Raw genomic sequence first — 57,405 nt, 5'->3', positions numbered from 1 at the left:
GCGCCGGGTACTTCCCTAGCTGTTCGCCCCGGGGACAGTGTTGGAATAAGTATCAATGGAATAGGAACTCTAGCGAATTCAGTGATTTAGAGCCGCCTCGGTCGCAGACTCTTGTTGCACAGCTCTACGCAAGGGGCTGATTCGTCATTTCCGGCTTGAGGCTTCGCCGGAAACGCACCAGTTTATCGGCTTAGGGCGATTGGGCAGGCGAAGGAACTCCCACGGATTGGAGCTGGTCGAGGGCATGCGGTTGGCGTCGACCGGCATGCGACCACTCACGGACTTTTAGTTGATGGGCCGCCGGTTTTGCCCTTCAGTCGGCATGCCCCCATAGGCCAGAACAGACCGTCCTGGGCTGGGGTCGAGTCAACCCAACTGTGAGTCTTACGGAGATGGGCCAAGACCACCCGCTGTTGCGAGAACGGGTGGCCTTGGCGGCTTCGGGGAGGAAATGGCTTCAATGGGTGCGTTTTTGAACAGCTTTCTCCCGGTGGACTCGGATCAGTGGAGCACTACGGGGAACGTTTTAGCATCCACGCGTCATCAACCCAGCAGAGAATCCGCCAGCCCCGATGCTAAGCAGTACGAGTCCCGAGGCCAGTCCTAACGTATTAGGGGCGGTTACCGAGCAAAGGGTGCCCACGGTTACTAAAAACAACATTGCGGCGAAATGGGACCTCATTGCCACTCCGCAAGTGGGAAGGTGAGCCTTGTACGGTCTCACGCAACTGTTGTCTCGTTGTCGCGAACGTTGACCAGCCAGGGTCATCCGGAGCGCACCATTGTGTACACCTTCACCAGCGTGGCTTCAATGAGCCACCGCCCAGCCCATCCTTCGGGCAGGGATACCACGACTCCCGGCTGGAGAATGATTGTCTCACCGTCGTCGCGGACGAGTTTGCCCTGTCCCTCTACAATGTGGATAAATTCTTGATAACCGGTCAGTTTAGTTGTGAATTCACCAGGACTGACCTTCCAAAGCCCAGATTGTGCTCGAACACAGTCATTCAGCACCAAGGTGCTTGTGGCGGGCTGCCCAGAAATGACGCGCTCCGGGCTAACGGGGTTAGGCATAGGCCACCGTGCAGCGCCTATCGTCGTAGCTACTGCGCTCATAATGCAGTCCTTGTCTCGTGGGTGATGTTTCTCGCAACTCGTTGGAGTCGATCCGCAGCCCTTTCGCCGCTGCGTAGAGCTCCCTCCATAAGACCTGTAAAGTCTGGGTCGGCATACTCCCCAGCGAAAAAGATGTTGCCCACGGGCAGCTCAAGCACGTCGGCCTCCTTCTGTCCTCCACCTGGCGCAAACGCCGAGTACGCGCCGCGTGCTAGTGGATCATTCCTCCAAATGGTGCTGACAGCTGCATCGGCACTGAATTTCAAATCCGGACGGATGTCCCGGGCACGTGAAATCCATGCTTCAAAGTCGCCGTTCTGTCCCGAACTTCTGTCCAAGGCAGCAGGTGATCCCATAAAGGAATTAAGCATAGGAGTAACTGTGCCGGTGTCATCGGCAGCCGTCCACGTCCAGAATCGATCATTTGTCGACATGACAGCGCTACTATCAGGGGACGACAGCAGGGGAAGATGCAGTTTCGCGGCATCACCTTGGAGCACTCGCTCTAAAGCAACCCGCTTCCAATCCGGCAACGGCAAGGACACGCCGGACGGTTCTCGGATCAGTGCCAGAGGAAGAGCCACAATGACGGCGTCAAAAACGTCGCTTTGCCCCATAGTTTCCACTACCAAGCCATCGTCAGTTTCGCGTACGGCCCGGACATGTTCGCGATAACGCATGGATTTCCCCAACCTGCTTGCTAAAGCAGTCGGAAGGCACTGATTGCCTCCGCCTATGCGCCAGCTCGGAAGGGGTTCGAACGAGGCAATGTGGTCGAGGGTCTCGGCGCTAACTTCATCCGCCGCGACCGCCGTCGAAATCTCGATCCTCCCCCTCAGGGCGTCGACTAATCGCTCATCCATGTCAAGGCGCTGGAGCACTGCTTCGGCTGACGGCGGATACTCAAAAGTACGTGCAATCTGGGCTGCGTTACGGCCAGCTTCTACGATGTCATCTGTTGTGATGTCGGGGGTGTCTGCCAGCTGGCGTACGTAATAGCTCATTTCTGTATCTATCAGGGAAAGCCCTGTCAGATCCAGGAGGCGCCGCATCGCCGTATAACCATTGAGCACAAATTCGGCCCCGCGTTCGATAACGCATGGCTCATCTCGAGCGGGGGAAGTTACGGCTTCCGACCAGACCCGTCCCCCAGCACGGTCGCGCGCCTCAAGAACAGTCACGTCGTAACCATCAGCTGCCAGTTGAGTAGCAGCAGCCAAGCCGGCGAGGCCTGCCCCTAGTACTGCCACACGTGATCCCTCATGAAGGCGGGTCACTGGCATGCCTGCACACCAAAGTCGCGCGCCGTCTCGGGAGCAGGAATATTGTTGTAACGCTCTCCCGCCGAGAGCGGAAAATCGGCGGTGACCCAGTTGGTGGCGCCCATGAATGTCATCTCCTTCGGTGTCTGTTCATTTCGCTTCACACTACGCACGATTAGAGAGCCTGAGTATCGTACAAATGATAAAAAACTGTTCGGTATTGTTACTCATGTCATATAATTTGAGACATGGAGAAACCCGTTTTGACGGTCAACGACCTTGTGACTACCCAAAGCTTGGGCACGAAGGTCCTCGCGGGGGCTGCGGGGCTTGGCCGGGAAGTACTGTGGGCTCATAGCTGTGAACTCAGCGATCCCCACAAGTGGCTGGGTCCTCATGAGTTGCTCATGACAGTCGGGCTCTGCGTCCCTGCTTCGGGTGGGGAACAGAGAGAATTCATAGCCGAACTGGACAGGGCGGGCTTGGCCGGAATTGCGCTCGGTGATCATTCGAGCCTCCCAAGTCTAACTTCGGACTTGTTGGATGAAGCGGATGCTCGCGCATTTCCCGTTCTACTAACCAACTCAACCACGCCTTTTGCAGCTATCGGACGGACGATTGCCGCGGCGACGGCCACTACTCAAACCATGCAGGTGCTAAAGCTCAGCAAGCTGTACCAGCTCGCCACCTACGCCCGCGACAATCCTATTAGGATGATGGATGACCTTCAGACCTTGTTTCAGGTACGGCTTAGTGTCGTGGATACACAAACGGGCCTCGTAATTCTTGAAGGCCCTACGCTGGCTGACACCTCAATGAGCATGCGTAGCCGTCTTTATTCGCTGCCCGGCGATACCGAAACCAAGTTGAGGGTTTTTGAACACCCTGGAGAAGAGCTGAGCAGCTTTCTGCTGATTCATATCCTTCAGGTGATAGACATGGCAGTAAACCAGCGGCTTCGCTTTATTCGTCGTCGTTCCGAACGGGGCGCCGCGATGCTCAGCTCGGTTCTCGATGAGCACTTGCCTGACGGCATTGAAAGTATTTTGGGAGCCGGTGCCATCTCGGGGGGCTTCCAATGCGTCGCCATCGCCATGGAAGACGGACCCAAGGCGCTTCGCGGTGTATCCATCGCAGCACTTCCGGTCCTAGCAGGTTTTGGCCGGAGTAGCTTTCTCCTACTTATGCCCGAGCAAAGGCATGATGAGGTCCGTAGGTTTTTGAACAAGATTGGTATCCGGGCAGCCGCGTCCTCTACGTATGTAGACCTTCGGGACGCAAAGTATGCGGCCGAAGAGGCACTCAGGGTCTTTTCGTCCGCAGGGACAAACAAGCAATGGGATGATTTCGCGGGGGTTCCAATATCGCTCCTGACCCGCTCTCGAAAAGAAGCCTGTGCCATCGTTGAGCAGGTCCTCGGTAGTCTCGCCGGTGCTGATGCTAAATCTTCCACTCTTCGGGATACGTTATTTACCTTCATCTCGAACGACCGCCGGTGGAACGAGACCTCCGCGGCTCTTGGCATTCACCGTCAAACGCTGTCTTACAGGCTTGCCAAAATTAAGGACATTACCGGCCGGGACGTCGGCTCCTCAGCTGACCTGTCGGCCTTCTGGCTTGCCTTCCAAGCGTGGCCTTCATATTCCGAGCCTTTGCTCGACTGAAACCACCCCCGGCGGGCTTCTACTGAGAGTGGCAACTCGACTGCTGCAGTACAAGAAGGACAACGCTCAGCGGGGGATCCCAGGTTAGGTGAGTATTGCCGCTGTAGCGCCTAACTGAAGGATCACCACGCCCGCTGCGATGAGCAGTATTCCTGATGCCATGAGCCAATTCAGCGGATCCTTGAAAAGGATGCGGGCGAACACTGCTGTAAGCGCGACGCCGCATGCAACCCAGACGCCATAGCCGAGCCCTAAAGCAAGTCCCTCTTTCAGCGCCAAGCCCAGGAACACAAAGGCCAGGGCGTAGCCAGGGAGAATGACTACAAGCCAAAGCTTCTTCCGAAGCCCTTCCGAGGCACGCAGCCCCATTGTTGCTGCCAGTTCGGTGAGAATGGCCAGACCCAAGAACATCCAGGTCATCGTGGGTGCCTGGCTTTCTTAGGCCGATGCGCTTTTTGAGAGCCTGTCTCCACAAGAACGATGCCGGCGATCATGAGCAGTATGCCAAAGCACATTAGCCACGTGAGGGTTTCATTGAACAAAACGGCAGATACTACCGCAGTCGTGGTGACCCCGCCGGCCCCCCACGCCCCATACGCGACGCTGATCGCCATACCTAGACGGAGGCAGATCGTCAGCAATCCAAAAGCGGCGATGTAGCCAAGGACGACCGGCACGTACCAGCCTGGGCAATTGATGGCCGCCATAAGCGCCAGGGTGGCACCCACTTCGGCAATGATCGCTGAGCTTAAACAGGCCCACCTTGTTACCTGACTCAATTTCTTTCCCTGTCATCCGATACAGAGAAGGAGGCCACAGGCCCACTGGGCAGGTCCTCCACCGTAGCGATGTGCTGCGCAATCATGTGCGGACCGATGACCATTGCTGTGGCAGAGGCTTCACGTATGTGAGCCCTGGGTTAGATCGTTGAAGGCTTCGCTCGGCGGCTTCAACGACGTTGAGGAGGAGCATCGCGCGTGTCATAGGTCCGACCCCACCCGGATTGGGCGCAAGCCAGCCTGCTACTTCCCGGACTTCAGGACTCACGTCTCCTTGTAATGTGTGTCTTCCGTTTGCACCAAGAACTCTTGAGACTCCAACGTCCAGTACGATTGCCCCCGGTTTGAGATGGTCCGCTTTGACGATGTCTGGAACTCCCGCTGCAGCAACTACCACATCAGCTCGTTTCACTAATCTGGGCAGATCAGTTGATCCTGTATGTGCCAAGGTCACCGTCGCGTTGATTTCCCTCCGCGTGAGTAAAAGCCCGAGAGGACGCCCTACAGTCACTCCCCGACCAATGACGAGCACTTCAGATCCCTTGAGGCTGATCCCGTGCCGTGACAACAGTTCCACGACTCCGTTTGGAGTACACGGCAGAGGCGAGTTGAGCTCGTCGCCCACATTGAGAACAAGCTTGCCAAGATTGGACGGATGAAGACCGTCGGCATCCTTCCATGGTGCAATTTTCTCTAAGGCTGCGTTCTGGTCAAGATGAAGAGGTAGCGGTAGTTGAACTATGTATCCGGTTGTTTTGGGGTCGTCATTAAGTTCCTCGAGAACCGCTTCCAGTTCTGTTTGCGAAATTGTTGGCGGCAAGTCACGTCGGACGGATTCGATTCCTACCTCGGCGCAGTCCCGGTGTTTCCCAGCCACGTAGGACCGGCTGGCGGGTTCGTCACCGACCAAGACGGTTCCCAGCCCAACTGATACGCCTTGCGCGTTAAGGGCGGCAACTCGAAGTGCGAGTTCTGCTCTGATGGTGCGAGCAGTGCCCTTTCCGTCCAGTATCCGGCTGGGCTTTCTTCGGGCGGGTAAACCTTCCGCTGGTGGTTCTGTCATCAAACTTCCTTTCGAGGATCCTGAGTCTTTAACAATGCTCAGTCTGCGTTTCCGGTTAGGCCAACGAATTCTGCTGCTTCCGAACCGCCATGCGCTAGCCGCGCAGTCGTTCGCCTTTGGGGTCATAGAATGGACGCCGCGAAACCTTCGCGCTATACCTGATGCCCTTGCAACGAACCTCGAATACGCCCGAGAGATCAGCGTTTGGCCTAATGGCGGCGATTCCGACTGCACGGCCTAGGGTGTAACCGTAACTGCCGCTTGTCATGCGCCCAACGGGCGCGCCGTCGCAGTAGACCGTCTCGTCGTGAACGAAGACGGGATTGGGATCGTCCAACATGACATACACCGTGCGATGGGCAGGGGCTGACGGATCGAGCTTTAGGAGCGCGTCCTTGCCGACAAATCCCCCGGGTTTGTCCAACGCCACGGTAAATCGGAGAGCCGCCGAATAGGGGTCATCGATGGGGCCGATGTCGTGCCCCAAGTGCCTGAACCCTTTCTCACTGCGTAGCGAATCCAAAGCGTGATATCCGGCCAACTTAATGCCCAAGTCTTGCCCGGCCCGCCATAGTGCGTCGAAGACGTTTAGAGCCAAATCAGCACTGGGGTATAACTCGTAGCCCAGCTCCCCCACGAAACTAACGCGCAAGCTGTAGGCGTAGCCGTCGGCTATTTCGACTGTACGACCATGAGTGTACTTCTGTGCCTGATCAGACCAGTCTTCGGGTGAGACCCGGCTGAGGAGTTCTCTGCTCTTGGGGCCCATGACACCGATGGTTGCCAAGGCCGCTGTGCAATCGAAAACAGCCGCTGCCTTGTCCCTGGCAATTCGATTTAAGAATGCGTGTGTCTTCTGTTGGGTGAATGACGGAGTCACGACGAGGAATCGGTTGTGGGCGAGGCGGGTGATGGTTCCGTCAAGTTCGATACCCGCGCGGTCATTGAGGAACAGTGTGTAGACCGATTTGTCCTTTTCCACGTCGATGTCGGCTGTCGCGGCATACTGGCACACTTCCAGCGCATCTGGTCCAACGACTTCAAACTTGGCGAACGGGCTAAGGTCAAAGAGTACGACTCCCTCTCGTGCGGCTTTGTGTTCCTCGGCAACTCGCTCAAACCATGATGGCCGCCCGTAGCTATAGTCGTAGACAGGCTGCGAACCAGGTTCTCCATACCAGTTCGCCCGCTCACCGCCGTTGACCTCGCCGAAACATGCTCCGAGTTCCTTTAGCCGGCTGTGTAGCGGTGTACGACGGACGTCGCGAGCTGACTCCATCTGAAGGTTGGGCCAGTGCATCCCATATAGCCGGCCGAGGCCTTCCTTGGTACGGGCCCTGAGGTAATTGCGGTTGTTCTGGTGCGGCGAAAAGCGCTGCACGTCGACGGAGGAGGAGTCGAAGCCGGGAGTTCCCGAAATAACCCACTCTGCCAATTCCTTGCCGACTCCGGGGGCGTAGATGATTCCCTGTGAATTGAAACCTGCTGCAACGAACAGATTGGCGACCTCCGAAGTTTCTCCGAGGGCAAAATTTGCGTCGGGGGTGAAGCTCTCGGGTGCATTAAGGAAGCGATCGTACCCCACTCTCGAAAGATCCGGAACTGTGGTTTCGGCCTTTCTTCGGATCGGGGCAAAATGGTCCCAGTCAGGATCAAACTCGGCAAATCCTTCAACAGACACCTCGTCCGTTGACCGCGGAAGTCCGTCAGGTTCGAATGCGCCGACAAGCAGCCTCCCGCTCTCGTGTCTGATGTAGTAGCTGTTGTCCAAGTCTCGATAGACTGGAAGCTCGGGCCGGGCCCCATCAATTTCATTCGACCGCACATGGATATGCTCGGCCGCGTACAAGGGAACTTTTACGCCTGCGGTAGCGGCAAGATCACGGGTCCAAAGTCCGCAGGCCAGGATCACCCTTTCGCAATAGACAGTTCCTTGGTCGGTCAGCACTCCTACTACGCGATCCCCCTCCCGCAGCAGTTCTCGAACGACCACCTTCTCACGCACCTGAGCACCTAGTTCATAAGCGAGCTTCGCGAAAGCTACGGTGGCATGTCCAGGGTTGATATGTCCATCGTCGGGAAGCAACAGCGCTCCGAGAACTCCCTCGTGACTTGCTGAGGGCCAAACCTCGTGGTAGCGCTCCGCAGAAAGCCATTCGGTGCGGATGCCCTGCTGGTCTGCGACGTCCCTGGCGTAGAGGATTTCATCGACTCGTCCGGGAGTACGTGCAACACTCAATGAACCGGAGCGCTGGAATGAAACGTCGATACCGGACATCTTCTGGAGATCCCGATAGAACTCCAAGCCATACTTTGCTAGTTTCGTCATGGTGGTTGTTCCCCGGGCGCCCGTAACGAGACCTGCTGCATGCCAGGAAGTTCCGCTGCCTAAAACGTTGCTCTCCAGAAGCAACGTGTCATTCTCCCCCGCGGCGGTGAGATGGTATGCGATGCTCGCACCCACGATTCCTCCTCCGACGATGACGGTTCGGACGTGTCGCGGTAGCGAATCCCGGGATGTATCGGTGAATGCTGCGGCGCTTATGCTGCGGTCGGCTAGCCTATCCAATTCGGATCTCGTTTCTGCTCAGGTGTGCCCGCCTAGGGCACAGGTAAAACGGTAATTAGTTAAATACGACGGTCCGCTGACCGTTAAGTAGAACTCGCTGTTCTGCATGCCATTGAACGGCGCGGGACAGTGCCAATCGTTCTGCGTCTTGGCCGGTCACAGCGAGTTGCGCCGGGCTGAAGTCGTGGCCAACTCGAAGGACCTCCTGCTCGATGATGGGCCCCTCGTCGAGTTCTGCCGTCACGTAGTGGGCCGTGGCTCCCACTAGTTTGACGCCACGTTCGAATGCTTGATGGTAGGGTTTGGCGCCCTTGAACCCCGGTAGGAACGAGTGATGGATGTTGATGGCCTTGCCGACGAGCTCTCGGCATAGGTCGTCGCTGAGGACTTGCATGTAGCGAGCGAGGACCGTCAGATCCACCTGGTGTTCCGTGATGAGCGCAAGGAGCTTTGCCTCGGCATCCTGTTTGCTCCCGGGGGTCACCGGAATGTGGATGAACGGAATACCGTTGGCCTCTGCGAGCGGTTGCAGGGTTGTGTGGTTGGATGCGATGAAGGGGAAGTCGACCTTGAGTTGTCCTGCCCGCCAACGGAAAAGTAGATCATTGAGGCAGTGCTCTGCCTTTGAGACCATCAGCGCTACCCGGGGCCGATATGTTGAATCGACCAACGTCCATGACATGCCGAAGGCGGCCGCACATGCCTGGAATGCGCTCTTCAGGTCCGAGACCGAGATCGCAGATGCACAGGTTGCTTGAACGCGCATAAAGAATCGGTTCTCAGAGGCATCAGAGAACTGCTGACTTGCCAGAATGTTGCATCCATGGGAGACCAAGAAGCCCGAGACTGCGTGGACAATTCCGATGGTATCTTCGCAACTAAATGAGAGGATGACTTGACGGGGCTGCGTGTGTTCCATGACGAACTCCTAGGCGAATGACTCGTGCTGACGGACGTCTTTTTCAGAGAGAAATAGAGCTATGTAAGTGCCGCATTGGAGCATCTCCCTCGACACTCACTCCGCGTCCTGCCGTTGACTATACGATTGAACGAAAGGCCAAACGATACTCAAAATGCAACAACTTTTCTTGTTTTGCATACATGCGTCGGCTCTCGGCTAGCTGAGCATGGAAGCCTCTCTCCAGGCCACCGGTGCGTTCGGCCGCAAAATGCATGTCGTTCGCAGCGGTCATCGATATGACTCACTTCTCTGCCTGATAGCGGACACGGATAAGACCCGGTACTGCCTGATGGCAGTACCGGGTCAGAGCTCTGTTTCGGAGCTCCCGGAGCTAGCGGCTACTCAGGTAGTTTCGCAACCGGCCTGGCTGTATTGGATCGAACTGAGACTCCGAAGCCGACGATGAACACTATGAGGGTTCCAACCATCACATAGGGAAGGACGTCCAGTGGGGCGGGTCCCGGGTTCAATATGCCATTGACGAACAGCCAAAGGACCGTGATCGCCGCCAAAGCCGCCCCTAGATTGACGAAGATGGACTTCTTTGCGTTGCTTCGATTCAGGAGCACTGCGCCACCGATGCAGATCAGGAAATAAGGGACAACCCAGAAGTAAACCAGGAGTGTGGCCATGTAGCCATAAATCTCCAAGGGCGTCGACGACGTCAACCAGATCAGCAAGGCAGGCGCGATCAGGGAAGGGATTCCGATGAAAGCAATTGCTGCTACAGGACTCTTGTGCCGCTTACTCACCTTTGTTAGTCCGGAGGGCATGAGGCCATCCGCCGCAGCACTTACGACGACACGAGATCCGTAATTGAAAAACCCGATGAGACTCGCGAACACGGCGACGGCGAGAACAAGATCGCTCACGTTGGCTAGGAACCCGACACCTGCGGCTTCCGCAAGTACGGCGTTCGGAGAAATTCCCAAGGCGAGGGTGTCAGCAGCGTCTACCAAAGTAGGGACCTGGATTACCGTTGCCGCGAGATAGACCAGACCCAGTACAACTGGTACCACCATGATGGCTCGCGGGATGGCGCGAGTAGGGTTGCGGGTTTCCGCTCCAAGGGCCGCAGTGCTCTCAAAGCCGATGAAGAATGCGGAGCCGATAGCTACACCTTGAAGAAAACTGTTCGGTGTGAAGTCGCTGAGGCTGAACTGTCCAGCCAGATCCATGTTCCCGTTAACGGCTGTGGCGATGGTGATGATCACCATGACAGGGACTGACAGTATCGTGAGAATAACGCTGGTTCGCACTGAAATGTCGATCCCACGGAATGCGATGATCATGGCAATTAACGTAGCCACGACGACGATCACCAACTGAATCTCAGGCCCGGCGGCGCTCGTCACTCCTACGGATACCAGGAAGCTTCCAACATACAGTCCGACAGAGAGAACCAGCACCATGATGGCGACCAGGTATCCCGGAATCATGGCCGCAGCGATTACTAAGGGGCTCCACGAGCCAAAGACGTGGCGAATATACGAATACAACGAACCGGTCCCAATAAACCGCCGTGCAAACACGCTGACGAATAGACCAATGATCGTAAATGCTAAGACGGACGCCGCCATGGCCAGCCACGAGGACCGCCCGGTATAGGCCGCTAGGAACGCCGGTACAGCTGAAAGTCCAACCGCCGGAATAAAGGAGGCCACAGAAAGACCCATGACCTGTGATCCAGACAAGTGTCCAAGTTGCAGGTCTGCCGCGGCGATGTCTTCAGTCACCAGGGCTGAAGCACCTGCTGAGACCCCAGACTCTTCAGGAGAAGTTTTCAATTTGGTGTGCCTTTCGAGTCGATCGGACCAACCGGCGCCGACGCTCAAGCTAGAAGTCGAACGTGGTTCGACGATCTGAATAGGGGGTTCGTTCGTGTTGCCACTGCCGAGGAGGTGGTTCTCCTGGGCATGTGGTTGCTCTGGCCCTGTCTGCCTCGGATTAGGGGCAAGACGGCACGGCTAGTTTTGACTTTCCGCCGCCCGTCAGGCATGGAACTTGGCCATGAGTCCGCACTAAAGGTGAAACGCTGGCTTCAACGAGGTAGTGGTCCTCGCACTTGGGCCAATAGAAATGGGCTATTCGTAGCTGGTGAACACCCTTCATCGCTAATGTGACATACGTTACTGTGGATGCAAGTAGTGAATAACTGTTCAGTGGTAAGAATTATCAAGCGACTTTGGACAGTTGTACTCTTGAGCCCATCGCGGCTGGTGTATCTTTGCCCCGCCGTTCACCGGGCTGCAGCCCTAGGAAGCTTAGGCCTGCCGCCGGAGGTGCGCAGTAAGAAGGCATGGTTAGCGGCTATCACCTGATGTGTCGCGTTGCTAGACGCTGCTGGACGGGAAATCGAAGTTGCGTCCCTGGTCTCGCAGCGTTCACTTCGCAGAATCACACAAAAGAGCAGGGCCTTTGTGACGATTTCCACCATGACGTCTGGTCGCCTTCCACCTACTGTCAATGGACAGGCGTGCCGATAGAGCCGCAGCACCGTGCTCTTACCTGCAGGTCGCCCGGTAGACACGCCCCGTACGCGGATCGTAGTGCAGACAGGACAAGATTTCATGAATACATCCAGCTCGGACGAGCCCAGAGCCTCTAGCTTCAAGTTATTACCCAGCCGGCAGCGGGAGATACGACTTCCAGTTGAAGCCGTCGCATGGGGCTGTGAAGCGGAGCCGTGCAGGTTTTGCAGCATCCCGGAAACTGATTGATGAGCTGGTGCCGCGGAATCGATGAAGGATCTTTATGTTTGCCACGATGGCACGTGCCCCGTTGGTGAACCTCAGACTAGGGCACATGCGCATTAAGATTTTGGGCGCCGGCTTGCGAATAGGCAACCTGATTATTGGACGGCAAGCAGTCTGTCACAAATGCAGGCGGCGTACTCCACGAATCACGACCAGTGGATACGTGTGCCGGGGGCGTTGCGGACGTTCGTGGCGACGGCGCTAGTCATTCAGGGTGACGGCGCGCGTCACCAGGGCCCGCACAATCCTGTGAGCAAAGTTTTCAAGAAAGCGTCTTTGCTTATTGGCACCCAGCTTAGGAGCCAGGCTGATTTCCATCCCAACACCGATGAAGGTTCATCGGTATCCTCGATGACCCTCACTAGTGCACTCGCACCTGTTTCCGTCCTCGTCGGTGCTCTGGCACTGATTAATTGTTGGTGGCGGCAAATCCGTCATCGTGCCCAGCCAACCCCAACGATCTTCAGTGTTGTACGGTCCGTGGTGGCAGCCAGCACAGCTAGAGTCCGGGCTGCGCCACATGGTCCCGATCTTGCGAGCTATATCTAAAAATAGTGCCACAGGCGGATCCACCTTTCTTGCCGGCTGATGGCTCTTAATGATCGTCAACTTCCCTAATTCGATGTCCTAGCCACCCTGCCGTCTCCAAGCCAAGCTCTCGCGTTGGCAGAAGACTTTCCGGTTCGCATTTATCGAATGCCCCTTGGCTCAGCAAATCGCTTTTAAGAACTCGGAGCGCTTCCCGCCGGGAGGAGCCGGCGTAGCTGTTCCTCTGTGTCGATGTCTTCCCCAGTAGATTCGTCACTGCAATCGACTAGGTCGAGAAGCCCGGGATTGTCCCGAATAAACGCTCTGGCCCCGGCGTCGCCGACGACAGTGCTGCTGACGGCTTCACGAAGCTGCACGTCAATGAGCATCGGATGTCCTCTTAAGAGCTGGTTTCCGCCGCAGGGCTCCGTGTAGGCCGCTGCGGTGATGCGTCCTGGACGATGCTCGGTCAACAGGCGCCTCACGGTGTCTTCAGTAAGTCCTGGCTGATCCACCAGCGCTACGAGAAGATGGTCATCAGCTCGTGCCGCATCATCTCCGATGAGGTAAGAGCTGCCCATACCCGAGTGCCACTCAGGGTTTACCAATGTTTGGTATGAATCGAGGCGCACTCTCGCTCTGACTGCTGCCGCATCTGACCCAAGAACTACCAATACTTCACGGCAGCCCCCCGCAAGTAGTTTTGCGGCGATTATCTCAACGAGTGGGCGCCCACGGAGATGCAAAAGTGCCTTTGGTCCGCGACCGAGACGGGTTCCTGCGCCAGCGGCGAGCAACACGCCCGTTGTCTTGACCTCATTCCAATCTTTCAAGGAAACCCTATTCCTGGCCCTCTTCAACATGTAGGTCCCATTGGCCGGTCGGACCGCGGTGGAGGTCATAGTCAAGGCATAAAATCAGTTTCCTCTCGCCTAAACCAAACTGCCGGATCCAGATGATCCCAAGGTCAGGGGCAGTAAGATCCACTAGACCGGAGCTAATCAGGACGTTGCCTTCCCAAGCATTGATTGGATCTCCTGGCTGGAGCATCTCAATGTCCTGGTGGTCGTTGTCGTAAAAATCCGTTGACTTTGTGGGGTCACCAGTCTGTTCTAGCAGCGACATAGTTTTTCCTCTCCCAATGGGCGACGGGCCGCTTGGACAATGGCTTTTGTATTTTGACAGGCATTCGCCCTCCGCCTAGAGGGAGTGCGAATGCACAGTGCCGGGTAACTGACTAAGAGGACGACCTGTGCCGGTCCAGCGTTCAGCGATGATCTCTGCCACGATGGACACCGCCGTTTCTTCGGGCGTCCGGCCGCCCAAGTCAAGCCCGATCGGGCTGTGCAGTTCCGCAATTTGCGACTCACCGACTCCGGCTTGGTGAAGGCGGGTAATTCGGTCATCATGAGTTTTGCGTGAGCCCATGGCACCGATGTATGCGGGCTTTGCAGCGCCCTCGAGCCTCAGTGCGATATCCAAGACGGGCACATCAAACTTAGGGTCATGGGTCAAGACACAGATGGCGGTTCGGTTGTCTATATTTCCCTTATCTAGCTCCTCTTGGAGATAAACATGAGGCCACGACACTACTACCTGGTCTGCCGCTGGGAATCTCGCCGTGGTGGCGAACACGGGGCGCGCATCACAGACTGTCACTTGAAACCCAATCATCGACCCAGCTCGCGCAACAGCAGCGGCGAAATCGATAGCACCGAAAACGATCATTCTGGGTTGGGGCTGGTAGGAAGCAACAAATACTTTTGCCCCTGTTTCCATCCGTTCCCCTTCCGGTCCGTACATCAGCACGCCGGATTCACCGGAGGCAAGGAGACCTCGCGCATCGTCGATGACTGCGTGGTCGAGTTCCGAACTGCCGTGTGTTCCGGAAGTCTCGGCCGGCCAAATAACGATTCTGTTTCCGACCCTTTCACGGTGAGGATGTTCCACCACAGTTGCGATGGCTACCGGATTGCCGTTGTGGATGTCGTGAATGACATCAGCCATCTCCGGAAATCCTTCAGGAGTGATTCGTTCAACGAACACATCGATTATTCCGCCGCACGTCAAGCCAACGGCCAAGGCATCGTCGTCGCTATATCCGAAGCTATGCAATACCGGCGTTCCGTCCTCGATCACCTCTTGAGCGATATGGTAAACGGCCCCCTCAACACACCCCCCGGAGACGGAACCTACGGCTTCACCTAGCGTGCCTACAGCCATAGCCGCGCCCGGTGGACGAGGAGCTGATTTCGATGTGCTGACCACGGTGGCAAGGGCGAAGATCTCGTCCCGTTTCGTCCAATCAGCTACTGCTTCTATAACGTCACGCATTTGCTATCCGATCTGCTAGGTCCCTGAAGGCAGCCAGAGTATGTCCGGCCACCAATGCATCGATGTGAGGGAGAACAGCTCGAATGCCGCTCTGAATGGGTTCGTATCCCGGCTTACCTCGGTGGGGGTTTGACCAAATGACGCAATGGGCCAACCCGCGGAGCCTCGAGAGCTGGGTTGCCAACTCCGCCGGATCGCCGCGCTCCCATCCGTCACTAGCAATCACGATCACTGATCGCCTCAGCATCGCGTGTTGTCCCCAAATCCGAATGAAGGCCTTCATTGCCTCCCCCAGGCGTGTGCCACCCGACCAATCGGGCACCACCAAACCAGCATCGATCAGTGCCATCTCAGGGTCCGGATGTCGTAAAGCTGCCGTAACCCTCGTTAGGCGGGTTCCGATCGTAAATACTTCCGTTGTGTGGGCCGCTTGGGTCAAGAAACGATGTGCGAACCTGAGGTAACTGTCTGCGTAGGACTCCATGGATCCTGATACGTCAATAATTAAAACCACTCGCCTGGGCCTCTCCGCGTGCTGCCGATACCGAAGAGGACTGGGTTCTCCGCCCCTCCTCAGCTGGTCTCTGACGGTGTGGACGGGGTCTATGCTTTTGTGGCGGTGAGTCCGCACATATCTAGATCTTCTCTTGGGTGCCCTAACAGGCAATTGGGCGAAGGCCCGCGCCAGATACTGCCTCTCCTCGACGGACATCAAGGCCACGTCCCGGTGCTGGAGTGACTCATCCTTGCTGGCTATGGCGATTTGCTGTTCGTTTTCGGAATCACCGTTCTCCCCAGCTTCTGTTTCGGGCAGACCCGCCACCGTAGTTTCTTGAAGAACCACCGGCGGCGTCAGTACTGCTGAGAACCACTTACGAAACACACGGTCATAGATCTCGAATTCGGACTGACGCCGGCACAGGCTTGCGCGCCCGGTCCAGAAGACCTCATCCCGTCGCTGAACATCCACGATGTTTAAGGATTGCAGATACAGTTGCGCCTGGTCGGAACCGATTGTCATACCAGCATCTCTAAGCGCGTCTATGAAACCGTAGAAGATTCTTAAACCAATTTGTGAACTCATTGATGACCACCCCGGTTAGCTCGGGAACACTGACTTTAGGGATTCCAAGACAATTTCTCGGTCATCCTGATCCTTGCAAAGCGCTCCAATAGACAAGGCAGCAGTGTCGGAATCTATATCCCCGCCCCCCAGATGGTTCAACGCCTGTGCCCAGTCCAGCGCTTCCGCGACGCCCGGGGATCGCTTGAGTCGCCCTTGATTTCTCAGTGACTGGACTACCTCGACGACCTTCCGCGCCAGATCCTGGTCCACATTGGGAAGGCGGGTCTTGATGATCTCCAATTCACGGGTCGGTCCAGGATGATCAATCCAGTGGTAATAGCAACGGCGTTTCAGAGCCTCATGAAGTTCACGAGTGCGGTTCGAGGTGAGTATGACCAGGGGTGGAACGCTTGCCGTAATCGTGCCCAGCTCGGGTATTGAGATCTGGTTGGAAGCAAGCACTTCCAACAGAAAGGCTTCGAACTCATCATCAGCGCGGTCGACTTCGTCGATCAGCAGCACTGATGGCCCCCCTTGTAGGGCCCGTAGAATAGGTCGCGGCGACAGGAACCGTTCGGTATAGAGGGATTTTTCCAGTTCGTCCGGTTTCACTGTTGAGCCTGCGGCCTCTAAGGACCGCAAATGGAGAATCTGACGTGAAAAATCCCAGTCATAGAGGGCTTGGGTGGATTCGATTCCCTCGTAGCACTGGAGGCGGATCAACGGCATGGAGAGCGCTTTAGCCAAGGCCTCTGCCAAAGCGGTTTTGCCGGTTCCCGGAGCACCCTCCAAAAGCAGAGGTCGCTTCATCGTCACAGCCAAGAAGGCAGTCGTTGATAGACCCTCATCGGCCAGGTAACTGACCGCCCTCAGTTGCGCAGCCATGTCGCTGGGACTATGGGGCCTGACTATCGGGTTGTTCATTCGTCCGCCTTGCATATTGATTTTGCATTTGCCAAAGCTTGGCTACTGGCCCGGCGCGCGCCACTTGGAGAATTTCGGATGGCGCGCGCCGAATGAGGTGAGGATCAGACCTCAACTTCAGACCATAGAAGGACTAACGTCCATAAGACGCCTTCGCTAGTGTAGAGAGCCGCCGCTCCCTCAAGTCCTTGCCTTGGATATCCCAGATGTCCGCCCGTTGATCGGTCAAAACAGGGAACGAGTGCCGGAATTTGCGTAGCGCATCGAGATCGAGCGAGGCAGAAATAACCGTTTCTTCACGCCCGGCCCGTGCAAGGATATCTCCGTTGCCGTCAATAATCTGACTGTTCCCTCCGAGCTCAATCCCTTGATCAACCCCTGTCATGTTGCACTGGATTACAAATGACTGATTCTCGATGGCTCGAGCCTGACCCAAGACCTTCCAGTGCTCCACTCGCGACATCGGCCAACAGGCAGGTATCAAATTCAGAGCGGTGCCCTCGGCGGACAGGTGGCGATACAGCTCAGGGAACCGAAGGTCATAGCACGTGCTTAGCCCCGTCGCAGCTCTAGCATCTCCCACTTGAATTTCCACAACAACAGGCTGGTCGCCCGCCGCGATGAGCTTCGGTTCCCCATCAGAGAAGCCGAAACGGTGGATCTTTCTGTAGGTCGCGTGCACCGCGCCGGCTGCGTTGTAAAGTACAGAAGTATTCCACATGCTCCCGGCGGCATCGCCCTGACCTGCTTCTATGTACGATCCGGCGTGCAACCACGCCTTCTTGTGCTTGGCAAGTGCGGACAGGCGAACAAGTACGTCACTATCAAGCGATATGGCGTCAGCGCGCCAAGTTTCATAGGAAAATCCACCGTGCAGCCACAGTTCGGGGAGCACAATCAGGTCTGCATCTTCAACGTCAGAAACCAAGCGCTCCAGTCGAGAAACCCTGGATTTGAATGGCTCTGCCGAGTCAAATTCCATTTGCACCGCAGCTACTGTGAGTTGCCCCTTGTTCAGCGCTTGTTCGATCTTAACCATCAGGCTCAGGACCTACGGGTACGCCCGGAGGCAACGCCTGCAGCGAAGACCGCTATCAAGGCTGCTACTACAGAAACGAGAGCGGGCAGCCACGGACCCAGCGACTGGCTTTGTGCTTCCGCTGACTGGCTCTTCTTGCCTGCTCGTGTTTCCTTGGCAAGTTTGATGAGGTCTAGCGCTTCTGGCTCTGTCTGGGGCGCGCGCCGAAGTTCCGCGCCTGCACCCGCTTCGCTTTTGGCTACTTCGGTAGCCGGGCCGCTGGCCTGTCCGCTCCCGCCGGTCATTTCTACGGCGAGCCTCTGGGCAAAGACTCCGAGGATAGCAGTCGCCGCTTCGTTGATAACGCCTCGCCCGAACTGCGCGATTTTGCCCGTCATATCAAGCTCTGTTTCCACGATGACTGTGGCTCCATTGGCTTCGGGTTCAAGGCGAGCGGTAATGGTCGCTGTCATGTTGCCTTGTCCACGGGCATCCTTAGCACGTGCCTGGATGACTGCGCGCCGGCCTTTTTCGTCGACCTCTATGAAGCGAGCAACACCGACATATTCGGCGGTGATTGGACCGACCTTGATCTTTGCTTTGCCCTCATACTCCTCACCGTCAACGCTAGTGATGGAAGCTCCAGGAAGCATCGGCGCAATCCGTTCGAGATCCAGCAATACAGGCCATGCCTCCTCCGGGGGGACGGGGACATTGAAAGAGTTCGTCATCTCCATGTTGGGTATTCCTTAATAACTATCGAGAACGGATGTTGTGTCTACTTTGGGCAAGCCAAACGCAAATGCAGGATTACCGGGTTCGAACGGCCCACCATGCTGCAGGCTGGCGGCCATCGTCTGTACCTTCTGCAGATACCCATTGCCTTGCCGCAATTGGCGAGATTCCCAGGCTTGCAGGGCCTTGGGCAGATCGTCATTTTTCGCGAACACTTCTGCGAGGGTCCGCGCATCGTCGCATGCTTTGGCACCACCCGCGGCAGCGTGTGGACGGGGAGTTACAGCCGCATCTCCAATCAGCACGATGCGGCCGTGAACCATGTGGTCCACCGTGGCGTCAGCCACAACTGTCACGAACGGAGAAGGTGCATTTAGAACAAGTGCGCTGAAAGGCGCGAAAAGACGTTCTCCCCTGCTGTGGAACTGGCGAAGGTTGTGGGGATTCAGTGAGTTGTTGTGTACCGACGTTGGAAGCCGGATGCCCCGAATGTCTGTCATCAGTTCATCGATGTCATTACCTTCAGCGACGTTCCAGTACCACTGAAAGTTCAGTCGCGGTGACTCCGTCTGCTCTCCGCCGGGGATGGGGTAGGCGATGAGATGACCGTCTTCGAGCAGCCCGTAAGTAAACTTGCCATCGAAGTAATCCCAGACCTCATCTGAAACTTCACCTGGCTGAAGCAAGCCCCGCCAAGTCACGTAGCCGGCATACTGCGGCTCGATTCCCAAGAGCCGCTTTCTGACAACCGAAGCGCCGCCATCTGCGGCGATCAGCCAGTCCGTTTCGGACTCGGTGCCGTCCGCGAAGCGCATTACAACCCCATCAGAGTCCTGGTCGAGTCCGACGAGACACTTACTGGTGTGGTAGCGATCCGGGCCAAACAACTTATAGAGCGCCCCGTACACGGAGTCGTAACTCGTGAATCGCCACTCTGCCGGGACAGACCCGAACTTGGTTCCGGTCAGCGCGTCGACATACTCCATTGACGATGAAGGAACACTCAGGGACTCCAGTTCAATGCCCTGTTCGAGGATGTAACGAACGAGTTCAGGCTGAACCACGATGCCAGTTCCGAAACCCGAAAGAGGCTGGGGAGACCGTTCGTATACGTCGACTTCGATGCCAGCATCCCGGAGCATCAGGGCTGCTGTCAGACCTGAAATAGATCCTCCGACAATGGCGATGCGATCAGTAGTTGCGCTCATGCTGTGGGCCTTAGTGCCATGGCGAGTGGACGCATCGGGGCGCCGCTCGCTCCGCGGAGGCGGATTGGAGCGGCAATGAGACAGAATTCGCCTACGCCGTCGGCCGCCAGGTCCTCAAGATTCAGTAGTTCCACCATCGGCACGCCGGCTTCTGCCAGGAAGTGCGTGTGTCCAGGGAGCCAGTTGTCCTCGTGTTGGGACGGGCCGACTTCGACGCATTCTTGGTCTGCGCCGATAGCCGAAATGTCTTGGCTTGTAAGCCACCGCGCAGCCTCCAAGCTAAGACCTGGAGGGTTGCCTAGGGTTTTGGTTCCGTCCGGCCAGAAGCGCATACGCCCAGTACGTACGAATGGCACATCCCCGGCCTGCAATGTCAGTCCTGCCTTATCGAGAGCCTCTTGGACGTCCGCCACGGTAATGGCGTATGAGTCCGGCAGGCAATCGACTTTTTTCAGACCAGCGATGTCCAGCAACACGCCACGAGTGATGATCGGAGGGATGGTTTCCGCACCTGCTTTGTTCCAGGTCCGGCTCCCGAGGTGCTCCTCGGGTTTGTATCCATTGTAGATTTCCCCGTCAACGCCAAAGTGATTCAGGGCGTCAATGTGCGTGCCGGTGTGTGTGTACATGAACACAACGTCGCCGGAATAGCAAACGTGCCTGTTGATGTCGTCACCGACATGGTTTAGGTTGTCGATGAGCGTCCCTTGTGGAGTGTGGCTCATGAAAATCTGATAGCTGGGATCTCCGGCTCCCTGGAAGCTGGGCATGCCGACAAAGTAGTCCACGCTCAGGTCGTAAACCTTGGATGAGTCGGCACGCTGCAGAACGTCTGCACGAACCGAATCGTTGAGCAGATTGAGTGCGCCCCGCTCATCATCGGGTCCCCAAGGGCTCGTGCTGACCCTCACGTTGGCAGTGTTACTCATACCGCGTCCTCGATCTGGTAATCAACTACTGCCCTGTCAGCGAACATGGGCATGAGAGTCGCGACTACCTCAAGGTGGAATGGATCTGTGGAGTACGTGTCCAGGTCTGCCCAGCTTGCAAAGTCAGAAATTAGGACACCATCCCACGGCGCACCGTTGTCACCAGGGTCGCCGGAGTGTGTTCCGATCTCCCATCCTTGAATGATGTTCAGACGCGGAGGAAGGGTGTTGAGGATTTCTACGATTTCCTCCTGGCTGTTGCCTTCGGCAACCCGCCATGCAAATACGTGTCGTACCTTGGTCATCAGTGGACCTTTCATAGAGTTTGGGGACAACGGGCTTGTTGGTCTGATCAGTTTCGTAAGAGCATCGATCAAGTCCCAGTGGCGGAAGACACAAGTTAGAGTTCTGCTTTGTTCAAACCTTGACAGCGCCTGAAGATCTGCTCGGGCGTGATTGGCAGACGGTCGATGTGGGTACCGTCTGCAATCGCGTCATCTACGGCAGCTGCGACGGCCGCTCCTACGGCAATCAAACCAACTTCGCCGAGACCCTTGGCGCCGAAGGGGTTGTCTGGCGATTTGGCATCCTCAGTGACAAAGCACTGCACGTCCGGCATCTCCTGCGCGCCTGGCAACAAATAGTCCATGAACGAGGTCGTAATGGGCTGCCCGTCCTCCTCATAGAGAAATTCTTCGTAGAGCGCTCCGCCAATGCCCTGAACGGCGGCACCCACAATTTGGCCCCTAGTGGTCAACGGGTTGATCACTTTGCCGGCTTCCGTGGAGGTAAAGAAGCGAAGGATCTTATGGCCGCCAGTACCAGGATCAACCTCGATCTGCACGAGTGTCACGCCGTAGGGGTAATTCATGGCGTTGTTCAAGTAAATGGAATCAACGGCGAGGCCAGGGCGGTCATCTTCCAACGCTGCGGTCCATGGGTCCCGTGCGGCTGCGATGTCGAACATGGATATCTGCTTATCAGCGCCCTTTACCTTGAAACTGCCTGCAACTAGTTCAAGATCATCAGGATCCACTTCCAGCATTTCGCTGGCCAGTCGTTTGGCCTTTTCCACGACCGCGAGGGCTGCCTTGCGCGCTGCGCCACCCGCCATCACCGTGGAACGGCTCGACCAGGAGCCAACACCCTCTGGGACAAGCTCGGTATCGGTATGCACGATATCGATGTTCTCGGGAGCGATCTGAAGCTCCTCTGCGACGATTTGAGCCAAAACCGTTTCGATGCCTTGCCCGACTGAAGAGCCACCTGTCGTGACTGTAACCCGGCCTGCACTACTGACTTCAACTCCGCCTGTCTCGAAAAGTCCCAAGCCGGCCTTGTCCATGAGGATGCCCATGCCCACACCGACTTTGCGCCCTTTGGCACGCAGTTGCTCGCATTCTTCAAGCCACTCTGACCAGTTTGCCGCCTCCAGAGCTTCCCCGAAGTGTTTGACTACATCGCCGGAGTCGAAGTGGTAAGGCTCATGGACGATATCGAGACCGGGAGCCCAAGGGAGGTCCTCCTCAATCAGGAGGTTTCGCCGCCGGAACTCAGCAGTACTCATACCGATCTCTTCAGCGGCCAAATCGAATATCCGCTCACGGGCAAAGGTGGCTTCATACCGGCCAGGTGCACGGTAAGCACCTACGGGAGTCTTGTTGGTAAAGACGGCATGAAGGGTAGCGTCGTAAGTTGGGATGCGATACGGGCCGAACACAATTCCGGCCGTGATGTCACTGACCAGTGGTTCTGCCTGCCTGAAATAGGCGCCGTGATTGTGAAAGATCTCGTCCTTCATTCCAAGAATCTTGCCTTCGGCGTCGAGTGCGAGTTCAAGAATGTGCACCATCTCCCGAGCATGGGACGCAGTAACCATGTGCTCATTGCGATCCTCGACCCACTTGATCGGCATGCCCAGCGACCTGGCGGCCCAGGCGGCAATAACATTCTCCGGGAATACTCCACCCTTCACTCCGAAGTTCCCGCCAATTTCAACATGCTTCATACGGACGTTGACCTCGGGAAGGTTCAGCATTTTTGCGATGATTCTTCGGTTGTCGTGAACATGCACGGTTCCCCATATGAACAGAGTGTCCCTTGCGGGGTCAGGTTGCACCATGATTGCTCGAGTTTCCATGGGCACACCCGAATGCCGGTTAGTGACGTACTTGTGCTTAGTAACGTGGGCAGCCTCGGCGAATGCCTTCTCGATGTCACCATATTTCTTTTTGATGCAGGCACCTTCGTTACCACGCGGGAAGAGTTTGATATCCCCGTGCAGGGCTTCTTCCGGGTCAAGGAGAACTGGGAGGGGATCGTATTCAATGGAAACTAACTCAGCTGCGTCTTCGGCAATGTAGGGATTGGTGGCAAGCACGGCAACGACTGGCTGCCCTACATACTGCACCTTGTCCACGGCCAGTACAGGATGACTAAAGTCCTCAATGTTTTCGTAGATCTCGTGGTAGCCCACCTCCTCCAAGAGAATTGACCCCAGATGCCGAGTGTGCTCTGAGGTTATTACCATCCGTACGCCTGGAATCTTTTCGGCCTCTGCCACGTCCACGGACAGAATCCGCGCATGTGCATGAGTCGAGCGGACGATTCTCATGTGAAGTTGCCCGGGCACATTCAGGTCACCAGCGAACGTCGCTGTCCCAGTGAGGAGGCGACGGTCTTCCCGCCGCAGAACCCCTTGCCCGATCCATGCCTGCCTGTTCTTAGACTCCCCGCCGGACGGACTGCTGTCAGAAGTGAGCGCTTTAGCCTTTGCCATCATGCGCCCAGTATGTCACCGGCAGGTCCGGGCGGGATGTTCAGGCATTGACAAAAAGGAGACCCAAGTATTCGCACTTAGTAGGCGCCCTAGCCATGCTTCCGTAGCATGATCGTTCCTCAGGCCCTTGCGCAGGGTATCGGAAATTGACTATAGGAGATAGCAGTATGGCTGTAACTTCACCACTAAAGCCTGAGGATGAAATGCTGAACTGGGGGCGTCTCATTCTGGACGGCGTTTCCTACTCGGACATGGTTGGCGCCCGCGATCGTCCCACCGAGGTGACCTGGTTCGACTACTGGATGAACCTCGCAAGTGAATATGAGAGAGAAGCAGAGAAAAAGGTAGCCCTCGGCCACACCCTGTCCGCCGGGGAGTTCCTCATGTCGGCTTCACTTTGCGCGCAGTACGCTCAATTCCTCTGGTTCGACGACCGCAGGCAGAAGGGGCAGGCAAGGAAGGTCGAGCTGTACCAGAAAGCTGCACCGCTCTTGTCCCCAGCCGCCGAACGTCACGAACTGGTCGTTGATGGTATCCCCATGCCTGTCTACGTCCGCTTTCCAGAAGGCCCTGGACCTCACCCGGCTGTCATTATGCTGGGAGGCTTGGAAAGCACCAAGGAAGAAAGCTACCAGATGGAGAATCTGGTCCTCGCACGCGGAATGGCCACGGCCACTTTCGACGGTCCGGGGCAAGGCGAAATGTTTGAACACAAGCGAATTTCCGGTGACTATGAAAAATACACCTCCGCTGTCGTGGACTTCCTGAGCGGGCTGGAAACCGTCCGTGCAGATGCAATCGGAGTACTGGGTCGCAGCCTCGGAGGCAACTACGCGCTCAAGTCAGCAGCATGTGAGCCCCGGCTCGCTGCCTGCATTTCTTGGGGCGGCTTCTCTGACTTGGACTACTGGGACCTCGAAACTCCACTGACCAAGGAGAGTTGGAAGTACGTCTCCAAGGTTGACACTCTGGAAGAGGCGCGGGAACACGTTCACGCGTCACTTGAAACCAGGCACGTCTTGCAGAACTTGGCCTGCCCCACGTATGTACTGCACGGGGTGCACGACGAGGTTCCGCTGACATTTATTGATACAATCCTCGGCCTTGTTCCACCGGAAGTTTTGACTCTCGTAGTCGAAAAAGACGGCGATCACTGCTGTCACAACCTGGGCTTGCGTCCCCGTCTTGATATGGCAGATTGGCTGCAGGATGTTCTGGTGGACGGCAAAAACCCCGTCCCTTCAACGACTGGATGGGATCACCATGTCTAAGATCCTGAAAGTCAGCGCAGGCACCGCAGCGCTCGAGTCATGGCAGCCGGAGGGTGTCACCATTCATGAGGGCAACCCTGACGGTCACGGTTATACCCTGTTCGAACGAAGGTCCTCTCCTCAGTTCGGCACAGGTATCTTCACCTCGCAGCCGTGTACCACGACATACGAGCTGACCGACAACGAGATTATCTATGTTGTCGAAGGCTCTGCAACGCTCAGTCTTGCCGGCCAAGAGGGCGTACTCGTGACAGTAGGTGACTTAGTGTTCCTACCTAAGGGACACACTTCCACTTGGGTGTTCCACGAGCCCTTCAAGGAAATTTGGTTCTTGGTCGAGTAGGTCTTTTGGGTGGCGTTGTCCAAGGGGCAGAAACCTTCTAATGCGCAGGAAGCGGGAGCCCCGGCGAATCCGCTGGGGCCCCTGGCTCCAACTTCATTGCATCGACCATTCTGGAGAGCCTGATGGCAACGGGCAACTCGTCCCGTAGCAATCCGGCGGAACCTATTTTGCCCTCAATGATCTTTAGACGGTAAGCGATAGTTCTGCTGTGAACGCCCAGGCGCGAGGCAGCTGACGCTGCGTTTTGTCCCGAGGCGAAATAGGCTTCGAGGGTCTCGACCAGCCTGTTTGGGGGGTCTTGGTGCGAACCAAGATCCCCCAACTCGTCAGAAATGAAAGCCGAGACGGCGGCCAAATCCCGCATGGCCAAGGCCTCTAGCATCACTTCGTCGTACCACGTTATCTGCCTCCCAAGTTTCTGGGCCACCAAATCGGATTCAAGGGCTTGTCGGTGAGAGACCGCGAATCCTTCCAACGCTTCGCTCACTGATCCAAATGAAACGCGGGTACCTTTCGGCAGGGTTAAGCCGCGGACAGCTTCTTGAGGGGGTGGCATGCGACTGGACCATTCGACCCAGATGTAGCCGGTCTCGTCTTCAGCAGTGATTACCAACGGACGGATCCGTGCTGCGCTTCCGAGTGTCCTGGCGATAGATTCGACGCCTTCTCCCGAGACGACCGCAGCCAGATGCCGACCTGAGAGGTTATAGGAAAACACTGTTGAATCGATCGGTAGCCCTGCCAGGAGCGCCCTCAACGTTGAAAGCTTCCGACGATTCTGGCTTTGTCTGGAAAATGAAGTGGTCTCCATCTGATAAGTCTCAATAATGGAGGCGGTCACTTTATCGTTCCAAGCGAAGTGGCTTGCACTGGCATGCCGAAGAACTTTGGATCGTTGTGTGGGGTCTGGGATAGTTCGGTGGGCTTCCTCCAGCACAAATTCCCACAATGCCGCCTGGGCGGCTCGAGATCCCTTCAGCAAGTGCTGAAGGTCGACCCCTGCCCTCGCTGCCAATTGAACCTCGCGAAGGGTTTCGTTGGATGCTCTGACATCTCCCACCCTGTCCTGTCCAATGTATTCGAGGACATCACGAAGCGACGCGGCAACAGTCTCGGACTCGGCTGTGGTCAGCGAGGAGTTGCGGGTCGTCGATGAGTAGCCTTCATAGGCGTACTGGAGTCTGGCACGGATACAGTCGTAAATTTCAGGAATTCTTGCCTTGACGGCAACCGAAAGTTCAACCAGCCCTTCCTCAATAGTCATACACTGAGACTACCAACAGAGTCGGCTTGAGCCGAAGGTTGCGAAGCTGACGAACTAGGATCATGATTCAGACACAGCACTTGTCCGCAATTTCGGACGCAATAGCAGCAGATATAGACCAGCTCTCCGAGTCCATGGCTCGTCGTATGAATGACGACGCTCAGACTGGTGTGGGCCTGGACCCTGCACTTGCCCTACGGCGATCTGAGCGGCTTACCGCTGCTCTTCAGTCCATGAGCAGGGGCCTTGCTGGCGAAAAAGAGCCAGCTGACAACTTTCTTGCCGAAGCCACCCTGGAAGCACGGGCCGCAGCTCAGGCCGGCGCTGACCTGCTCGAACTCATCCATACGTATCGTGTGCTGCAATCAGCCATGTGGGATGTTCTGCTGGACCTTACCACCACGCTCATCCCGGATGCTTCGGAGCAATTGGAAGTACAGAAGTGGGTATCCGGTCGTCAACATGATTGGCACGACGTCGTTGTTGCCAACGTCATTGACGCTTACCGTTCAGAACAGCATCGCTTCTTCTATAAATCAGAGGACCATCGGCTTAGGTCGGAGCTGCGCGACTTCATCGCGGGTCGCCGTAGCGCCCGCCCTGGAGCAGCGTACCCGTTTGAAGCGCAGCATCTGTCCGTAGTCGCTTGGGGCGAGGACCCAAAAGGCACTATTGAACGTGTCGGCATCGAGCTCAAAACTGACGAACGGTTGGTGCTGGAGAGTACAGGTGGGGCGTTCCTCGGGTGGTTGGCACTTAAGGGCAACCTTGATTTTGTTGAAACACTCGCTGCAATGGAACTTCCGCGTGGAGTCCATTTGGCTTTGGGGACCCTTGATAAGGGGTTCGCCGGCTTCAGACGCAGTCATCAACGAGCCTGGCGTGCCTACAAGGTAGGACGACTAACAGGAAAACAGCTAACAGTATACGCCGATGTGGCCTTGGAATCGGTGTTCGTGACCAACATGCAGGCCGTTCGTGACTTGGTCGCTCAGCAATTAGGCCCTCTGCTCAGTGACCCTCGAAGAGACGTACTCTGCGAGACGCTAACTGCCTATTTTGCATCTGGTTGCAACGCTGTCGCGGCGGCAGCGGCTCTCCAGGTCCATGAGCGCACTGTGGCCTACCGACTGAAGTCCGTTGAGGAAAGACTTGGAGTCGACGTGGCAGAGCGCCATGTTGAGCTCCTTGTTGCGCTACGGCTTCACCGGCTGTTGAGGTCCATTGCTGAATCCAAGAATTCCATGACGTAGATTTCCAAGACTGTACGACGAATCCCCCAATTGTCGGTTCTGCGTAGGACGGAGCCAAGATTTGTCGCATGACGCAGAGCGGAGAACCTTCGTCTAAGGGCAAGGTAGTGACATGAACAATGACCGCGGCAGGCGGCACAGCCTGTGAAGCCACCTTCTTTCGACTATGTTGTTGCTGATTCGGTCGAGCATGCGCTCCACCTCTTGGCGGATGGGGGAGATGACGCAAAAATCATCGCCGGCGGACAAAGTCTGGTCCCACTCCTGAACTTCCGAATGGCACGTCCGTCACTATTGATTGACATCAACCGCGTGCCCGGGCTGGCCAATATCAAAAAAGTTGACCAGACGGTGAAAATTGGCGCCCTAACGCGCCATGCGAAACTGATTACCTCAAAGACGATCCTGCAGAACCTTCCGCTCCTGCCAGAAGCTGCGGCTTGGATAGCCCATCCGCAGATTCGCACACGGGGAACGATCGGTGGCTCGCTTGCACATGCCGACGCCGCCGCCGAATTGCCAGTTGTCCTCCTGGCACTCGACGCCCACGTCACGGCGATGTCGCTTCGTGGCGAACGAAGGATTCCAATCAAGGACCTTCTCGTGTCCCATTTCGTTTCAAGCATCCTTCCTGACGAAATTATCGTCGAAGTCAGCGTACCCATGCCGCCCGCGCGGACAGGGGCTGCTTTTGATGAATTCTCACGCAGACACGGCGACTACGCCATTGGAGGCGCTGCCTCAATGGTCACGTTGGACGACCACGGGCGATGCGTGAGTGCAAGGATCACCGTCTTAGGGGGCGGTTCCACGGCGATCCGCTGTAATGACGCCGAAAGTCTACTCATAGACGGCGAACTCACTACAACAGATATCGCCGCGGCAGCCAAGGCCGCAGTGAACGACCTTGAGCCGGTCTCCACCGTGCATGGCACTTCCGCCTACCGCCGGGAGGTCATTCGTACCCTCGTCGAACGAACCTTGACACAGGCCGTTCATCGCGCGACACCGACAATGGAAAGCATGGATTAACGATGAACGCGTTTCACCTTAAACTTGAAGTAAATGGAGTCAACCACGAGGCCGATGTTGAACCTCGTCGGCTGCTCGCGGATTTTCTGCGTGATGACCTGCAACTCAAGGGCACACGTGTAGGTTGTGAGCACGGAGTCTGTGGCTCATGCACAGTTCTGATGAACGGGCAGCCTGTGCGCTCATGCACGACGCTGGCAGTTCAGGCTCACGACGCTCGAATTGAAACAGTCGAGAGCCTTCAGCAGGAGGGTGACCTTCACCCGCTGCAAAGCTCCTTTTCGAAATGTCATGCACTGCAGTGCGGTTTCTGTACCGCAGGCTTTCTCATGACGCTCAAGCCTCTATACGACGATGACGACGTTACGATGGATGCTGCAACGGCCCGAGAGGCCATTTCAGGGAACATATGCCGATGCACAGGCTACCAACAGATCGTTGAGGCCACAGTTGACGCTTTTGCGTGTAGAAATCACGGCATTCAACCCTAATGAGATCTTCTCCACGCAGGACAGTGCGATGGGCAGCAATCGCTTAGCCTGTCGGAACTGTCATACGGGATGACCGACGAAGTGATCTCGATTCCTCGTGAGTTTGAGGAGTGGCGCGATGGCAAATCACTCGTGGTACGGCGCCCCGGGTACGGCTCAGGACGCCTTACCGGGGCTACGCGGGGGAACTGCGGTGCGCCCGAATCAAAAAATCGGAGCACGAACCCTCCCGTTTTATCACTCTCGCTGGATTGTCTAGCCGCGGGGTATGCGCAGCCACGCATTCCCTGCGGCTTTGGCATGCCGTCGAGGTTGAGTCCCCTGGCTAGTGAGCGCTCGATGCCGGATAGAACTCAGTTTCGCTGGCGGTCGAAAACCGGGCCGCCTGTTCGAACTGATTGGGTAGGGGATAACAGTTGAGGATAGGACGCTTACTCCGCGGTCGCACCTTGCCGAGACAATGAGGTCGATAGCAGCGCGGTTGGCTATCTCCCGGGACCACCGTCGAGAAAGCTGTCAGGGCTGACGGGCCGCCGGGATACGTGCGGGCGTCGGAGGACTCCAGGATTAAAGCGGTGGAACCAGCTATTCGTGCGCTGTTGAATGAGAACCAGCACGATGCAGGCAACGTTCTGGCCGACCGAGCGGGTGGGCTGGTGCGGGTCCCCCGGCATGGTTCCGTGAGAACGTGGCCGGATCCAGCCGATGTACGCCCCGGCGGACCTGCTGACCGAATGAGTTACGAACCCTGCTATTAGGCGCAGTGCGACCTGTGCTTCCCCTAGGCGCGGATACCCGTCGGCGCAGGCAAACCCCGGATGCTGCCGGTGCTGGTGTCCTCGCGTTCACGCTTCATCATGGGCCGGGTGATCCCGTCCCGGTGACCGATGACCTGCTGGCGGGGATGTGGAATCCGATCGAATCCCTGGGCGCGGTTCCGCGGTGTCAACGGCGACTGATCTGGGACAAACGAAAACGGCATCGGACGCCGGAACAGCTACTCCGCAGGCGTCGAGGGTGTTCGCTGGGGTTACCGCGGCCAAGATCGTGCAGTTCAGACCTAGGATCCGGAGAGCAAGGGCATGGCGAAGCGGGCCAACCAGTTCCTGGAGACTTCCTTTGGGCCCGCCCCATCCCTCAACTCGCCCTATTTCACCGTCTGTGCCTCCCGGTGGATGCCAAAGCCAATGCCCGGTTGGTCCGACGGACCGGCGCCCGATCGCTGATCGGCCTGAATAAAGCAGCAATGCCGGCGCTACCGACGGTTGCGCCCGTGACCGAAGTCACCGCGCGGGTCCGACTCCCGCGCGACTACTTCGTTCGAATGGGATCCAACGACTACTCCGTTCTTCCGCAGCCAATTGGAAAGTCCGTCGATGTCATAGCAGGCCGTGGAGACCGTCACCATTACCCTGACCGGACGCAGCTTAGGAAGCCACCCTAGATCTTGGGGCCACGGCCGGGCTGCGGGATCTTGCGGACCACGACCGGAGGCTCGGGGTCGTTTTCAATGACGTGAAGCTCGCCTGATGACCTAAGCGATGGAAGCGGCGGAGAGGATCGCAAGCCAAGCTCGGGAGGCCCGGCTGGACTCATGAGGAATACACAGCCGCGGTTCTCTCCCGAGAGGTCGTCGCCCGGGAAGCCTCAAGAGCCCCATCCCCTGCCAGGGCCGCCGGAGATATTGAAAGTTGAGTGGAGAAGCTACCGTACATCGCAGCCAGACCTGGCAGGTGCGGAATTGGATGGAAGGGCGTAAGCGCAATCCCGGGCATACTCCAAGAGCCCGAACTGGAGCGGCCTTCCTGGCCCGCCGCTGTGGACAACCGCCCGTCACACACAGGACGTGATTAGCACGCAGGGAACTGCGCTAGCCCTCTGGGTCTGCAATGGAACGTGCAGGATGGCCTGGCGGTGCAGTTTGCTTTTCTAGGTAGGGAACTATGGCCTGTTCCGCTGAATACATCCCGGTCTTACCGGACCATGGGCTGCGTGTTGGTCCAGTCGACGTTAAGGGCAGCCCGCAGTTCTATTTCTCGTGTCCGCATCTCGGTTCGAAGAACGTTGCTGAACTCGGACGCCTCGTCTACCACCTGACTTACGGCCCGGTTTAGTCCTTTCGGTCCCAGTGCTGACATTGCTTCGTTGACCTTCCGGCATGCGATCATGCCAACGGCGACACCGATTCCCATGCAGGCGAGTCGTCTTATCACGGCAGTCTCGTTCCTATTTAGCGCGGCGTCGGGCGGTGGGTTTCGTACGGTCCGCTAGTGCCTTGCTCACGCCGTGGCTGAAAGCCACCACCTTGATCAGCGGGGACCCTATTGCGGCGGCAATCACGGACGATAGCGCAGAGATATTTGCGCTAGCATCCGAAACGTTTGTCGATATGCCGTCTACCTTCCTGAGTTGTTGGTGTGTGGTAGAGACGGTGGCCGTAACCTCGTCCAGGAGCGGCGTGGCGCCGTCGCTCATGGCCTTGATGGCTGTCACCACCTCGTCGAGCACTTTACCCAGCTTCAAAATGGGCACGGCGAGCAGCAATACTAGAATTGCGAACACGCCAGCAGCAAGAAGACCTGCAATTGCACCACCAGACATAGTCCTTCATCTCCTCATTTGTTTTGGGCTGTTACACCGCAAGTACGCACACAAAGCGGCGGCTCTTGCTGCATCGACTGTCGTTTTTGGTGATTTGCAGTCCACACGCTGGTCTCCCGACGGGGATGGCAAATTCTCCTCGAGATCCTTGCCGGAAATCAATAAGACAATTTCGCCCGCAGAGATCCTGGTGGTCAAGGGGACTGCCTAAGCATGGGGCATTGAATTTTGTTCGGTCACGTAACGCCGACGCAAATATCGAACGGCGTTCAGTGGGCAGGCAAGCTGCACGGCACGACGACGCCGCAGGCTTGCTTCGATCAGCAACGGTTTATCACGTCGTGGGCGGACACCGATGGCGGGAGGTACTCTAAGAGAAAAAATCTGGCCGGTCCAAGAGGGCAACAACTTCACTCAACCCGCACGGTTAAGACCCGAACATCACTTGCCATTTGAAGTGGCCGTCCCTGACTGGACTAGGTCGTGCCGGCAATCCCGCTTTGTCCACGCCATCCAGCAGAGACGGACACTCCAAAGCTTCTTAGCTCTACTCCCCCAATCGGCTCTTACCGAGAGAGGGCGGTCCGGACCGACGAGCGGAGAATAGCCTCAACAGCCCGCTCTGCTGTTTCCAGGGCCCCTTCAATGTAACCGGGGAAGGCTAGCGAAACATCGGACCCCACAAAGTGAACACGATCAAATGGTTCCCCCAGTTGCTTGTGTATACGGCTAAATTGTCCAACCCGCGGAGATACCCACGGACCCTCAAAAAGTGGGTCGGCGAGCCAATCATGGTAGTCCACACCCAAAACTTCGACCTCTGGCAGATAGTAGTGCACAGCGTCTTCAATGGCTTCAAGGTCCCGGGGATCGAATGAACCTGAGTCAGTGAATGCCACGAGGAGCCGCTCGCTGTCGGAGACTTTACAGTAGTCGTAAAGCGTAGGAAAGATTCCGTCGCCGACGCATGCGATTCCTTCTTCGGCTCCGCGGACGTGGATCAAAAGCTTCAGACCTCGGCCACCATGCCCTTCTTCAATAACGGAAAGCCGCTGTTCCGGCAGGGTGGGAGCGAAGCTAATCCGACGCCAGGTATTCATCGGAGCTGCCACCACTACAGCACGCGCTTCGTACACCTGTCCCTCATGATCCGTCACTCGAATAATTTCGGCCGACTGGTCAATGCTTTTCACCACGACGCCCATTCGTAGTTCCGGGACGTCGCACCGCATCGCATTGACCAGTTCGTCAGAACCGTTGGCGAAAACCTCATCCAGCGAAAGCACCACACCAAGGAGACTGTAGTGATGAGCGGCGACAAGCTGCAGCGCCCAGAGTGCAGAGGATTCCTCCGCGGGTTGCCCAGTCATGTTCCATGCCCAGGCTAAGAGAAACTTTTTGGACACAGTTGGGAGCCCCAGTGACTCAACGTACTCGATGAGGGGTACATCGAGGTCTTCGAGGCCTTGATTCTCCAAACCCCTCTGCAAATCGATGCGGTGAGCGTCGCGCAGCAGAGTGTAGATCGCCGCTTCCATAGGCACAGCCTCAGAACCAGGAATAGGAAATGCCTGGTTTAGTGCATCCGGGCCTAGTTGGTGACGGAATGCGCTGAATTCAGGAGCGGTGATCGTGGCAATGCCATATCTGTCTAGTTCAGCGGCAAGGCGTGGGTGATGTTCGCGATGAAGGTAAGCCCCTCCAATTTCAACCCGCAAATTCGGCGCAGTGCTTGATTCTCTCGAGTAGGCTCGTCCACCAAGGCGGTTTCCACCTTCAAGCAGCAAGACATTTTGCCCTGCGCCGGCGAGGTCGCGAGCCGTCTTTAGCCCGCTGAAACCCCCTCCAACTACAATTGTGTCATATGACAAAGCAATTCCTTTTCAATAGTTCACGCGGCTGGATGCCGGTGCGCACTCCATGAAAGAGCACTACAACCTACTGCATTTCCATTGAGCCTCGATCGAGGACGGGTGCCGCCGCTCGATCCCAGAGTTCTGCCCAGTCCACGGGGCCATCAAGGTCCACCGTTCCTTGAGTTGCACGGACGATCTTCTCAGGAGTTGCAGGAAGTTCATAGAGAGCCGTACCAAAGGGTGAAAGAGCATCGTTGACAGCGTTGAGAACCGCAGCAGGCGCTGCGATCAGTCCCGACTCGCCCATGCCCTTTACACCCGACGCAGATATCTTCGACGGAGTCTCGAGGTGTCGAATTTCGAAGGGAGGAGAAACATCCATCGTCGGAGTCTGATAATCCAAAAACGAGGTAGTGGAGAGATTGCCGGCCTTGTCATAAACCAACTGCTCAAATAGAGACAAACCGATACCCTGAACCACTCCGCCTCGAATCTGTCCCTCAACAATCGTGGGATTAATCATGACTCCGCAGTCTTCTACCGAGAACACTTTTTCAACGTTGACGAAGCCGGTAACAGGGTCGAGTTCCACAATCATTGCGTGCCCGCCGTTCGAAAACATCGGTCGTGACGTGTCCCAGGCTCTCGTGAACTCCATCCCAGGGTCAAACCCTTCGGGCCACTTGGATGCATCCCAGTAGATTGCCGACGCAACGTCTGCGATATTCAATCGCGACTCCGGTGCTCCAGCTACAAAGGCAGCACCGTCTTCCAAGAGGATATCCTGCGCCGAAGCCTCAAGCATATTAGCCGCAACTGCGACCAGTTTCTCCCGGATGGCGTGGGCGGCTCGATTGACGCACCCGCTGGCGATGACACCAGCACGACTGCCAACCGTTCCGCTGCCATAGGCGCCCTTTGTCGAAGTTCCTGCATCAACACTGATCGCTTCGAAGGGTACGCCGAGAACATCAGCGGCCACTTGAGCGAGAGTGGTCTGGTGGCCCTGCCCTTGCGAGTTCAGCCCTGAAGTTACAGTGACCGAGCCTGTTGAATCCATTTTGACGGTTGCCGTGTCGTGATAAATCTCGTGCATCCCGTGAGCTTGGAGCATGCCAGTGCTTTCGCCACTGCTTTCCACAAATACGCTGATACCAAGCCCAAGGTATTTACCTTCTTTTCGGGCCGCTTCTTGACGTTTTAGGAAAGCCGGATAATCGACCATCTCTTCCAAAGTATTGATGGTTGCTAGCCACGAGCCTTCATCAAAGTCGATGCCTTGAGGGTTCTTCCATGGGAATTCGCGGACGACGTTACGCCGCCTGATCTCGAATGGGGAAATCTTGATCTGACGAGCCAGATCATCCATCAAGCATTCCCTAGCGAGTGTCCCGGCCATGTATCCCACGCCGCGGTAAGCTCCCATGGGGCACTTGTTGGTGACGGCTGCTTCGTAAACGTACTCCGTGGCCGGGATGTCGTAGACCCCGGTTGGCGTGACGGCGACTGAACACCAGCTCTCAACTGCCATGGTTTGCGGCGGCATGTGGTAAGCGCCTCCGTCAACCAGAGCGTGAGTTCGCACGCCGGTTACCTTTCCTTCGTCAGTGGCTGCGTATTGGATTGTTACAAACTGCTCGTGAGCATGGGAGCCGGCAAGGAGATTTTCACGGCGATCCTCGACCCACTTAACGGGTGCCTGAAGGTGCTTGGAGGCCAAAGGCATCAACATTTCCTCGGGAAAGACATGCGCCTTTTGGCCAAATCCGCCGCCGGTGTCCGGGGACAAAACTTCAGAGCGCGATTCGTCGAAGCCCAAAAAGAGGCTCAGGCACAACTTTACGTAGTGCGGCATCTGCGTCGACACCCAGAGCTTGAGCCGGTCCTGGGTCCAGTCGTAGTCCGCAAGACAGCCTCTGGTTTCCATGGGCGCGGCAGCGACCCGGCCAGGGTGGTACAACGCTGAAGCTACGTGGGAGGCCTCGTTGAAGGCTTGGTCAATGTCGCCGAAGGTTGCACGCCCACGGATCCCGACGTTGTCTGGCCGTTCGCCGTTGGCTACGGGACCACCTTGAATGGAAGTGCGCGGATCCAGCACCGCTTCAATCTGTTCGAGCTCCAAGTTAACGAGATCGCACGCATCTTCGGCGATAGCTCGCGTGTCCGCAATGACTAGAACAACTGGCTCGCCCACGTAACGGACGACGTCTTTAGCCAAAAGTGGCATGGTCATCGGCAAACAGCCGTCAGCGCTGAACTGCGCCTCTATCCCTGGGCAAAATTCTTCGATGTCGGAAGCCGTCCAGACAAGGTGCACGCCAGGAAACTCTTCTGCCTGCGTCGTTTCGATGCTACTAATCCGCGCGTGGGCTGCAGGGCTGCGTACTAGGCAGGCGTGAAACTGGCCGTCGACATTGATGTCGTTCAGGTACTTGCCCCGGCCTGTTAGAAGTTTGGCATCCTCGCTGCGAGGCACACGCTTGCCAATCACATTCCTCGTGATAGGCGGAGAAATGAGGTGCGGGTTATCCATTGTCGTTTCCTATCTGGCCTGCTGCGTCCAGGACAGCGTCGATAATTGTCTGATAGCCGGTGCACCGACACAAGTTGCCGCTTAGGGCTTCGACTACTTCTTCTCGTGTCGGGCTGGGGTTGGAGTCAAGCAGCTCCGTCGCAGACATGAGGAACCCGGCGGTGCAGAATCCGCACTGAAGGGCGTGATGCTTTTTGAAGGATTCCTGGAGCGGGCTGAGCGAGCTTCCATTGGAAAGGTCCTCTACCGTCCTTATGGTCCTTCCATCGCCCTGCGCGGCAAGAGTAAGACAAGATCGTACAGCTGCACCATCGAGAAGGACCGTACACGCACCGCACACTCCATGCTCACACCCCAGCTTCGTTCCATTGAGGTTCTGATCGTTTCTCAGATGGTCAGCCAGAGTATCGCGGGCATTAACAGCGACCGTTCGACGGCGACCATTTATTTCGATGTCAATGTCAATGCGGTCCGATGGCAAAGGTGATGTCACGTGCGTGCTCCTGCTTCAAGAATGGTGCGTCGGATCAGCTCCTGTACTAGGCCATGCCTATATTCAGCTGAGCCGTGCATGTCTGATATGTACGTGAGCGACTCCGCACCGGCGATGGACGCCCGCACGGCCAGGTCTGCCGTGACTGTCGATCCTCTTAGGAGGTCCTCTGCGACGGTCACTCGCTGTATCTTGCCCACCGCACCGCCGACGGCGATCCTGGCATCGACGATGCCAGAGTCCTCAATTGTTAGAACGACAGCGATGTTGGCGAGACCATAGTCGCCTGAGCGTCTGGCAAATTCACCATACGCCCATCCCTTCGGCCGGGAGGGCATCCAGATATCAGTGATGATCTCGTCAGGAGAAATGCTAGTCATGTATGGTCCGACGAACAGGTCATCGGCCTCGACGGTGCGCTTCCCTCTCACGCTTTGAACCTCCACCATGCCGTCCAGCGCCAGCAGAACTAACGGCCATTCACCGGCCGCATCTCCGTGAGCCAGAGAACCACCAAGCGTTCCCCGGTTACGTATCTGCGGGTGAGCTATGTGCGATCCGGCTGAGGACATCATCGGCAGAAGCTTGGCAATAAGTGGTGAACTCACGATGGTTGCATGGGTGACCATGGGCCCAAACCGGACGTATTCTCCGACTTCTTCCAAAGCCGTTAGACCCGGAATCTTCGCGAGGTCCACGACGACCGTGGGTTGGGCCAATCGCATAGCCATTACTGGCAAAAGACTTTGCCCGCCGGCGATAACTTTGGAGTCATCGTCGGCTGACAGCACTGCGCAGGCTTCATCCATTGAAGCCGGCGATGTGTAGCTAATAGCAGGTAGTTTCATGCTTCACTCCCTCGAACGACTTTCATCATGCACTACGCTCTGTGATTTTCTGCACGACATCTACGAACAACTACGGTGGGCATTTTGTAGAACCATGCATAAACGACGACCCGTCCGGAGGAACGCTGTTTGTGCTCGTCATCGGAAAACCGGACTCGAGGCAGAAGTTCACACGTGCAGGTGCATCTCACTGCTCCACCTGTATGCGTCCTAAGTGAGGCTTTCTGCCACCGGAGGGGCGCATTGGGTTTCGCGCACAGTGTCTCCGATCCGGAGGGCGCGCAAGCCCGGCTGGCGTACAATTTTGGAGCTTCGTGCTTCCGCCAGTGCGGGGTGAACAGCAGTAGCAGACGCAGCAGCGGCCGAAAAGCCAGGTGCACTGTATGGTCGGCCAAGGGCAGCTGCAGGAAGTAGCCAGGTCAGCTGTGCTAGGAACGTACAGTCCCCAAATCTATTAAGAGCCTTACGCTAGCGTGACCACCATCGAGTGGCTATCCGCCAGCAAATGGAGGTAGGACATCAACCGTATCCCCAGCCTTGACCGTAGCTGACTGGTTCCGCACGACAGTTTCGTTAAGCAAGAAGCTGCTCCGCGACAGGATCTGATGGAGCGGCGGAGTGCCCTCGGGAGGTTTCGGGCGCTCCACAGCCAGTATTGCTTGGATCAGATCCGCCACCGTGGCCTTTTCGGCCAGCTGGAAGTGCTCCTCCCCTAGACCTGCGGCCGAAGACGCAGCGGCGTAGTAGCGTACTTTCATTGGGGTCATCCTCCGATGGCGCTCATGCTGCGCTCTGGTTGGACGAAGTCCGGAGCATCCAGTCCCACGTGGTCCATTCCGTGAGCCTTCGGCTTGAGCCACATGGCGTCCTGCCAACGTTGCACGATATCTTCGTCGCTGCCTCCTGATCGCAGCACGCTCAGAAGGTCGGATTCTTCCCGAGAGAAGAGGCAACTCATAATTTTGCCCTCGGCTGTGATCCTAGTTCGGCGGCAATCCGAGCAGAACGGCTCTGTCACAGAGGCGATGATGCCGACAGTCCCCACGGGGGGACCATGTATCGAATCTTCGTTCCCCTCCAGTAGCCGCCCGGTTCCAACCGCCCGCCGTCGTACGTCGAAGCGTTCAGCCGGCGCCCCTTCACGGGATTGGGAATTGGGGCTCAGGATAAAATCCGAGGAAAGCAATTCGCGGATTTCGGCAGCGGTAATCATGTCTCGACGTGTCCATCCATGGTCCGCGTCCAAAGGCATCTGCTCAATGAAGCGCAGCTCGTATCCACGCCCCAACGCCCAACTAAGCAGCGTTGGAGCTTCCGCATCATTGATGCCTCGCATCAGCACAGCGTTCAGTTTGACCGGGCCGAGGCCCACATCCCAGGCGGCATCCACGCCAGCCAGCACTTGGTCCAGGAACGGTCTGCGGGTCAACCTTGTAAAGGTCTCCTCGTGTAAGGAATCAAGCGACACATTTACTCTGGTCAGCCCGGCGGCTTTGAGGGGCGCCGCCTTCTTGGCGAGTCCCACACCATTGGTGGTCATCGATATCGGCAGCGAGGGGTGATCTTTCCGCAACCTAGAAATAATCTCCACCAGATCGTGCCGCACCAGCGGTTCCCCCCCAGTCAGCCGCAGCTCACGGATGCCCAGGTAATGAACACCTATACGAACGATCCGAATAATCTCGTCTGCAGTCATGATCGCCTGCTTGTTGAGCCATTGCAGGCCTTCCGCCGGCATGCAGTATGTACAGCGGAGGTTGCATTTGTCAGTCAGGGATAGCCGCATATCCGTGGCCCGGCGTCCGTAACGATCAACGAGACCGGAGCCATCGCCCGAGGGACGACCGCTCGGCGCTGAGGTTGTTGCCTCCTGGTATCTCGGTATGCCTAACTGAACATTCATAATTTCAGGCTACGTCAAACCTAAGATCCACCATTTGTGCAAATCCGAACAATTGCCGCGCCGGATTGTGGCAAGGAGCTATATCAGGAGACGCAGCTCGCCTGATGGAATGGGCTGGGTTCCCAGGTCAACACGTGGTGCGGTGGCCGATGCGCGGGCAAACGACCAGCGCTGCGGTGGCTGAACACCCTGCGCCCGAGCAGCTCTTCTAAAGCATCCGCCATCGGAATAGCAAGAAAAGCATCTACCTTAGCCCCAAACCGCCCTTCCTGAAGGCAGGAACATGCAGAGCAATGAAAAGCAGCTGACCCCGTTGGTTCACAACGGTCCCAGTCCGCGAACAATCGAAAAGCAGCCTACGACGGAAGAGAACCGCAACGTCTCCAGGCACGTCCGAGCAGTTCGAGACGTACTGCAACCGCTGTTGTCCACGCCACGACATGAAAGAGTGCCCGTCATGGATGCGCTGGGACGCGGATTGGCGGAGACCATTCTTGCCCCAATGGACCTGCCACCCTTCGATAACTCACAGATGGACGGTTTTGCTGTCCGGTCGCAGGATCTGACAGACGGACACGGCGCATTGCGTGTGGGAGCACCCGGCCCTGCTGGCGCGGTTCCGGAACCATTGGTGCCAGGAGTTGCCGCTCCTATAATGACGGGCGCCATGATGCCGGCAGGGGCTAACGCTGTGATCCCCATTGAATGGGCCGTACCTCATATATTCCCCCCACCAGGAGCGCTGGCAACGGTGACACTGCCTTCGACCGCGGCGGGGTCCTTTGTTCGCCGACGGGGCAGCGACGTTGCAGAAGGCGACTGCGTTTTGGCTTTCGGAACGCATCTTGGACCGCGTCAACTGGGGCTGCTCTCAGCCCTTGGCGTGACAGAGGTTACAGTTCACCAAAAGGTGACCGTACTCCTCGTCACCACCGGCGATGAAGTTGTTGAACCCGGAGACAGGCGTGCTCCCGGCAAAATCTACGATGCCAACAACACCTTGCTAGAGGCCTCCATGCGGGAGGCTGGACTTGATGTAGTCAGGGCGGGCATCATCCGAGACGAACCGGGCGTCCTCTCGGAGCTTTTGAAACAACATGCCTCTCATGTCGATCTCATAGTCACCACTGGCGGCGTGAGTAAGGGCGCTTACGAGGTGGTCCGGCAAACCATGCTGGATCATCCAGTTGAGTTCTCCCATGTGGAAATCCAACCGGGCGGTCCCCAGGGGCTTGGTACCTTCGATGGCATCCCGATTCTTGCTTTTCCGGGGAACCCGGTCAGCTGTCTAATCTCCTTTGAGATGTTCCTGCGCCCGCTCCTCGGCGAATTATTCGGCACACCGAAACCCAGGGCCACCTATAGGACCCAACTGTCCCACGCTTTGACATCACCTCCGAGGAAGCATCAGGTGAGGCGGGGTGTGCTGTTGCAGAACGGTACCGTCAGGTTGGAAGGTGGCGAAGGCTCCCACCTACTAGGGGCACTTGCACGATCACACGTCCTCGTCCACATTCCTGCCGGAGTTTCGGAATTAGCAGAGGGCGAGGAGGTAGAAGTATGGGTGATATAGATCCCCTCGATACTTCTGAGCGTTTTACTCACCTCCGGACCGATGGTACGGCCCAAATGGTGGACGTTTCCGAGAAGGCAAAAACCATACGGGAGTCGACAGCCATCGCAACGGTCCGAACGACTCGAAGGGTTTTGGCGCTCTTGACTTCGGACGAACTGCCGAAGGGAGATGCGTTGGGAGTGGCTCGGGTGGCCGGCATCATGGCTGCCAAGAAGACGTCAGAATTAGTTCCACTTTGCCATCCCCTCCCTCTATCAAAAGTGACCATCGACTTCGAGCTCCTCCCCAAAGCTATAAACCTACTTGCGACCGTGAAAACTCGCGGGGTTACAGGCGTCGAGATGGAGGCCTTGACTGCTGTGACAGTGGCCGCCCTCAGCGTGTACGACATGATCAAAGCCGTGGATAAGCACGCCATCCTGTCCGATATCAAGGTGCTCGCCAAAAGCGGCGGGAAGAGCGGGAGTTGGACGCTGTGACCACACAATCGCTGCCAAGGAACTGATATGCACGCCGAAACCCAAAAACACGTAAGCAACCAGAAACTCGTCACCCAGCGCCAAGCGATACCGCAAACCCCGAGCGTGTTCCAGGCGGTACTCAGCGACCAACCCATTTCCGTAGATGTGGCCATCAAGGCCGTCGAGTCTGATACGTCCGGGGCGGTAGTCAGTTTCAGTGGGGTAGTCCGTAACCACGACCGCGATAAGGACGTTGATCGCCTAAGTTACACGGCTCATCCCTCGGCGCAGCAAGTACTTGAGGATGTCGTAAAAAGGGTCGCGGCAGAATTCTCGCTGCCGGGTGGACTCGACAGTCGCGCCGCAGTGCAGATTTGGGCAGCACACCGTATCGGTGCTTTGAGAATCGGCGACCCGGCTCTTGTCTGCGCGGTGGCGGCGGGACACCGTGCGGAAGCTTTTGCCATATGTTCAGACCTCGTTGACCGTATCAAAAAGGAAGTTCCAATCTGGAAGGAACAATTCTTCTCAGATGGCACCGTGGAATGGGTAGGCGCCGGCGGTTAAACAGCCTATGCAACCCTATGAGGCGGGGCGATCCAACCCGTAGAGATTCTGTCTGTGTGGCTGCTCTCGCTCACCATTTTTCTCGTGACACCTGAACGTTGTCCCGAAGCCGCCTCGCCCACTCCCGCATCCTCGAAACACACTGAGAAAGAGCCATATGAAGATCGCTTGTAAGAACATCACAATTCTGCTGGCTATTGGCGCTCTCGCTGCTGGCTTGGCAGGCTGTGGCGGGGGCAATGCCGCCCCGGCAGCAACAGGCACGACCCGTTCGACCGAGTCCACCACGCTTTCCGGAACAGTGACCGTGTTCGCTGCAGCTTCCCTGAAGTCCACCTTTACGAAGATCGCTGCGGACTTCGAGGCCGCGAACCCCGGCACGAAGGTCACGCTGAACTTTGCCGGATCTTCGGACTTGGTCACCCAGATCACTCAGGGCGCCCCGGCTGACGTCTTCGCCTCAGCCGACACCAAGAACATGACCAAACTCATCGATGCCAAGCTCATAGATGGAACCCCAACGAACTTCGCCACGAACGTTCTCCAAATCGCGGTCCCACCGTCCAACCCTGCCAGCATCAGCTCCTTCGCGGATCTTTCAAAGCCCGGCGTCAAAGTCGTCGTGTGCGCACCGGAGGTCCCATGCGGTTCAGCCACCGAGACCATCCAGATGGCCGCCGGCACCACGTTGACCCCCGTCAGCGAAGAGTCTTCAGTAAGCGATGTCCTGGGCAAAGTCACCTCCCAGGAAGCCGACGCAGGACTGGTCTACGTTTCGGACGTCAAGACCGCCGGCGACAAGGTGAAGGGCATCCCGTTCACCGAATCGGACAATGCCGTCAACACCTACCCGGTCGCCACGGTGGGCGCCACCCAGAACAAGGATGTGGCCCAAGCGTTCATCGCTGCAGTTACCGGCGCAGCGGGCAAGAAGGTTCTGACCGACGCGGGCTTTGGCACCCCCTAATTTCGCGGATGCCCTCACTCACTAGAACCGGGTACACCGGCATCCCACCGTGGGTTTATGCCATCGCCGCAGCAGGAGCACTGTTTATTCTGCTGCCGCTGGCAGCCATGGTTACCAAGGTCAACTGGATCCAGTTCGTCGCCCTTGTCACCTCTGAGTCTTCCTTGACCGCCCTGGGGCTGAGCCTGCGTACCTCTACGGCCAGCACCGCCTTGTGCGTTGTCCTTGGGGTCCCGCTCGCGCTCATTCTCGCGCGCGGGAATTTTCGCGGGCAGCGCCTCCTCCGGGCATTCGTGCTCTTACCCTTGGTGCTGCCCCCGGTCGTGGGCGGCATCGCTCTGCTCTACACGTTCGGCAGGCAAGGAGTCCTTGGAAAATCACTCGAGCTGGGAGGGATCCAGATCGCGTTCTCCACGGCCGCCGTCGTGCTCGCCCAAACCTTTGTCGCCCTCCCGTTCCTAGTGGTCAGCCTCGAAGGTGCCTTACGCACGGCCGGAACCAAATACGAGGCCGTCGCTGCCACACTGGGCGCCCGCCCCGCCACCGTCCTGAGACGGGTGAGCATTCCGCTCGTCCTGCCAGGGCTCGCCTCGGGCGCTGTCCTGTCCTTCGCCCGCTGCTTGGGTGAATTCGGCGCCACCCTCACCTTCGCAGGGAGCCTGGAGGGCGTCACCCGGACGCTACCACTGGAAATCTACCTGCAACGCGAAACCGACGCCGATGCCGCCGTCGCCCTCTCGCTCCTCCTGGTCGCGGTGGCCGTCGCCGTCGTCGGGCTTTCCTTCAGCCGTTCTCCCAAGCAGCCCACGACGGAAGCCAGCACCACATGACCTTCAACCTGAACGCTGCCCTGCGCGCCCGAAACTTCGATATCACCCTCAGTCTCGGACCGGGCGAGACCGTCGCCGTCCTCGGCCCCAACGGCGCCGGGAAATCCACCCTGCTGGGCATCATCTCCGGACTGCTGCGGCCCGACACCGGTTACGCCGAGCTCAGCGACGCAACGCTGTTCGACATCGACTCCGACCAGTTCACGCCCCCGCACAGAAGGGGCACCGCCCTCCTGGCCCAAGAGCCTTTGCTTTTTCCTCACATGAGCGTCCTGGAGAACGTCGCCTTCGGACCCCGCGCAGCAGGCGCCTCCCGCCACGATGCGCGCCAAACAGCCCTGCACTGGCTGGACGAAGTCGACGCCACCGAGTTCGCCCAGCGACGACCTGGCCAGCTCTCCGGCGGCCAAGCCCAGCGCGTCGCAGTGGCCCGCGCGCTGGCCGCCGACCCAAAACTACTCCTCCTCGACGAACCGATGGCCGCCCTCGACATCCACGCCGCCCTCTTGCTCCGGCGCCTCATCAAGAGGGTCCTTACCGGCCGCAATGCCATCATCATCACCCACGACGTCCTCGACGCCTTAATCCTCGCCGACCGCGTCATCGTCATCGAAAACGGCCACATCGCAGAACAAGGCCGCACCCGCGACGTACTCGAAAAACCCCGCAGCCGATTCGCAGCAGGGTTGTCCGGCCTGAACCTCCTCACCGGAACAATCACCGAGTTCGGCCTTACGACAAATGAGGGCCTGGCAGTGGCCGGATACCGCGAAGACGCAGCCCTCCCCGGCAACCCCGGCGCCGCAGCCTTCCCGCCCTCCGCTGTTTCCGTTTACCTCACTGTTGACCACGGCAGCCCCAGAAACACGTTCAAAGTCACCATCACGGACCTAGAACCCCGCGGCGATCAGATCCGGGTCAGGGCCGGCCATCTTTCAGCGGACATTACACCGGCAGCGTCCGCGGAGCTCGACTTACTTCCCGGGACTGAGGCCTACTTCGTCGTTAAGGCAGCGGCAACCTTGATCTACCCGTCCTGTTGATCAGGGATTCTGGCTTCCTGTGAGTTGACTGTAGAAATCAGACGAACAGAGGCGAGGAGAACAACTCTCATACTGCCCTCAAGAGAAAATCGACACGGACGTGGACAAACCCTCCCACTGGGCTACGCGTCCTCCAGCAGCAACGACCAGTATGGCCCAACGAGAGGAATCAGCAGAGTACAACGACGAGAAGACTCGCGTATCACTTCAGTAGTGACGACCGCGCGGCTGCACACCGTAACAACGGATTGATCGTGTGGGATGGTCCATGCCGTCCAATCGTCATCTGATCAGCCGGCATCCGGCATTTCGTCGGCACTTCCGGCCGGTCGCTGCAGTATCAGCTTTCAACGACCGGCGCGGTTGTACCACGAGTTCGGGTGGGACTATTTATCGACTAGCTATCAGACTCAGGGTGGCTACGGTTCAAGGGAACCGGCTCGTTTAGCTTTGCGGCGACTGGAAAGTTGAAAGGCGATAAGTACCAGCAGGATAGCAACGGGCGCCACCCAAGTAATTGAGTCGAGCGGCGCCGGCGGTGGATTGATCAGCGCATTTACGTACAGCCACGCCATTCCCGCAAATCCCAGCACGGAGACGATAACCATGGCAACGAAGCCTTTGCTTCTTCGGGCTAGCTTTACGGCTCCTGCGGTGACAAGTAAGTAGGGAAGCACCCAGGCGAAGACGACGAGGGTGGCGTTGAGGTTGTATGCGGTGAATATGTCCGGGGTGACGAGGACCAAGGCGGTCATGGTCGCCATGCTTAGTATTGCCAGCAAAAGGATCGAAACGTGTGGGCTGTGGTAGCGGGGGTGCACCGCAGCCGTCCTCGCTGGCAGCAGGCCCTCCGCTCCAATTGTCATGACGAGCCGGGAGCCATAGTTCATGAATGCGATGAGAGATCCAAATGACGCTATCGCCAGGACCAGGTCTGTGACCCCGGCAACGCCAGTCCCCAGGCCTGACGTAATTGCCAGTGCCGCCGGAGCAGACACGCCTTCTGCCAGAAGCTCCGAAGAGGCCATCAAACCGGGCACTTGCAGAACGGTGGTTACAAGGTATAGCGCACCCAGAAGCACCGGAACGGCCATGACGGCTACCGGTACGTTTCGTTTCGGATCCCGAGTTTCGGCCGCCAAAGAGGCACAGCTCTCAAAGCCCACCAAGAACGCCGCTCCGGCAGCTACCCCTTGTAGAGTTCCGGACAAACTGAATTCACTGAAGTCCAGCTGCTGGTCCAACTGGAGCCCGGTATGGGCCGCACTTACTCCGGTGATGAGCAGGACCAGCGGGATGGACAGCACCGCGAGAGTTACCGCGATTCGAACGGAGGTATCAAGACCTCTGAATGCCACAAATGAGGCGATCGAAGTTGCAAGGACCTGGATTGCGATCTGCGGAGCCGATGCCAGTGCCCATTCGACACCTAGACCGCTCAGGAAACTGCCGCCGAAGATTCCAACGATCGCGGAGATGCCGGACACCTGAGTGACCATGCCAATGACAAGCGCAGCCGCAGCAAGCTTCTGAGCCCACGGGCCGAAGACCTCTCCGATGTACGAGTAGATTGACCCTGTGGCTACGAAGCGCCGGGCAAACGAGATTACGGATATGCCGACACAGATCACGGCGAGGGCAGACGTAAGCGCGGCGGTCCACGCCGTTTTCCCGCCTGGCGCAAATAAGAGCAGAGGAACGAGGGCCATACCCACTGCGGGGATGTATGAGGCTACGGTTAGGGACACTAATTGCACCCGCCCCAGTTGACCGGTCTCTAGATGGGCACTTGACTGGTCGCGTTGCGCGGTGTGAATTGTCGAAGGATCGGACACTGCGTTTCCTTAGAATGTATGGGACAAACCGGGTAGTGGTTCAGCGGCGGGCGGTGCGGATGCGAAGGGTGAGGGCGGCACCAGCCCGAACTGGTGTGCAGTTCGTCAATGCTGTAGAACGCTGTAGAGCGCTTCCGACAGAATCACAGTTGTTGTCCCGCGGTTGTACTACTGAACTAGGTAACAGCTACGCCCCGTTTATCCGACTCTTCGGTAGACGGGCTATCTCACCGCTTGCCTAGGTCGCAACAGGGACAACAAGGTCGGTCTTGCCTGCGCCCACTTTGGCGACGCTGGGTGTGCGTGCGTGAAGAGCCGGCCACTTGCATCATGGGACATTGGAAAAACCGTACGGCCGGAAGCCGAGTGCCGATGACTTAACGCGGACGCGGACGCTGGCGGAGACGCAGACGCCTTCTGAGCCTCTGAACCAAACGCTTCCAGCGGCGTTCTCCGCGTTGCCATTCCGCCGGAATGAAAAAATCCGGATCTACGCCACCGGGTGGAAGATAGACTTCTTCGCCCGGTGCGGGAAACGTCACTCGCGCCTGCGCTTCTTCAAATTCCATTCCTGCTCCTGATATCGATCGGGTTTCGGCCACCGGAGCCCATCCTTTGTATGGCACTCCCCCGGACCAGCTGTGGTTCCTAAGTGTGCTGCATGGCCGTTGGACAGTCTTTAGACGACATCGTCATAGTCACCTGTCTCCTAGGGTTCCGACCCCCCTTGCATTCCTGTAGGGCATGCGCTACCGGCAGGTCCTCGAATGGCGTGGACACTTGCCTGATCCGTTCTTCTATATGGGTGGCATTCCGCGAACGGCCAAGTCCGAGAACTACGCGAAGTCATAAGCACTGATTGGAAATGCATATATTCAGAGCGGGATCTCTCCCCGCCCGCGTTATACCGTCGGCTAAGACCCACAGGAGATACGAGAGGCCACTTGTGATGCAGTTCCAATCTATTCCCAGTACACGAAGCCAATCGTCGTACTGGTTGGCAGGTGCTCTTGCATCGACGCAACCTGAAAGCCAGTCCCTGCGCACCTCATGCCAAGCCGATGTATGCATCATCGGCGGAGGGTACACGGGGTTATGGACTGCCATTGAACTCATCCAGAGAGACCCCAGCATGCGCATCGTCGTTCTTGAGGCGCAGGTTTGCGGTAGTGGGGCAAGCGGAACCAACGCAGGCTTCGTAATGAACTTATGGCCTAAATTCTCGGCGCTGGTCTCCCACGCTGGCCGAGACGAAGCCATCCGCATTGCGGGCGAGACGAGTCGCGCCATTGGGGACATCGAGGAATTTGTCAACGAACACAAAATCGAGGCAAATTTCGAACGGGCCGGATGGCTCTGGGCGTCGACGAGCCCCGACCAAGACGATTCCTGGGAAGAAACTCTCCTGGCACTCGACGGAATTGCAAACCAGCCCTTTCACCGGCTCTCTGCTGAGGAAGCACAGCGTCTCGGGGGCCAGGCTGTCCGAGCCGGCGTTCTCGATCCAACGTCGGCAACTGTTCAGCCAGCAGCACTGGCATTGGGATTGCGGCGCGTCGCGCGCAAACTGGGTGTGGAAATATACGAACACTCCCCTGTTCGATCCATCTCGGGCAGAGGTCGCCCAATCGTAGAGACAGAGCACGCTCGAGTCACCGCCGATTCAGTTGTTCTTGCCATCAACGCGTGGACGAGCAATCTATCGTGGGCGCGGCGTCATCTCATCACTACTGCAAGCGACAACATGGTTGTCGTACCAGGAGCGTCCTCCGCGGGCTCCAACGCGGAATCCAAAGTGGGTGTTTCTGACTCCCGAAGGCTTCTCAACTACTGGCGCAGCACGCCGGATGGAGCACTACTTTTCGGCAAGGGCGGGGTTGGTCTGGGATTTCGCAATCAGGGGTCATCCTCCCTTTTCGGCGAAGTACCCAATCTCAAGCTCTTGCGTCAGAACTTCGAGCAAACATTTCCGTCCCTGGCGCATGCCCCCATCATCAACACTTGGCGGGCCCCGGTTGAATATTCAATGAGCTCGCTACCCTTCTTCGTGGCCGACCCCAATAACCCTCGTGTTTTTGTAGGAACAGGCTACTCAGGCGACGGAGTCGGGCCGTCACGGTTGGGCGCACGCATCCTCGCGAGCCTGGCCACCGACCAGAAGGATGAGTGGAGCGAAAGCGCTCTCACCCGTTTGCCTTCAGGCAGGTTGCCCCCAGAGCCCTTCCGATTCTTTGGCGGTCAACTTGTTCGAACCGCAATTATTAGAGCGGACGATCTTCGCTATCGAGGCAAGAAGGTTGATCTCGTCACGTCCGGAATAACGGCGTTGGACCCCACATCCTGGGTTTAGAGCCTCAGCTGTGGAAGTGGTGCGCCGGGGCAGGCCCCGTGTGCGGGCAGGCGCACTTCACATATGTGCCTTAGGGCAGAGCGGTGGCGGGGGCTCTGTACTCGGGATCGCTTCGCAAGGAAAGTCGATTGTGACATCAAAGGAGACTCCGTGGATGACCACACGAAGTGTTTGGAACCGTCTGGGCGGAAAATGCAAAATCAAGAAGTCGGCCGCCCACGGCAGGCTGGGGCCCGAGCCACAACTGCTAGCGTGCTCCAAACAGTTGCCTCGACAAGGCAAACCGGATTACCACTACTGGAAAGAGCGAAAGACGATGGATTCACTGAGGTGACCTCGGGAGGAGATCGGAAACGCCAGGTTGAAGCTCACATCGAAATAAGAGTAGACAACAGATCAGCCATGGACGACTGCCTCAACACGGCAGTCGAGCGGATCATGGAGGTCGCCCTCCAGCGCCAGCTCTACGGCATCCTCGTAACCCGGCTCGCGGGCGGACGCTTCAGGGTCGAACTGAACGAATCTGTCCCCTACGGATACACCGAACAACGCGATGAGCGCGATGTGTCCTCCTGACCACTCGCCAACTTCACTAGGCGCTTATAGTTCACCAGCAGGGACGACGGCGTCCGTGAATGTGGAGCAGCGTTGGATGAGCTCAGTGTTGAACTCGTATCGATGGCGGCCGACATCCTCTCCTTGAATCATGCGCAGCAGTAACTCGACCGCAAAGTTGCCCATTTCAGCGTACGGCTGGCGGATCGTCGTAAGTTGTGGGTCTACTAGGAGCGCCGCGCGCTCATCATCGAATCCAATGATGGCCACGTCTCGGGGAACGTTCAAGCCCCGTGCGCGTAGCGTTCGCAAGGCGGGTGCGGCCATGGCGTCCGCGACGCAGAACAATCCATCGACTTTTCGGCCACTCGACAAAACGGCTTCGAGCCCAGACCAGTGCTCTTGGGATTCGTTGAAGGGATCCGCACAGTCGATGACCAACGCGTTGTCGACAGCTATCCCGGCCGCGGACAGGGCGTCCTGGTAGCCCAAAGTGCGCTGGTCAATAAAAAGACCATCGCCCCAGTCGGCCTTTTCCGCTTCCATGTTCGGACGTATGAGCCCAATCGAACGGCATCCTTGATCGATCAGATGCTGGACGGCCAGCTGAGCGCCTTGCCGATTCTTCGCTGAAATCGTGGGGAATCGGACATCGCGGTTGGTGTCATCAATTGCCACAGCAGGTAAGGCAATGTTGTCGCAGGCCGCACGCACACCCTGTTGGTCCGGCACCCCAATGACAATTACCCCGTCGGTCGGCACGTTGACCAGAGCCTCGACGATGGCTGCGGCGCCGCCTTCCGTCCCTGCAACAGGATGTGCCATGAGTTGGTATCCCTCGCTGGCAGCGGCCTTGAACGCAGCGCGGACAACAGGTTCCCACCAACCCCAGCCAGCATCTGGCACGATCACGCTGAGGGCGCGGTAGTCCCCGCTCCGCAGTGCACGCGCGCTAGCGGAGGGGCGGTACCCAAGAGTCCGGGCCATGTCGCGGATTCTTTCTCGAGTCGCCTGGCTCACGTCCGGGTGGTCTCCTAATGCCCTCGAGACCGTGGCAACCCCGACTCCGGCCGCACGGGACACATCGGCCAAGGTCACTCTTCGTGGCATTGCATTTCATCCTCTCCGTTTTTCGGGGTCACTTGCCCCTTTCCGCCTGCTGGGTCTAGTCTATCGGAAGCGTTTCCGGTAACGTTACCGGTAGCGTTACCGAAAGTCTTTACTATCTACTCTCTCAACGATGAGGAACAGCCATGTCATTACCTGTTAGTGCTAGCGGCACGGACACGCCAACGAGCCAGCCGCAGCGTGTTAGACCTTCGTTCGTCGTCATTTATGTACTTGCTTTGTTTGGCATTTGGATGTCAATCAACCTGCCCGCCTCGGTGACACTCGCGCTAAGAATTGGAGAGCTTGACCCCGAGGGCAAAGCGACGAGTTATTCAATGGCGGCAGGCATTGGGACTCTCACCGCTCTGCTGGCGAATCCGTTGTTCGGGCGACTGAGCGATCGGACCCGAAGCCGCTTCGGGCGCCGCCGGCCCTGGATCGTGGTGGGTATCTCCGGCACCATTGCCGGGGCTGTGGTCATCGGGGTCAGCGACAGCATGCCACTGTTGCTGATCGGCTGGATCATCATGCAGGCTTTCGTGAATGCAGCGATTGCCTCCTCTTTGGCGATCGTTGCTGACCGCATCCCTGAGAAGCAGCAGGGGTTGATCGGAGCCCTGTCCGGCATGGCCTCATCAGCGGCGATGCTCGTCGGGGTGTTCTTCGTGCAATGGTTTCCCTCAAATACCCTCGCTCAATTCGGCCTACCTGTCGCGGTCGCCGTCGTGTTCTGCTCGATTTTGCTTGCGATGATGCGCGACGATACTCCTGCAGTCGGCGACATCGCTCCGTTCAGCCTCAAAGAGTTCCTCGGCAGTTTCTACGTCAGCCCCCACAAGTCGCCGGACTTTAGCCGGTTCCTTGTTGCAATGTTCCTAACCACTTGCTCATGGGGTGTCGTTTCGACATACACCGTTTACTTGTTACAGGACCGGATAGCCGTCCCAGCAGAGGCGCTTCCAGGCGTGATCACACTGGCCTACGTGATCCCGGGGATTTTGGCTGTGATTTTCGCACCCGTCGCCGGATGGCTCAACGACCGCACTGGTCGGCGCAAGGTTGTTCTGGGCTCGACCGCCCTGATCATGGCGACAGGCACTCTTGTCATCATCTTCGCTGACGGCCTGGTGCCGTTCCTCATAGGCATCTCCATTGTTAGCGGCGTTGCTGGCGGCATGCTCTATGGGGGCTACATCGGGTTCGCTGTGGCCACCATGAACGATCCCAACACCGCGGCACGCGACCTCGGGGTGACCAACATCGCCTTCACCCTGCCATTTTCTGTGATGCCATTCATCGCGCCAATGCTTCTCGGGGTGGGAGGAGGAGACGCAAACTACGCCGCGTTACTGACCGCGGGTGCGGCGCTGACGCTCTTAGGCATCATTCCCCTATTTTTCATTCGCTCTACTCGCTGAACAGGCCCATTATGAATGACTACCGCGATCCTTCCCTTCCTGTCGAACTCCGCGTCGAAGATCTCCTCCGCCGGATGACTGTCGCGGAGAAGGCGGCTCTGATGTTCCACCCTTCCACCAGCCCGGGTGGAGTTGATTTGACGCACGCAGACGCTCTTTCTGCGGCCGACCTATATGTAGGTAACTTGGGCATCAACCACTTCAACGTGCTGGGCGGACAAGACTCACTCGTAGTGGCAGAGTGGCACAACACGCTGCAGGAGATCGCGGAAGGTACCCGGCTCGGTATCCCTGTGACTGTCTCAACTGACCCTCGCCATGGCTTTCGGAGCAATCCCTTTACGGGTCAGGCCCTCGGCAGGCTCTCGCACTGGCCGGAGATGACGGGCATGGCAGCGATCGGCGAGGTAAGGTCCGTTCACGCCTACGCGGATACGATGCGCCAAGAACTGCTAGCGATGGGTATCCGGGTGCTTCTCGGACCGATGGCCGATATTTTCAGCGAACCTCGCTGGTCCCGTGGTTCTGGCACCTTTGGCGAAGATCCAGAGCAGGTTGCGGCGCTAACTGTGGCGTTCATCGAAGGGTTGCGAGGCGGCAAGCACATTAATCCGCAATCAGTGGCCACCGTCATAAAACACTTCCCGGGAGCTGGTCCGCAACTCAAAGGGGACGACGCGCACGACCGCCGCTACCCGGAGCAGGTGTACCCGGGTGGTATGCAAAACTTACACTTGATGCCATTTCGACGGGCCTTCGCCGCTGGAGCGTCGCAGGTCATGACCTACTACGGCAAGCCCGTTGGGACATCCTGGGATGAGGTTGGTTTCGCATTCAACGGCCCCGTCGTCCGCGACATCCTGCGGCGGGAACTCAGCTTCGACGGAATAGTGCTGACTGACTGGAATCTACTTGAGGCTGAGCACATAGGTGGTCTCATGTTCGGCCCCAACGGGTGGGGTCTCGAACACCTCGACTCGAAGGAGCGAGCTGCCATTGCAATTGATGTCGGCGTCGATCAATTCGGCGGCGACCGGAATCCGAAGCTGATAGAGGAACTCGTCGATTCAGGCCGCATCTCCGAGGCTCGCATAGACCAGTCTGCTCGTCGACTCCTGAGTGAGAAGTTCCGACTTGGTGTCTTCGAAAACCGGCGGGTCGACCTCAGGAACGCACACTCGGTGTGCGGATCCGCGACCTTCATGGAACGCGGGATCGCAGCCCAACGCGCTTCGCTCGTACTGCTTTCAGCCGACAAAGCAGCATTGCCGCTGACTGCGGGAACGCGGGTGCACCTCGACGGATTAGCCGCCCAAGATATCACCGAGGAACTGGTGATAACTGACGACCCGGGGACTGCCGACGCCATCCTTGTAAAACTCGACGCTCCGTTCGAACCAGGCCGTGGCTCCCTCGGTGACTTCTTCCATGGAGGTACGCTCGAATTCCCTCCTGAGACCGTCGAACGCGTCAACAGTTACGCCCAGCAGGCCCCGGTATACCTCGTTGTCTACCTGGAACGCCCCGCGGTGCTCACTCCATTTATAGGCCTCGCAACAGTCATGATTGGTGAGTTCGGTGCAAGTGACAGAGTATTGTGCGATGCCCTGACCGGGCGCAGTCCGATAACTGGAACCTTACCTTTTGACCTCCCCTCATCGATGGCCGAAGTCGAGGCCTCCCGGGAAGACGTGCCCTTCGACACGGCGGATCCCCTGTTCCATGCGGGCTTTGGGCTGCAGCGCCCTGTGATAGTCCCATTGACTACGAACGCCTAACCTTAGGTGCACCTAGCTTTAACGGACAACACGATGCACGAAACTGGAAGAGTCAGGCCGGGTCCGTCGAGCTGCGCTCCGGAGGAGAGCTTCACCAGCCTCCGGAGCGCAGCGCAGGACAACGTCAAGGGTTCGTCCGCACCAAACTAGAATGGTCCGACTTCTCAGCGACCTTGGATGTGTTTCCCCCGATCAATTTCGTACTGACCCCGATGGGCGGTCAACACTTGCATAAGAACTCTCAAGAAGACTCTCGGCCGATGGCCTTCTCAAAAGTCGAGGGATCGAAGTAGGCCTTCTCCGAGCTGATCTTGCCGTCCACGATGGTGTCGAAAAGCGTGGCATGCCAGCTAACGAGGACTCCACCCGCAGGTGCTCCAGGACCGATGTACCGAGCCGTGCTTAGTAGCTCTCCGACAACGTGGGTTTCATTGGCGACGAGTGTGAGAATTTCAGCCTTAAAGTCCGACCGGTCGAATTGGCCGTTGTAGTCGATCATGTGGGTTCGGAAAGCTTCGATCCCATGCACTGGCTGATCCAGGAAGGGCATATCCACGTAGACCATGTCGTCGTTATAGCAGGTGACCAACTTGTCGATATCGTCGCCCGCCCACGCCTCGATCTGCTTGCGGAACAAAGCCTCATTGGACCGAATGATGTCGCTGGAGGTCTCCCCGTCCTGAATCTGGCGTAGGGAGCACTCAGCCAAGAAGTCATCGACGGGGCGAGGCCGCCGGCCCGTTAGTCGCTCGACAGTATCTGTTAGCTTCGACGTATGACCATTGATGATACTGATGTTGAGCCGTGTCAGGTACGCGACGTACTCTTCGGGAAGGTTGTCGCGTCTCATCCGTTCTTCGGCCTGGCTCAACGTTTCCTCAATGGGGACGGTCTGGCGGCCGGTCAACGCCCTGAGCCTCTCTGCCAGCCCATCGAGCGTTAGGGCTTCCGGCCCGGTCAAGGTGACCGCCTCACGCCGGCAGAGGCTGGAGTCCAAGAGTAGTTCGACGGCCGTCGCCGCGATATCCCTAGTGTCGATCCACGATACAGCGGAGCCACCGGTCGTCATGACCAATATGCCTTGATCGCGGATCATGCCGGCAAAGAAGTGCTCGTCAGCCAGATCCTGCACGAACCAGTTGGGTCGAATTATGGTCCAGTCGAGGTCAGACTGCTCGACGACCACCTCAACACGCCGCTCCTCGTCGGCGTCGGAGCGGAACTCCGCAGCGACCTCCGAGTGAAGCACCAGACGCGAGGCTCCAGTCTGGGTCATGAGAGCAAGAAACTCGCTCACTAGAACAGCGACACCGCCACCCTCCGGCTTGATGAGGTAAACACCATCGGCGCCGTCGAGAGCTGCGGCCCAAGACCCCTTGTCGCTCCAATCGAAGAGCACCGGGATTGCTCCTTGGGCACCATCGTAGGCTGCAGGGTTGCGAGTTGCTGCCCGCACACCGAGCCCTCGATCGAGCAGAGCGGGAACGAGGTGCCGACCTGTCTTGCCGGTCGCGCCCAGTACCAAGATTGTTTTCAAAGTGATTCCTAACATTTCAAGAATGAATTCGTTGCGGAGGCAGTAGCTTGATCCGCAACGTTTGGTTACAGACCTTCGGAGGGCTTTTCCCAGATGGAGAGCGCAAGAGCTTCCTCGACGCCACGCATGTTGAAGGCGATAGCGTCTTATGAATCAGCAGCACTGGATCTTATTCTTCCGTCGACGGTCGTCGAGATGTTGTCCCGCATGGCACAAATGTTATTAGGCGGCTATCAGAAAGGGAGAAGGCAATCTGGTCAATCTTGCGCTAGCTAGTACGTTTTACGAAGGACAGTGCACCGTGTGGCGAAGAGTTGTACTCGCCACACGGATTCTCTCACCGATGGCATTTGCCGACGTTGGCGCCAATCGCCACGTGTCTCGAACGGTCGCTGGCGACATCTTCCGGTGTCGGCCCAGATAGGCCCCATGTGCTGGTGACTCAGCCAGAGTCCACTTCGAGCAAACCGGGCACTGGCAGACTGCGCCAAGTGTCCTCAGAAACTGCGCTTTCTGCGTAGTCCCACAAATTCGTTGAACGATTTGTCCTTCCATGACGGGCCGAAAGCCGGGGGTAACGGGGAAGATGAATGCACTCGAGGCAGTGAACCTCGAACTACTTACCAGAGTGGTCCCTCGGCCGCTGGCTGGAACTGTTTTTTCGAGCTCCGTGAAGAACGTTCTCTGTATTGAGCTGTATTTCTAGTCCATACCCCCGCCCAGACTAATGGATGTCGGTGGACGAGCGCCCGATCTGGGAAGTCTTCCCATTATCGCGGCGGAGCACGAGTGGGCCACCACGGGCCCTTTCACGTTCGCGAGCAAAAAAGTCGTGGGCGACAATCTTGAAAGGAAATGTCATGTCATACGACACAATTGTGGTTGGAGCAGGACTCGGCGGATTGAAGACAGCTCGAGACCTCGCAGGTGCAGGGCAGACGGTGCTGCTCCTGGAAGGTGGGACCCGGATCGGTGGTCGCGCGTACTCCAGAGAATCCGCGGCGGCCGACCACCTGCAGGTCGAAATGGGAGGGGCGTACCTGCACCGAGAGCATCACCCACGTCTCGCTGCTGAGCTGGATAGGTATGCAGTTCCGACAACTCCAGCTGCCGACTTCACACTTTTCAGGCACCAACTGGGGGCCACCGCCTTAAACCGCGCGTTTCCAGTCCCTGGTTCGGAGGCCGTCGCGGTCGAAGCAGCCATTTACACGATGCTCAAGGATGCGCATCGGATTGATTTAGTCAAAGGCCTGGAAAACCAGGGGCTCGATGACCTTGACATCCCGCTCATAGACTACGTAGACGCCTTGAATCTTCCGCCAGTCTCCAAGCAATTCCTACTCTCGTGGGCGTGGAACATGATGGGTCAACCAGCTCATGAGTCCAGTGCCTTGTGGGCACTGCAGTTTGTCGCTGCTCATCACTACAGCTTGCTGGGCGTCGTTCTTTCTATCGATGAAGTGTTTACCAATGGATCAGGCGAGCTTGTGGGTGCAATCAGCAGAGATGTCCCCCATCTCAAGTTGGGATCAGTCGTCACAGACATAGATCAATCAACCTCCACGACACGGGTGACTGTCCAGAGCGGCGAAACTTTTGATGCACATTCGGTAGTTGTCGCAACGCCCATGAACACCTGGAAGAAGATCACTTTTTCGCCGCCGCTTCCAGAAAGTCGCCGCCCAGTTGTTGAGGAAGGACATGGTTGTCGAGGGCTGAAGCTGATCGTTCATGTCCGTGGGACCCAGCCAGGGGTTGCGTGCATCGGGGATGGTGTCCTCCCAACGCTTTACGAC

Annotated in this window: 52 protein-coding genes (2 of these 52 cut by a window edge); 19 read left to right on the top strand and 33 right to left on the bottom strand. The window is 57.5% G+C overall.

Features of this window, described 5'->3' with window-relative positions; genetic code table 11:
• Positions 1 to 90, top strand: partial view of a fumarylacetoacetate hydrolase family protein gene (locus ACNAOT_RS09830; protein ID WP_420180879.1) — the 3' end only. Its footprint begins 480 nt before the window's first position; the window shows 90 of its 570 coding nt (coding positions 481-570); the start codon falls outside the window, past its left edge; it ends in the stop codon at positions 88 to 90.
• Positions 91 to 765: 675 nt separating this feature from the next.
• Here ACNAOT_RS09830 and ACNAOT_RS09825 read toward each other — a convergent pair.
• Positions 766 to 1,074 (bottom strand): cupin domain-containing protein, encoded by a 309-nt coding sequence (locus ACNAOT_RS09825; RefSeq protein ID WP_236558677.1) that lies wholly within the window; start codon positions 1,072 to 1,074, stop codon positions 766 to 768.
• A 38-nt stretch (positions 1,075 to 1,112) separates the two neighbouring features.
• Positions 1,113 to 2,399, bottom strand: a complete 1,287-nt coding sequence (locus tag ACNAOT_RS09820; protein ID WP_420180878.1) for a flavin monoamine oxidase family protein — start codon at positions 2,397 to 2,399, stop codon at positions 1,113 to 1,115.
• Between the two features lie 227 nt (positions 2,400 to 2,626).
• On the opposite strand from ACNAOT_RS09820, the gene pmfR reads away from it, so the two are divergent.
• A complete protein-coding gene (pmfR, locus tag ACNAOT_RS09815; protein ID WP_159734636.1) occupies positions 2,627 to 4,042 on the top strand; it encodes a transcciptional activator PmfR in 1,416 nt (471 codons plus the stop codon).
• Between the two features lie 84 nt (positions 4,043 to 4,126).
• On the opposite strand, the gene ACNAOT_RS09810 is transcribed toward pmfR, so the two are convergent.
• The 17 genes from ACNAOT_RS09810 to kdhC all read right to left on the bottom strand — a co-directional run bounded on the left by ACNAOT_RS09810 (position 4,127) and on the right by kdhC (position 23,694).
• A complete protein-coding gene (locus ACNAOT_RS09810; RefSeq protein ID WP_159734637.1) occupies positions 4,127 to 4,462 on the bottom strand; it encodes a DMT family transporter in 336 nt (111 codons plus the stop codon).
• Complete coding sequence (locus ACNAOT_RS09805; protein WP_420181149.1) at positions 4,459 to 4,749, bottom strand: DMT family transporter; 291 nt, start codon at positions 4,747 to 4,749, stop codon at positions 4,459 to 4,461. The genes ACNAOT_RS09810 and ACNAOT_RS09805 overlap by 4 nt, the downstream gene beginning before the upstream one ends.
• Positions 4,750 to 4,903: 154 nt before the next feature.
• Positions 4,904 to 5,884: a bifunctional methylenetetrahydrofolate dehydrogenase/methenyltetrahydrofolate cyclohydrolase gene (locus ACNAOT_RS09800; RefSeq protein ID WP_420180877.1), complete on the bottom strand. Its 981-nt coding sequence runs from the start codon at positions 5,882 to 5,884 to the stop codon at positions 4,904 to 4,906.
• Positions 5,885 to 5,978: 94 nt separating this feature from the next.
• Positions 5,979 to 8,453, bottom strand: coding sequence for a GcvT family protein (locus tag ACNAOT_RS09795; protein WP_420180876.1), 2,475 nt, complete (start codon positions 8,451 to 8,453; stop codon positions 5,979 to 5,981).
• 55 nt (positions 8,454 to 8,508) lie between these two features.
• Positions 8,509 to 9,372, bottom strand: coding sequence for a formyltetrahydrofolate deformylase (gene purU, locus ACNAOT_RS09790; protein WP_159734641.1), 864 nt, complete (start codon positions 9,370 to 9,372; stop codon positions 8,509 to 8,511).
• A gap of 380 nt (positions 9,373 to 9,752) precedes the next feature.
• Positions 9,753 to 11,201 (bottom strand): APC family permease, encoded by a 1,449-nt coding sequence (locus tag ACNAOT_RS09785; protein ID WP_236558679.1) that lies wholly within the window; start codon positions 11,199 to 11,201, stop codon positions 9,753 to 9,755.
• A gap of 1,691 nt (positions 11,202 to 12,892) precedes the next feature.
• Entirely contained in the window at positions 12,893 to 13,561 is a 669-nt protein-coding gene (gene nboR / locus ACNAOT_RS09780) for a nicotine blue oxidoreductase (RefSeq protein WP_159736456.1), read from the bottom strand.
• Positions 13,539 to 13,823, bottom strand: a complete 285-nt coding sequence (locus ACNAOT_RS09775) for a hypothetical protein (protein ID WP_201296709.1) — start codon at positions 13,821 to 13,823, stop codon at positions 13,539 to 13,541. Before ACNAOT_RS09775 ends, nboR begins: the two co-directional genes overlap by 23 nt.
• 75 nt (positions 13,824 to 13,898) lie before the next feature.
• Positions 13,899 to 15,032, bottom strand: a complete 1,134-nt coding sequence (locus tag ACNAOT_RS09770; protein ID WP_159734642.1) for an XdhC family protein — start codon at positions 15,030 to 15,032, stop codon at positions 13,899 to 13,901.
• Positions 15,025 to 16,116: a vWA domain-containing protein gene (locus tag ACNAOT_RS09765; protein WP_236558680.1), complete on the bottom strand. Its 1,092-nt coding sequence runs from the start codon at positions 16,114 to 16,116 to the stop codon at positions 15,025 to 15,027. Before ACNAOT_RS09765 ends, ACNAOT_RS09770 begins: the two co-directional genes overlap by 8 nt.
• Positions 16,117 to 16,131: 15 nt before the next feature.
• Positions 16,132 to 16,983: an AAA family ATPase gene (locus tag ACNAOT_RS09760; RefSeq protein ID WP_159734643.1), complete on the bottom strand. Its 852-nt coding sequence runs from the start codon at positions 16,981 to 16,983 to the stop codon at positions 16,132 to 16,134.
• Between the two features lie 172 nt (positions 16,984 to 17,155).
• Entirely contained in the window at positions 17,156 to 18,061 is a 906-nt protein-coding gene (locus ACNAOT_RS09755; protein WP_420180875.1) for a carbon-nitrogen family hydrolase, read from the bottom strand.
• Positions 18,062 to 18,066: 5 nt separating this feature from the next.
• Positions 18,067 to 18,777 (bottom strand): SRPBCC family protein, encoded by a 711-nt coding sequence (locus ACNAOT_RS09750; RefSeq protein WP_364309257.1) that lies wholly within the window; start codon positions 18,775 to 18,777, stop codon positions 18,067 to 18,069.
• 12 nt (positions 18,778 to 18,789) lie between these two features.
• Entirely contained in the window at positions 18,790 to 19,983 is a 1,194-nt protein-coding gene (locus ACNAOT_RS09745; protein ID WP_159734645.1) for an FAD-dependent monooxygenase, read from the bottom strand.
• A complete protein-coding gene (locus ACNAOT_RS09740; protein WP_159734646.1) occupies positions 19,980 to 20,912 on the bottom strand; it encodes a cyclase family protein in 933 nt (310 codons plus the stop codon). Before ACNAOT_RS09740 ends, ACNAOT_RS09745 begins: the two co-directional genes overlap by 4 nt.
• On the bottom strand, positions 20,909 to 21,217 hold the full coding sequence (locus ACNAOT_RS09735; RefSeq protein ID WP_159734647.1) for a Dabb family protein: 309 nt from the start codon (positions 21,215 to 21,217) through the stop codon (positions 20,909 to 20,911). The genes ACNAOT_RS09740 and ACNAOT_RS09735 overlap by 4 nt, the downstream gene beginning before the upstream one ends.
• 95 nt (positions 21,218 to 21,312) lie before the next feature.
• A complete protein-coding gene (gene kdhC / locus ACNAOT_RS09730; protein ID WP_420180874.1) occupies positions 21,313 to 23,694 on the bottom strand; it encodes a 6-hydroxypseudooxynicotine dehydrogenase complex subunit gamma in 2,382 nt (793 codons plus the stop codon).
• A gap of 164 nt (positions 23,695 to 23,858) precedes the next feature.
• Between kdhC and ACNAOT_RS09725 the strand changes: the two genes are divergently transcribed.
• On the top strand, positions 23,859 to 24,962 hold the full coding sequence (locus ACNAOT_RS09725) for a 2,6-dihydropseudooxynicotine hydrolase (RefSeq protein ID WP_159734649.1): 1,104 nt from the start codon (positions 23,859 to 23,861) through the stop codon (positions 24,960 to 24,962).
• A complete protein-coding gene (locus tag ACNAOT_RS09720; RefSeq protein ID WP_159734650.1) occupies positions 24,955 to 25,305 on the top strand; it encodes a cupin domain-containing protein in 351 nt (116 codons plus the stop codon). Before ACNAOT_RS09725 ends, ACNAOT_RS09720 begins: the two co-directional genes overlap by 8 nt.
• Positions 25,306 to 25,342: 37 nt before the next feature.
• Here the strand turns inward: ACNAOT_RS09720 and ACNAOT_RS09715 are convergent, their stop codons facing one another.
• Positions 25,343 to 26,569, bottom strand: a complete 1,227-nt coding sequence (locus ACNAOT_RS09715) for a PucR family transcriptional regulator (RefSeq protein WP_159734651.1) — start codon at positions 26,567 to 26,569, stop codon at positions 25,343 to 25,345.
• 62 nt (positions 26,570 to 26,631) lie between these two features.
• On the opposite strand from ACNAOT_RS09715, the gene ACNAOT_RS09710 reads away from it, so the two are divergent.
• From ACNAOT_RS09710 to kdhB, 3 genes are all read left to right on the top strand, one after another.
• Positions 26,632 to 27,822 (top strand): PucR family transcriptional regulator, encoded by a 1,191-nt coding sequence (locus tag ACNAOT_RS09710; RefSeq protein WP_159734652.1) that lies wholly within the window; start codon positions 26,632 to 26,634, stop codon positions 27,820 to 27,822.
• A 144-nt stretch (positions 27,823 to 27,966) separates the two neighbouring features.
• Positions 27,967 to 28,854, top strand: coding sequence for a 6-hydroxypseudooxynicotine dehydrogenase complex subunit alpha (gene kdhA / locus ACNAOT_RS09705; protein ID WP_159734653.1), 888 nt, complete (start codon positions 27,967 to 27,969; stop codon positions 28,852 to 28,854).
• Positions 28,855 to 28,856: 2 nt separating this feature from the next.
• Positions 28,857 to 29,345: a 6-hydroxypseudooxynicotine dehydrogenase complex subunit beta gene (gene kdhB / locus ACNAOT_RS09700; protein WP_159734654.1), complete on the top strand. Its 489-nt coding sequence runs from the start codon at positions 28,857 to 28,859 to the stop codon at positions 29,343 to 29,345.
• 781 nt (positions 29,346 to 30,126) lie between these two features.
• On the opposite strand, the gene ACNAOT_RS09695 is transcribed toward kdhB, so the two are convergent.
• On the bottom strand, positions 30,127 to 30,294 hold the full coding sequence (locus ACNAOT_RS09695) for a hypothetical protein (protein ID WP_159734655.1): 168 nt from the start codon (positions 30,292 to 30,294) through the stop codon (positions 30,127 to 30,129).
• Between ACNAOT_RS09695 and ACNAOT_RS09690 the strand changes: the two genes are divergently transcribed.
• Positions 30,250 to 30,789, top strand: a complete 540-nt coding sequence (locus tag ACNAOT_RS09690; protein WP_420181148.1) for a Mu transposase domain-containing protein — start codon at positions 30,250 to 30,252, stop codon at positions 30,787 to 30,789. The two genes, ACNAOT_RS09695 and ACNAOT_RS09690, sit on opposite strands and share 45 nt — an antisense overlap.
• Positions 30,790 to 31,318: 529 nt before the next feature.
• On the opposite strand, the gene ACNAOT_RS09685 is transcribed toward ACNAOT_RS09690, so the two are convergent.
• The 8 genes from ACNAOT_RS09685 to moaA all read right to left on the bottom strand — a co-directional run bounded on the left by ACNAOT_RS09685 (position 31,319) and on the right by moaA (position 39,579).
• A complete protein-coding gene (locus ACNAOT_RS09685; protein ID WP_159734656.1) occupies positions 31,319 to 31,537 on the bottom strand; it encodes a hypothetical protein in 219 nt (72 codons plus the stop codon).
• Positions 31,538 to 31,571: 34 nt separating this feature from the next.
• On the bottom strand, positions 31,572 to 31,946 hold the full coding sequence (locus tag ACNAOT_RS09680; RefSeq protein ID WP_420180873.1) for a DUF948 domain-containing protein: 375 nt from the start codon (positions 31,944 to 31,946) through the stop codon (positions 31,572 to 31,574).
• A gap of 566 nt (positions 31,947 to 32,512) precedes the next feature.
• Positions 32,513 to 33,817 (bottom strand): (S)-6-hydroxynicotine oxidase, encoded by a 1,305-nt coding sequence (locus ACNAOT_RS09675; protein ID WP_159734658.1) that lies wholly within the window; start codon positions 33,815 to 33,817, stop codon positions 32,513 to 32,515.
• 67 nt (positions 33,818 to 33,884) lie between these two features.
• Entirely contained in the window at positions 33,885 to 36,335 is a 2,451-nt protein-coding gene (ndhC, locus tag ACNAOT_RS09670; RefSeq protein WP_420180872.1) for a 2,6-dihydroxypyridine 3-hydroxylase subunit NdhC, read from the bottom strand.
• Positions 36,328 to 36,828: a (2Fe-2S)-binding protein gene (locus tag ACNAOT_RS09665; protein WP_236558682.1), complete on the bottom strand. Its 501-nt coding sequence runs from the start codon at positions 36,826 to 36,828 to the stop codon at positions 36,328 to 36,330. The genes ndhC and ACNAOT_RS09665 overlap by 8 nt, the downstream gene beginning before the upstream one ends.
• Positions 36,825 to 37,676 carry a 2,6-dihydroxypyridine 3-hydroxylase subunit NdhA gene (gene ndhA, locus ACNAOT_RS09660; RefSeq protein ID WP_159734660.1) on the bottom strand — a complete coding sequence of 284 codons (852 nt, stop codon included), beginning with the start codon at positions 37,674 to 37,676 and terminating at the stop codon, positions 36,825 to 36,827. The genes ACNAOT_RS09665 and ndhA overlap by 4 nt, the downstream gene beginning before the upstream one ends.
• Before the next feature lie 491 nt (positions 37,677 to 38,167).
• The gene (locus tag ACNAOT_RS09655) at positions 38,168 to 38,434 is read right to left on the bottom strand and encodes a MoaD/ThiS family protein (protein ID WP_420180871.1); all 267 of its coding nucleotides are present in this window, start codon (positions 38,432 to 38,434) and stop codon (positions 38,168 to 38,170) included.
• Between the two features lie 5 nt (positions 38,435 to 38,439).
• The gene (moaA, locus tag ACNAOT_RS09650) at positions 38,440 to 39,579 is read right to left on the bottom strand and encodes a GTP 3',8-cyclase MoaA (protein ID WP_420180870.1); all 1,140 of its coding nucleotides are present in this window, start codon (positions 39,577 to 39,579) and stop codon (positions 38,440 to 38,442) included.
• Positions 39,580 to 39,862: 283 nt separating this feature from the next.
• Between moaA and glp the strand changes: the two genes are divergently transcribed.
• The 6 genes from glp (at position 39,863) to ACNAOT_RS09620 (ending at position 45,023) form a co-directional block, all read left to right on the top strand.
• Entirely contained in the window at positions 39,863 to 41,152 is a 1,290-nt protein-coding gene (gene glp, locus ACNAOT_RS09645) for a gephyrin-like molybdotransferase Glp (RefSeq protein WP_420180869.1), read from the top strand.
• Positions 41,140 to 41,634 carry a cyclic pyranopterin monophosphate synthase MoaC gene (gene moaC, locus ACNAOT_RS09640; RefSeq protein WP_420180868.1) on the top strand — a complete coding sequence of 165 codons (495 nt, stop codon included), beginning with the start codon at positions 41,140 to 41,142 and terminating at the stop codon, positions 41,632 to 41,634. Before glp ends, moaC begins: the two co-directional genes overlap by 13 nt.
• Positions 41,635 to 41,661: 27 nt before the next feature.
• Positions 41,662 to 42,183: a molybdenum cofactor biosynthesis protein MoaE gene (locus ACNAOT_RS09635; RefSeq protein WP_420180867.1), complete on the top strand. Its 522-nt coding sequence runs from the start codon at positions 41,662 to 41,664 to the stop codon at positions 42,181 to 42,183.
• 157 nt (positions 42,184 to 42,340) lie between these two features.
• Complete coding sequence (gene modA, locus ACNAOT_RS09630) at positions 42,341 to 43,150, top strand: molybdate ABC transporter substrate-binding protein (protein WP_420180866.1); 810 nt, start codon at positions 42,341 to 42,343, stop codon at positions 43,148 to 43,150.
• 8 nt (positions 43,151 to 43,158) lie between these two features.
• Complete coding sequence (locus ACNAOT_RS09625) at positions 43,159 to 43,980, top strand: ABC transporter permease (protein ID WP_420180865.1); 822 nt, start codon at positions 43,159 to 43,161, stop codon at positions 43,978 to 43,980.
• Positions 43,977 to 45,023 carry a sulfate/molybdate ABC transporter ATP-binding protein gene (locus tag ACNAOT_RS09620; RefSeq protein ID WP_420180864.1) on the top strand — a complete coding sequence of 349 codons (1,047 nt, stop codon included), beginning with the start codon at positions 43,977 to 43,979 and terminating at the stop codon, positions 45,021 to 45,023. The genes ACNAOT_RS09625 and ACNAOT_RS09620 overlap by 4 nt, the downstream gene beginning before the upstream one ends.
• Positions 45,024 to 45,442: 419 nt before the next feature.
• Here ACNAOT_RS09620 and ACNAOT_RS09615 read toward each other — a convergent pair whose 3' ends face one another.
• Together ACNAOT_RS09615 and ACNAOT_RS09610 are read right to left on the bottom strand one after the other, a co-directional pair.
• Entirely contained in the window at positions 45,443 to 46,771 is a 1,329-nt protein-coding gene (locus tag ACNAOT_RS09615; RefSeq protein ID WP_420180863.1) for an APC family permease, read from the bottom strand.
• Between the two features lie 464 nt (positions 46,772 to 47,235).
• Entirely contained in the window at positions 47,236 to 47,427 is a 192-nt protein-coding gene (locus tag ACNAOT_RS09610; protein ID WP_420180862.1) for a hypothetical protein, read from the bottom strand.
• 296 nt (positions 47,428 to 47,723) lie between these two features.
• Between ACNAOT_RS09610 and ACNAOT_RS09605 the strand changes: the two genes are divergently transcribed.
• Together ACNAOT_RS09605 and ACNAOT_RS09600 are read left to right on the top strand one after the other, a co-directional pair.
• Entirely contained in the window at positions 47,724 to 49,208 is a 1,485-nt protein-coding gene (locus ACNAOT_RS09605) for an NAD(P)/FAD-dependent oxidoreductase (RefSeq protein WP_420181147.1), read from the top strand.
• A gap of 402 nt (positions 49,209 to 49,610) precedes the next feature.
• Positions 49,611 to 49,784, top strand: a complete 174-nt coding sequence (locus tag ACNAOT_RS09600; protein ID WP_159734670.1) for a hypothetical protein — start codon at positions 49,611 to 49,613, stop codon at positions 49,782 to 49,784.
• A gap of 24 nt (positions 49,785 to 49,808) precedes the next feature.
• Here the strand turns inward: ACNAOT_RS09600 and ACNAOT_RS09595 are convergent, their stop codons facing one another.
• Positions 49,809 to 50,873, bottom strand: a complete 1,065-nt coding sequence (locus ACNAOT_RS09595) for a LacI family DNA-binding transcriptional regulator (RefSeq protein WP_420180861.1) — start codon at positions 50,871 to 50,873, stop codon at positions 49,809 to 49,811.
• 251 nt (positions 50,874 to 51,124) lie between these two features.
• Here ACNAOT_RS09595 and ACNAOT_RS09590 point away from each other — a divergent pair, with 251 nt between their 5' ends.
• Both ACNAOT_RS09590 and ACNAOT_RS09585 read left to right on the top strand, forming a co-directional pair.
• Positions 51,125 to 52,291: an MFS transporter gene (locus ACNAOT_RS09590; protein WP_420180860.1), complete on the top strand. Its 1,167-nt coding sequence runs from the start codon at positions 51,125 to 51,127 to the stop codon at positions 52,289 to 52,291.
• An 11-nt stretch (positions 52,292 to 52,302) separates the two neighbouring features.
• Positions 52,303 to 54,069, top strand: coding sequence for a glycoside hydrolase family 3 protein (locus tag ACNAOT_RS09585; protein WP_420180859.1), 1,767 nt, complete (start codon positions 52,303 to 52,305; stop codon positions 54,067 to 54,069).
• A 241-nt stretch (positions 54,070 to 54,310) separates the two neighbouring features.
• On the opposite strand, the gene ACNAOT_RS09580 is transcribed toward ACNAOT_RS09585, so the two are convergent.
• The gene (locus ACNAOT_RS09580; protein ID WP_159734674.1) at positions 54,311 to 55,606 is read right to left on the bottom strand and encodes an NAD(P)H-binding protein; all 1,296 of its coding nucleotides are present in this window, start codon (positions 55,604 to 55,606) and stop codon (positions 54,311 to 54,313) included.
• Positions 55,607 to 56,466: 860 nt separating this feature from the next.
• Here ACNAOT_RS09580 and ACNAOT_RS09575 point away from each other — a divergent pair.
• Positions 56,467 to 57,405: the 5' portion of a flavin monoamine oxidase family protein gene (locus ACNAOT_RS09575; RefSeq protein WP_420180858.1), read on the top strand. 345 nt of this gene lie beyond the right edge of the window; 939 of the gene's 1,284 nt are visible here — the first part of the coding sequence; its start codon is at positions 56,467 to 56,469; its stop codon lies off the right edge, out of view.

It is taken from the genome of Paenarthrobacter sp. TA1.8, from assembly GCF_048595705.1.
GTDB lineage: Bacteria > Actinomycetota > Actinomycetes > Actinomycetales > Micrococcaceae > Arthrobacter > Arthrobacter nitroguajacolicus.
This window is presented reverse-complemented; position numbering and strand designations above follow the sequence as displayed.

What these genes read in the sequence shown, in the direction of transcription:
- ACNAOT_RS09735 (WP_159734647.1), bottom strand. Translation starts at nt 21,217, where the DNA reads ATGACCAAGGTACGACACGTATTTGCATGGCGGGTTGCCGAAGGCAAC.
- ACNAOT_RS09655 (WP_420180871.1), bottom strand. Translation starts at nt 38,434, where the DNA reads ATGAAAGTACGCTACTACGCCGCTGCGTCTTCGGCCGCAGGTCTAGGG.
- kdhB (WP_159734654.1), top strand. Translation starts at nt 28,857, where the DNA reads ATGAACGCGTTTCACCTTAAACTTGAAGTAAATGGAGTCAACCACGAG.
- ACNAOT_RS09740 (WP_159734646.1), bottom strand. Translation starts at nt 20,912, where the DNA reads ATGAGTAACACTGCCAACGTGAGGGTCAGCACGAGCCCTTGGGGACCC.
- ACNAOT_RS09635 (WP_420180867.1), top strand. Translation starts at nt 41,662, where the DNA reads ATGCACGCCGAAACCCAAAAACACGTAAGCAACCAGAAACTCGTCACC.
- ACNAOT_RS09590 (WP_420180860.1), top strand. Translation starts at nt 51,125, where the DNA reads ATGTCAATCAACCTGCCCGCCTCGGTGACACTCGCGCTAAGAATTGGA.
- ACNAOT_RS09690 (WP_420181148.1), top strand. Translation starts at nt 30,250, where the DNA reads ATGTGGAATCCGATCGAATCCCTGGGCGCGGTTCCGCGGTGTCAACGG.
- ACNAOT_RS09725 (WP_159734649.1), top strand. Translation starts at nt 23,859, where the DNA reads ATGGCTGTAACTTCACCACTAAAGCCTGAGGATGAAATGCTGAACTGG.
- modA (WP_420180866.1), top strand. Translation starts at nt 42,341, where the DNA reads ATGAAGATCGCTTGTAAGAACATCACAATTCTGCTGGCTATTGGCGCT.
- moaC (WP_420180868.1), top strand. Translation starts at nt 41,140, where the DNA reads ATGGGTGATATAGATCCCCTCGATACTTCTGAGCGTTTTACTCACCTC.
- ACNAOT_RS09805 (WP_420181149.1), bottom strand. Translation starts at nt 4,749, where the DNA reads ATGGCGGCCATCAATTGCCCAGGCTGGTACGTGCCGGTCGTCCTTGGC.
- ndhA (WP_159734660.1), bottom strand. Translation starts at nt 37,676, where the DNA reads ATGAAACTACCTGCTATTAGCTACACATCGCCGGCTTCAATGGATGAA.
- ACNAOT_RS09770 (WP_159734642.1), bottom strand. Translation starts at nt 15,032, where the DNA reads ATGCGTGACGTTATAGAAGCAGTAGCTGATTGGACGAAACGGGACGAG.
- ACNAOT_RS09710 (WP_159734652.1), top strand. Translation starts at nt 26,632, where the DNA reads ATGATTCAGACACAGCACTTGTCCGCAATTTCGGACGCAATAGCAGCA.
- ACNAOT_RS09685 (WP_159734656.1), bottom strand. Translation starts at nt 31,537, where the DNA reads ATGGGAATCGGTGTCGCCGTTGGCATGATCGCATGCCGGAAGGTCAAC.
- glp (WP_420180869.1), top strand. Translation starts at nt 39,863, where the DNA reads ATGCAGAGCAATGAAAAGCAGCTGACCCCGTTGGTTCACAACGGTCCC.
- ACNAOT_RS09720 (WP_159734650.1), top strand. Translation starts at nt 24,955, where the DNA reads ATGTCTAAGATCCTGAAAGTCAGCGCAGGCACCGCAGCGCTCGAGTCA.
- purU (WP_159734641.1), bottom strand. Translation starts at nt 9,372, where the DNA reads ATGGAACACACGCAGCCCCGTCAAGTCATCCTCTCATTTAGTTGCGAA.
- ACNAOT_RS09745 (WP_159734645.1), bottom strand. Translation starts at nt 19,983, where the DNA reads ATGAGCGCAACTACTGATCGCATCGCCATTGTCGGAGGATCTATTTCA.
- pmfR (WP_159734636.1), top strand. Translation starts at nt 2,627, where the DNA reads ATGGAGAAACCCGTTTTGACGGTCAACGACCTTGTGACTACCCAAAGC.
- nboR (WP_159736456.1), bottom strand. Translation starts at nt 13,561, where the DNA reads ATGTTGAAGAGGGCCAGGAATAGGGTTTCCTTGAAAGATTGGAATGAG.
- ACNAOT_RS09775 (WP_201296709.1), bottom strand. Translation starts at nt 13,823, where the DNA reads ATGTCGCTGCTAGAACAGACTGGTGACCCCACAAAGTCAACGGATTTT.
- ACNAOT_RS09800 (WP_420180877.1), bottom strand. Translation starts at nt 5,884, where the DNA reads ATGACAGAACCACCAGCGGAAGGTTTACCCGCCCGAAGAAAGCCCAGC.
- ACNAOT_RS09820 (WP_420180878.1), bottom strand. Translation starts at nt 2,399, where the DNA reads ATGCCAGTGACCCGCCTTCATGAGGGATCACGTGTGGCAGTACTAGGG.
- ACNAOT_RS09680 (WP_420180873.1), bottom strand. Translation starts at nt 31,946, where the DNA reads ATGTCTGGTGGTGCAATTGCAGGTCTTCTTGCTGCTGGCGTGTTCGCA.
- ACNAOT_RS09610 (WP_420180862.1), bottom strand. Translation starts at nt 47,427, where the DNA reads ATGGAATTTGAAGAAGCGCAGGCGCGAGTGACGTTTCCCGCACCGGGC.
- ACNAOT_RS09755 (WP_420180875.1), bottom strand. Translation starts at nt 18,061, where the DNA reads ATGGTTAAGATCGAACAAGCGCTGAACAAGGGGCAACTCACAGTAGCT.
- ACNAOT_RS09620 (WP_420180864.1), top strand. Translation starts at nt 43,977, where the DNA reads ATGACCTTCAACCTGAACGCTGCCCTGCGCGCCCGAAACTTCGATATC.
- ACNAOT_RS09625 (WP_420180865.1), top strand. Translation starts at nt 43,159, where the DNA reads ATGCCCTCACTCACTAGAACCGGGTACACCGGCATCCCACCGTGGGTT.
- ACNAOT_RS09750 (WP_364309257.1), bottom strand. Translation starts at nt 18,777, where the DNA reads ATGGAGATGACGAACTCTTTCAATGTCCCCGTCCCCCCGGAGGAGGCA.
- ndhC (WP_420180872.1), bottom strand. Translation starts at nt 36,335, where the DNA reads ATGGATAACCCGCACCTCATTTCTCCGCCTATCACGAGGAATGTGATT.
- ACNAOT_RS09585 (WP_420180859.1), top strand. Translation starts at nt 52,303, where the DNA reads ATGAATGACTACCGCGATCCTTCCCTTCCTGTCGAACTCCGCGTCGAA.
- ACNAOT_RS09600 (WP_159734670.1), top strand. Translation starts at nt 49,611, where the DNA reads ATGGACGACTGCCTCAACACGGCAGTCGAGCGGATCATGGAGGTCGCC.
- ACNAOT_RS09760 (WP_159734643.1), bottom strand. Translation starts at nt 16,983, where the DNA reads ATGGCTGCGCAACTGAGGGCGGTCAGTTACCTGGCCGATGAGGGTCTA.
- ACNAOT_RS09765 (WP_236558680.1), bottom strand. Translation starts at nt 16,116, where the DNA reads ATGAGTTCACAAATTGGTTTAAGAATCTTCTACGGTTTCATAGACGCG.
- ACNAOT_RS09595 (WP_420180861.1), bottom strand. Translation starts at nt 50,873, where the DNA reads ATGCCACGAAGAGTGACCTTGGCCGATGTGTCCCGTGCGGCCGGAGTC.
- ACNAOT_RS09825 (WP_236558677.1), bottom strand. Translation starts at nt 1,074, where the DNA reads ATGCCTAACCCCGTTAGCCCGGAGCGCGTCATTTCTGGGCAGCCCGCC.
- moaA (WP_420180870.1), bottom strand. Translation starts at nt 39,579, where the DNA reads ATGAATGTTCAGTTAGGCATACCGAGATACCAGGAGGCAACAACCTCA.
- ACNAOT_RS09605 (WP_420181147.1), top strand. Translation starts at nt 47,724, where the DNA reads ATGCATATATTCAGAGCGGGATCTCTCCCCGCCCGCGTTATACCGTCG.
- kdhC (WP_420180874.1), bottom strand. Translation starts at nt 23,694, where the DNA reads ATGATGGCAAAGGCTAAAGCGCTCACTTCTGACAGCAGTCCGTCCGGC.
- ACNAOT_RS09810 (WP_159734637.1), bottom strand. Translation starts at nt 4,462, where the DNA reads ATGACCTGGATGTTCTTGGGTCTGGCCATTCTCACCGAACTGGCAGCA.
- ACNAOT_RS09715 (WP_159734651.1), bottom strand. Translation starts at nt 26,569, where the DNA reads ATGACTATTGAGGAAGGGCTGGTTGAACTTTCGGTTGCCGTCAAGGCA.